Origin of the sequence: Serratia plymuthica (genome assembly GCF_018336935.1) — a bacterium.
GTDB lineage: Bacteria > Pseudomonadota > Gammaproteobacteria > Enterobacterales > Enterobacteriaceae > Serratia > Serratia plymuthica_B.
This window is the reverse complement of record NZ_CP068771.1, coordinates 2301786-2359456: the sequence shown is the minus strand read 5'-3', so window position 1 is coordinate 2359456 and position 57671 is coordinate 2301786. Positions and strand designations below refer to the sequence as shown.

Below are 57671 nucleotides of genomic sequence, written 5' to 3'. Positions count from 1 at the left end.
CATAGGCGTAATCAAGAATGTGATCGATTTGGCTGTTATCGAAATGCTTATCTCTGGCTTTCATCTGGGGAATAATGCTGCTGCGGATATAAGCCTTGAACGGTTCGCAGACCACCCGCTGTACCCATTCCATGTCCGGATGAACGAAGGTGTGCATCATCAGCGTCACCCGGCCGCTCAGAGGATCCAACCCCGCTTCGGCGCGGGCAGCCCGGTAGCTGCTCACATACTTGCCGAACTCGTGCAGGTCTATCCCATGCAGCATGCCGAAGACGTTATACCCTTGCAGCCCCGCATAGCGAAAACCCGGTTCCGAGACGCTGAAGTACCAAATGGCGACCTCTTTTTGAATCGGGCGCGGATATACGACCGTCGGGAAAAGCTCCCCGCCGGGGCCGGGAAAATCTACGGTTTCACCGCGCCAGAGCTGCTGAATGACCGGGATCCGCTGGTCGCGTATTTTTGCCCGATCGTCATACGTCTCGGGTGACAGGATAAAGTCCGCCTTGTTCCAGCCGCTGCCGATGCCCAGCTCAACCCGACCGTCGGAGAGAATATCCACCATCGCCCAGTTTTCGACGATTTCGACCGGATGGTGCAGCGTATTGGTCACGGCGGCTGAACGCAGGCGCACGTTTTTAGTCAGCGGCGCAAAATAAGCCGCGGCGATAGCGTTATTGGCGTAAATAGAACCGAACTCATAGAAGTGACGCTCAGGGAAGCAAACCGATTCAAACCCGGCCTGGTCGGCAAACTCAACAAGCTCGCGGGCAAAACGATATTTATCCCGATCCGAGACATCTTTGCGGACATCAGAAAAAAACAGATAGCTGAAAGAAACGTCTGTCCCAGGCTTGCCGTTCCGCGCAGCGGTCTCTGAGGTGTGGTAACCGGAGAAAAAGTTTTCCAGCTTTTGATTCAGCGTTTTCATAACCGGTTCCCTCTTGCGCCAACCTGTTCACGCAATTTTTTCATCAATAAGTTGGGGGTCGGATGATCGATCAGCCAATTCGGCTGCACGGGAAACTTCATCTGTTTTTCCAATGTGGTGCTCAGCTGCATGGCGATAATCGAGTCCATCCCGTAGTCTTGCAGGGGTTTATCCCAGTCAAGATCGTCGCCCAGCTTCATGACTTTCTCGATCCCGAAGGCCAGCACGTTGCGCAGTTCGCCGTCGCCTTCTCTCGGCGTCGCCCTGCCGGCGTCTTTGGCCGCTTCGATGGGCGCCGTGTTGGCGGCAGGCTCATGCAGCGCTGTCGCAATCGCGGCCCCGACCTCTTGTTGCAACTCGGCCGGCAAATCCTGCAAGGACAAGGAAGAGAGATAATCCGCAAACGCCGCTGGCGTTAATCCCCCTTGCCGATAGCGTTCGATGTGTTGTCGCACCGCTTCCGCCGTCGCGTGCGCCTCGCCGGCGTTTACGGCCACCGTCTGTGGCGCGTCAAAACCCAACAGCACTCTCGCCTTGTCGCAGTCGGTCACGGCCACCAGGGCCGTGGCGCCCTCTGCCAGCCCGGCTTGTATCTGCCGTACCGCCGCCGGGGCATTAATGCTGCCCATGCCCTGCCGCGCCAGATGCGCCAAACGTGCAGGCAGCCGCTCGGCCTCAACGGCGCCGTCAGTTTCCCATTGCCCCCAGCAAAGGGAAGCCGTGAGCCCATGCCGTTGTTTCTGGGCGACCCGCTGTTGCCGGTAGCGGGCAAACGCGTTCTGAAACGCGGCGGAATAGGCATAATCCGGAGAGCCTTGAATGCCGAACGCGGCGACGGAAGAAAACATCAGGAAAAACGCCAAGGGTTCATTGGCCGTTGCCGCGTCGATGTTCAGGGTGCCTGCGACCTTCGCCGCCAGCGTCTGCCGAAACGCATCCCAAGGCTTATTCACGATGGAACCGTCGCTCACCTGTCGGGCCAGCTGCACAACCCCGTGGAGGGTGATGCCGGCAGATTTCAGCTGCTGCATCGCCTGGCCGATCTGGCCGATATCCAGAATGTCGACGGCATGATAAATAACCCGGGCGCCAGAGGCCCGGATGCGCGCCAGAATCGGCGCTACCTGGCTTTCCGGGCGGCGAGAGAAAATCACCAACTCTGCCTGATAGCGCTGCCCTAAAACCCGGCAAAACTGCTCCCCCGTTTCGCCCAGAGCGCCGACCATGAGATAGGTCGCGCCCGTGCGAAAATGCGCATCCGCCGTTTCAGGCCGCTCGGATTCACTGACGCGCAACGTGTACTGCCGGCCGCCAGAGAAACGCACTGTCGACGCGCCGATCGCCTGCGTCTGTCGGCCCGCTTCAGGCGCCGACATGCCGTCGCACAGCCAGGTTTGCATCAACTGAAGCGCCGTCTCCCGGTGGGCGGTCTGCGGAGAAAAGATGACGTTCCGGTAGCTATGCCCCACGGTTTCCAGGATCGCAGAGCGCAGCAGTCCGCAGAGCGCTTCATATTGCACGGCCGCAGCTGTCAGGCCGCGATCATAGTCCGCCCGGTGACAGCAATAGAATTGCACCGGGTTTAGCCGGGCAACCGCCTGGACGGCCTGCACGCAAAGATAGGCAAGCCGCAGCCCAGACTCTGCCTCGGCGTCCGGGCTATCGGGCAGGAACAGAAAAATCGCCAACGGCTTATCGGGATGAGGGATCGCCGCCGAGAGCGCCTCTTGCAGCGCGGCGCTCTGCGCCTCCGCCGTTAAGGCATCCTTCGGCAAGGCGATATGCCGCACATCCCAGAGCGGTTGAGCGTTATCGGTGATCTGCTGAAGATGCCGACACACCTGCTCGACGCTCCGATAGTCTGCGGCGGTCTGATCCAGCACCAGTATTTGCCTGTCGCGGTTCGCCTCGATGCGTTCAACCCATGGCGTGTCTTTATCGGCATTCACCTCAACCCAGGCCTCTGTCGCCCGCAGCCATGGCGTTTCTTCGTCAGCCGGCGCTGTCCCGGCGGCGTCCGCCGAAAGTGCCGGCGCGACCACGCCGTCTGTCTCTTCGAACCAGCACGGCTGCCGGTAAAACGGATACGTCGGCAGGCTGATTCTTTGGGGGAAACGGCGCTCAGCGCCTTCAGCGGCCTGCGGATAGAGTAAATCCCAGGGCAGCGCCGCCCCTGTGGCCCAGGCCGCCGCCAGCGCGTGCAGATCCGCCGGGTTGGCGCATTGATGGCGCTCAAGCGCCGGCGGGTTGCCGTTCACCGTTCCTCTAAAGAGTGGCGGTGTCGCAATATCCCCGGCGATAAACCGGCCCAGTTTCTCTTGCAGCTCGCCGACCGAGGCGGCGACAAACGCCAGCCGTTCCGTCATGGCCTGGCGCCCGCTCAGCAAGGTATAAGCCAGCCGGCTCATATCGACGGTACGGCCGGCCGTTTGCTCCTCCTGGAGCCAGGCCAGCAGATTTTCCGCCATCAGCGGCAAACGGTCGGCCCGCATCGCCGATAAGGCGATCACCTGCGGCTTATCCTCCGCCACGTCAGACACCGGCGGCAGATACTCTTCAATCACCATATGCGCATTGGTGCCGCTGTAGCCGAAGGCGCTCACCGCCGCTCTTCGCGGCTGGTTTTCATCATGTCGCCAGGGCTGGAGTTGCGTATTGACGTAGAAAGGCGAATCTTCGAAGTTAACGTGTTGGTTAGGCTTGATAAAATGCAGCGATGGCGCGAGTTGCCGGTGTTTCATTGACAGCAGCGTTTTGTGCACGCTTGCCATGCCGGATGCCGCTGAAGCGTGGCCGATATTGCTTTTCACCGAGCCGAGGCCACAGAAACGCTTGCGCGATGTCTGCTCTCTGAAGACGGCGGTCAGCGCTTCAAACTCAATAGGATCGCCGAGTTTCGTTCCTGTGCCGTGCGTCTCCACATAGCTGATCGAATCCGGGTTTATTTGAGACCTGCGGTAGACTTCTCTCTCCAGTTCGATCTGGCTGTTGACGCTGGGTGCCGTAATGCCGTTGGTTTTGCCGTCTTGGTTGATGCCCGAGCCAATGATGACGCCATAAATATGGTCGCCGTCCGCCTCGGCCTGAGACAGCCGTTTCAGCACCAGGCATCCGGCGCCTTCGCCGGGCACAAATCCATCCGCCGTATCATCGAACGCTTTGCACTGGCCCTCAGGGGACAACATGCCGGCAGAACACATGCCCATGTAGGTTTCCGGCATCAGATAAAGGCTGACGCCGCCGACCAGCGCCAGGTCTATTTCCTCGTTTTGTAATGCCGTGACGGCCAAATGGGTCGCGACCAGCGAAGACGAACACGCGGTATCGACAGGGATGGCCGGCCCTTTCAGGTTAAGGAAGTACGGAATTCGCGCCGCGCCGATGGCGAAGCTGTTGCCGGTGCCGGACAGCGGCCGCGGGGAGTTCAGCATCAGGTGAGCATATTCATAGCTCATTATCCCCATATAAACGCCGCAGTTCTGCTGACTCAACGCCTCGGGGCTGTAGCCGGCATCTTCAAACGCCTTGTATCCTTCCTGCAGGAAAAGACGGTGCTGGGGATCCATGCCTTCCGCTTCGGCGGGCGAGATCGAGAAAAAGAGCGGGTCAAAACAGTCGATATCCGTTAATGCCCCCAACCATTTGCAATACACCTTTCCTTCCGCGCGACGATCGGCATCGAAGTATTGATCGACGTCCCAACGCGCTTTGGGGACCTCACGCACGGCATTGCGCCCGTTCGCCAGGTTATCCCAGTATTGCGTCAAATTGTCCGCATCGGGATAGCGGCCGGCCATGCCGATGATGGCGATTTTCTCTTGCCGGCGATGCGGGATGGCGGCTTCTTCCGAGCGTGCGGGCGCGATGGAAGCGGCCGGTTTCAGAACCTCGGGACGTGCGTCCTCAGGCGCTGAAACGGCCGCGTTCGGTTTTGGGCGCGGCGTTGCTCCATCGGATTGCGTCGCAATATATTCCGCCAGAGCCTGAATGTTGGGGTAGTCGTACAAACGCGTGGCAGAAAGCGCTGTGCCCAGCGTCTTGTTTATCTCATTGATCCATTCGGCGCCGATAATCGAGTCCAGACCTAACGCCGAGAAGGCGCGATCGTTCTGAATGTCTTCCACCGCAATGTAAAGTGCATCAGCCAGGCTGGCTTTCAACAATGGCGCGATCGCCGCGACCGGCTCGCGTTGCCGCTCTGCGGAGCGCGCCGATGCCGCCACGGTGCTTGGGGCGATAGCCGGCCGGCCGTCATGCCGAGGCGTATCCCCGGCATGACGCGGTTCCGGCGCGCCACTGAGCGCGATAAACTGCGCCAGTTGCCGAACGCTGGAATAGTCGTATAACCGGGTAGCGGATAAGGCGCTGCCAAGCTGTCGGTTGATGTCATGCACCCATTCAGCGCCGACAATCGAGTCCAGGCCCATTTCAGCGAAGGAGCGATCCAGATGGATATCCGCCTCGGCGCAACAGAGCGCCCGGGCCAAACTGGCTCGTAATGCGTCGATGACGCTCTCCAGCGGTCTCTCGCCGCTGCGCAGGGCGCCGTTGCCGTTCACCGTGGCAACCCCGTTGTCGTCATGGTCCTGCTCGTCGCGCCGCCCCCCCTGCGCCAAAGCCGCGTCGCCGCCAGCTGCCACCGGCGGATTGGCGTCCCTCTTCGATTTCAGCGGCTGCAGCCGGATCTTTTCCGAATGGCTGGCCCTTTTCATCGGTTCTTTTGCCGGCTGGATGGCCGCGACGGTCACCGCCGGCTGCGGCTGCGTCTCCTTGATCCAGTAACGACGGCGATCGAAGGGATAGGTTGGCAGCGCCAGGCGCGGATAATGCCGGCCCGCGTATAGCTGCCGCCAGTCGACTGCACCGCTCGTCACCCAGGCCCGGGCGACTTCACTAAGCTGCCGGTTCTGCCACCAACGCGCGATATCCTGCGCATCGGCATGGGAAGCGCGTTCCGCGCCCTCGTTGTTGACAAAAATGGCCTCGTCACTGGCGGCGGCCGGTGTTTTTTGCGCCAGAAGGGTCAGTTGGCGCAAAAGCGAAGCCGCATCTTCGGCCACGAATGCGGCTCGCACCGGCATCGCATCCCGCGCCGTTTGTAATGTGTAGGCGAACTGCTTGAAGTGTGTCGCGACATAAGCCGAATTTTGAGCGACATACTGCGTCAAATGCTGCGCATAGACCTGCAGCCTTTCGCTGTTCTTGGCCGACAGCACGATGATTTCCGGCTCCAGGACCAGGGACAACGGCTCGTCAGGTTCCTGTCGGTATTCCTCAATCACCAGATGCGCGTTCGCGCCGCCGGCGCCGAAGGAGCTCACGCCGGCCCGCAATGGTTGCGTCACGTCACCGATCGTCGGCCGTTGCCATGTTTCGCCCTCCTGAAGGACATAGAACGGGCTCTCTTCCAGCTCCAGCAAAGGGTTCAGATTCTGGCAGTGCAGCGATTTGGGCAAATATTCATCCTGCATCGCCAACAACACCTTGATGACGCCGGCAACGCCGGCGGCGGTTTCCGTATGGCCGATATTGGATTTCACCGAACCTAATGCGCAGTGTTTCGCCGCCGCAGTATGCAGCCCGTGTTCCTGATAGAGATTTTTAAAGGCCGTTTTCAGGCCGTTGACCTCAATAGGATCGCCCAGCGGCGTGCCGGTTCCATGGCACTCAATATAAGTAATGCTGCGCGGGTCAACCCCGGATTTACTGTGCGCATCGCGAATCAGCTGAGCCTGGGCATTCGGGTTGGGGGCCATCAGCGAGGTGGCGGCGCCGCCGTGATTTTCCGCCGAGCCGATAATGACCCCGAGAATACGATCTTTATCCGCCTGCGCGGCGGACAGCCTTTTCAGCATGACGACGCCAACCCCTTCTCCACGGGCGTAGCCGTTGGCCTGATCAGAAAACGTCTTGCAGCGGCCGTCCTCGCAAATCATTTCGGCCTTGCTGTACAGAATGTGCATTTTCGGGCTAAGGATCAGGTTGGCGCCGCCGGCTATCGCCATATCGCTATCACCGTGCTGAATGCTCATCACCGCGCGGTGGATCGCCACTAAAGAACTTGAACAGGCGGTGTCGATAATTTCGCTGGGGCCATGCACATCCAGCAAATAAGAGAGGCGGTTCGGGCAAAACATATGGGGGATCGCCGTGAGCTCGACAATATCGCGGGATTGGGCATTCAGGACAGTTTCGGCATAGTCTTGCAAATTGATGCCGGCAAATACCCCGACCTTTTTTCCGGCCAATGCCGAAGGGGCGTAACCGGATGACTCGATGAGCTGCCAGGCCGATTCTATAAACAACCGATGCTGAGGATCCATGGTCTGAGCTTCACGCGGTGAGATGCCAAAAAAACCCGGATCGAACTTATCCACGTCCTGAATAAAGCCGGCGTATTTAACATTGGTCAACTCGCCGTCTTTCGGGTTGCCGTAGATGGCTTTCCAATCCCAGCGTTCTTTGGGAATTTCACTGATGCAATCCCGGCCCTGGTAAAGGTGGCGCTGCAGCGCCTCCACCGAGGAAGATTGCGCAAACATTCCGCTCATGCCGATGATGGCGATCGGCTCGTAACGCCCGTTTGCCGGTGCGCCAATGGGCCGGGCCCGATCGCCCGGCGCAGCGCGCCGTTCCCGTTGTCGCTTGATCTGATGACTTTTTGCCAACAGCGCCTGAAGGTGCCGGGCTGATTTTTCACCGGCGACGATGTCTGCCGCTGCCGCCGGCCCGCGCCGTTGGCCCAGCGCCCATTCGGCTGACCGGCTGTCATCGCTGCGGACGGGCGAAGGCTCATAGCGCGCCGCGACATGCTGGCCGAAACGCGCCATGATGATATCTGTCAGTTCCTCAATGTTTCTGGCTTCAAAGAAAATGGCGGCGGAAAGCGACACGCCCAATGCACCGGCGATACGCCCCATAATTTCCGTAATGACAATAGAATCAACGCCGTAGGTCGATATCTTTTCCTCGCTGTCGATTTTTTCCGCCGGCAACTTGAGGATCATGGAAAAAATGCCCAGCACCTCTTGCCGCAGCGCCTGGCGGCAACCATCGCCGACGGCAGCGGCAAGCGGCCATTCAACGGCGGCGCGAGCAGGATTGACGTCGGTAGGCATAGGTTTCCTGGCGGATTGCATCAACTCAGCTTCCAGCGCATTCCGGGCTGACTCGTGTAAGTCGTGGGTGTTGTTATCTTTGCCTGTCATCGCCTCTACCTTCTGTTGAGTACTTCACGGTACTGCGCCAGTAACTTAAGGAACTTCCAGAGATCGACTTCCCACTGATGGCGGAAAGAACCGATGTAATAGTTCTGCCCCAGATCGGGGTTCTGCTCTTTTTTCATGCGGGTAAAATCGTGCAGCCCTTGAGACTGCGCGAAATAAGCTTTGAGGTAATCCACGACGAACAAGCCGTGAGAACGGGCGGAAACCCCCAGGCCCGTAGCGGAGTTGATATAACCGACAAAAAGCAGGTTGTTAAAGTTCTTGGGGACAATGTGTAAGAAACAGTCTGGAATGCCGTTCTTCATAGCCAGATATTTGCTGTCGAGGAATGGGAAGCGGCGGTGATATCCTGTCGCATAAATCAGGGTATCGACCTCAACCTGCGAACCGTCTTCGAATATCACGGTATTACCGCGAAACTCGCTCACGTCCCCCTTGGGCTGGATATCGCCGTGGCCAATAAAATAGAGCAGTTGAGAGTTCATGATCGGATGGGAGGCATCCAACGGATAATCCGGTTTCTTTAAACCGAAATCCGTACCGTCGTAACCGGCAAGCTTAAAAACCTGTTGTATATAAGCCAGCGTTTCTTCACGAGTGTTAAATTTATTCCCCAACCCCTCCATCCATCTTGGGGTGGGCATGCCGTTGATAAACTTGGGCTGATAGTAGTAACCGCGCCGCGTGCTGTGGTAGACCGCCTGGCAATGATGAACCGCGTCGACCGCGATGTCGCAGCCGGAGTTGCCGGCGCCAATGATCAAGACCCGCTTGCCCTTGATGCGTTCCGGCGTCCGGTAATCGATCGAATGCATGATATCGCCGGTGAAATGGCCGCGATAAGCCGATTCAGGATAGCGGGCCTCTCGTTGCATGCCGTTGCTGACCAGAACAAAAGAATAAAACTTTCTTTCCCCCGTCGATAACTCAACCTGCCAACCCTGATCCTGCGGTTCAATACGGGTGACGGCGACATTGAAATGGGCTTTCTCATAGACCCCAAAGGTGCGCGCGTAATGGCAAATATACTGATGCATCAGTTTATGGTTGGGATAATGAGGATAATCCTCCGGCATGGGGAAATCCGGATATTGGGTATTGACCTTCGGGGAGATCAGATGCAATGACGGATAGGTGCGGCCACAGCGGCTGTCGGCATTCCATACGCCGCCAAAGTCCGACTCCGCTTCATACAGGTCATAATCAATGCCGCCCTGGTTCAACTCTTTACCGAGGCTGACCCCATAAGGGCCGCCGCCGATAATGCATACTCGTTTTCCTTGTACATCCATCAATGACATCACCTCTTTCAACGGGCTGGCAAAAACCTACGGGTTATTCGGTCAGTAATCCGTGTTCTGCGCGATCAGGGTTCGGACGATTCAAGGGTGAGCAAGGCCTCTTCCCTCACCATTTTCAAGTTGCTGAGCCGCAGGCAAAGCGCGCCAGATTCGTCGTACAGGCTCAGGTCATATCCGGGGAGATCGCCGGTGATCACCAAAGACGCATGTTCCGCAGGCGCGGGGGAAATGCAGACCGTCGCGCGCTCCGGAACCGGCTTATAAGTCGTGATCGAATCCAGCGAGAATGGGTACCACTGGCCATGCGCCGGCGTTTGAGGATGGCAATGGTGATTCAGCGCCGAGAGCAACTGCCAGCAGGCGGTCAGCAGCGCCGGCCGGAACCGCGTTGCTTGCGGCTGATGCGGCCGTTGCGCAAGGGCGCTGAGTCGCACCAGCAGCTGTGTGCCGTCAAAACATAGCTTTTCGGCCACCGCGTGGTGGCGCAACCCGCTTTCATCGATTGTCCGTTTGATTTGCAGCGCCGCCTGCTGGTGATGAGGCGCTTCCAGTCGCGCTTCCAGCGCCCGCAGATCCTGTACACGGCTGCCGACGCCGGCGGATGCGTTCAGGGCGACCTGACCAAAATGATGAGTCACGGATTGATGCGTTTTCTCGGTCACGCACTGGAAATAGAGACCGTCATCCTCGTGGGAGAAATAGGTTTGAATATGGCCATCTACAGCGTCCTGCACGCTGGCCGGTTGCCCCCACAGCAGGTAATTCAGTTCGGCCGCCTGCCCTCGGGCGGATGACTCGCAGGCGTTCAGCACCTGTTCCAGCAACCATAATCCGGGGAGGCGGTCTTGCGCAGACATTGCGCCTGCCGCCAGCAGGTGCTCATAAGTCGAGAAATCCATCGGCGCGTCATGCAGTTGCGCAAGCGTACCGGAAACGGGCGCCGCGTCTGCCGGCGCGCCCGGAGTCCCCTCGGCAGGCGCGCTGGGCAGATCGACCCAATAGCGTTCACGGGCAAAAGGATACGTCGGCAGAGACACTTTTCGCGGGCTGCGTGCCGGCGTCCCCTGTAAATAGAGAATATCCCAATCGATATTGACGCCTTTGACCCATATCTCGAGGAGTTTGGCGAACTTGCCCTTGGCGGCCCAGGCTTGCACCAGGCCATGCATATCGTCATCGACGTTAAAGAGCGACGACACATCGCTGTGTGATTTGCTCTTGCCCCGGAAGATCGGCTCGCGGGTTTGCTGCTCGCCGTCGAGCGCGGCTGCAAGCTGGCTTTGCAGTTCATCAAGCGTGTGCGCGACAAATCCTAACCGTTCACTCATCGCTTCACGCCCGGTTTGCAGGGTATAAGCCAGTGAGTGCAGGTAGGCATCCGCTCCTGCGGCCTGGCCTTCTTGCGCTCGCATCCGGTCCGCCTGTTCGCGGACATGAGCCAACAAATTGACGACGCTTTGCCTGAGCTGCGCGTCGTTTTTCGCCGACAGGACTATCAGCGCCGGTTCGCGCGCGGCGGGTTGCCCGGTAACGATGGCGGGCGCCTCCTCGCTTGAGAACTGTTCAATCACCAGGTGGGCATTGGTGCCGCTAAAGCCGAACGAACTTACGGCCGCCTGACGGCGGTGCCCCGCTGCCACGCTCCAATCCCGAAGCTCCCGGTTGACGTAAAAAGGTGAACCGTCCAGCGCAATGTGTTCATTAAGCGCCTGATGCTGCGACATGGGCGGTATCTGGCGATTCTTCATCGCCAGCAACACCTTAAGCACCGAGGCGACACCGGCGGCTCTCAGGGTATGGCCGATATTGCTTTTCACCGAGCCCAATGCGCAGTAATTCGCCTGGCGGGTAAATTGAGCGAAGCTCTGCTTTAAACCCGCAACTTCAACAGGATCGCCCAGCCTGGTGCCCGTCCCGTGGGTTTCTACGTATTGAATGCGTTCAGGATCGATCCCAAAGCGGGTGTATATCGTTTGCTCCAGGCGCGACTGCGCGTTGCCGTTCGGGGCCGTGATGCCGTTGCTTTTGCCATCCTGATTGACACCCCATCCTCTGATCACGCCATGAATGACGTCCCGATCCGCAATCGCCTCTTCCAGACGTTTCAGCAGCACCACGCCCACGCCCTCTCCAGGAACAAAGCCATTGGCACGCTGATCAAAGGTAAAGCAGCGCCCATCCTCCGACAGCATTCCGGCTTTGCTGGTCATGATGTGCATGCTTGGGCCGGCCAATACGCAAACCCCGCCGGCCAACGCCAGATCGCAATTGCCCAGCACCAAACTGTCACAGGCCGAGGCCATCGCCACCAAAGAGGATGAGCAGGCGGTATCGATAGCCAGACTTGGACCTTGCAAATTCAGGTGGTAGGCGATTCTCGCGGCGAGAATCGACGCGGCATTTCCCATAAAGGTTTGCGCATTGAGTTCCATGCCAAAGCGCGCTTCATAGTCACCCTCGCCGCATCCGACGAAAACGCCGCATCGGCTGCCGGACAAATCGGCAGGGTTGTACCCCGAGTCTTCTATGCAGCCCCAACAGGCTTCAAGAAATACCCGCTGCTGCGGATCCATCAGCTCGGCTTCGCGAGGCGAAATATTGAAGAACAGCGGATCAAACTTGTCGGCATCGTCGAGCACGCCCATCCATTTGGAGTTGGTTTTTCCGGGTGCCTGAGGGTTAGCGTCAAAGAACGCCGCGACCGGCCAGCGTTCGGCAGGCACTTCTGAAATGCAGTCGGCACCGGCGCGCAAATTCTCCCAGAACTGCTGCAAATTCTTCGCTTTCGGGAACTGACCGGACATACCGACGATAGCAATCGCCTGACCTGCGGCAGACGCCGGTTCTGGCGCCGCCGGCGAGTCTGCACGCTGGGTGCGCAGCTCTTCCGGCCTGGCGGCCGGCAGCGGCGCCTCATGCCATTGCGCCGTCGGTTCGGCCGGCGCCTGACTGAGCGACGCCGGCGCCACGGCATAGCGCTGCACCAACGCGGCGAACTCTTGCAGCGTAGGATAGCTGTATATTTCCGCTGCATTCAGCGCCAGGCCGAAGTGCTGGTTGATCTTTCTGATCCAGGTGACGCCGGTTATCGAATCCAGGCCCAAATCGACAAAAGCGATGTCAGGGTCGATCGCCTGCGCTTTAATTTGCAGCTCTTGAGAGAGCGTTTGGCTTAAAAATGCCAGCACGTTGGCCGACGGAGCTTCCACATGTCCGGCGCTGTCGGCGGGCAGCCCCGGCAAGACGTCCGCGGTCTTGTTCGTTTTAACGGCATGATGGTCAGCCACGGCTGCACTGAGGCCCGCGTTATCGATCACCAACGCGGTGAAGAGTTTCAGATTGGGGTAACTGTAGATGTCGGCGGCGTTGAGCGTCAGCCCGTATTCCGCATTGACTTTTCTCACCCAGGTGACGCCGGTAATCGAATCCAGCCCAAGGTCGACAAAAGGCTGCTCGCTTTCAACCTGCTCGGCCTTGATTTGCAATTCGTCGGTCAGCATCCGCCGCAGGAGAACATACACTTTTTCAAACAACGCCTGAGGCGCGTCTTGCGCGGGCTGCCCGGCGCCGACGGAATGCGGCTCATTCACCGTCACCGCGTTCGCGCCTTGCTGTGGAGCGATCGATTCCCCCAGGTTAAAATGCTGTTGGATACGCGATAACACCTCTGGATTGCCGACAAAAGTCCGTTCATGCATCCGAAGCTCCTGCGCGTAGTTCGCTTCAACGCGATCTCGCAAAGGCTGCGAGCGCTGCGTTTTCCAGGCAACCAGCTCAGCGCGCGATTTCCGGGCGATCGCACTGGCGGCAGCCAGCGCAAAGGGCAACACCCGGGCGCGTTCAAGCACCGGATTTTTGAGCCCGCGTTGCAGGAGTTCATACCCTTTATACTCGCCGGCGGTAAACAGCGCTTCCCTGGCGAGATCCAGGCCCAGCCGGCTGGGAAGGATCAGCGTCGCCCCAGCCCCTGGGGTAAATCCGTAACGCATATACGGGCTGTAATAGACGCTTTCCAGACTGAAGATCGCCTCATCGCAAAACATACCGACGGCCCATCCCGGACCGATGCCATGCCCTTGCATCGCGGCGATGACCGGAATTTCACATTCCAACGGCAAGGCGAAGATTTTTTCGTCGGTGAACTTCGCTTCGCCTTTCTGGATCGCCTGCAGCGTTTCCAGCGTGCCGCCGCTGGCAAAATAGTGGTCATATCCGGTCAGTACCACCACTTTATAGCCGTGATGTTGGCGGATATGCGCAAAGATCTCTTCAAAACCGGCCACGAAGGCTTTCGAGAATTTATTACGGCTTTCACGCTCACATAACCGGACCAACAGCACGCCATTGTCATACGCTTGCGCCTCGATAACCGCGGAGCTAAGCGCCACTTTGCGCGGCTGGCCAGACGGCGCCGGCAATTGGCCGTTTTCGAACGCCTGCACCCCGTTTTCCGGCAGTAACGGGGCAGCAACTGCGGCGTCCGGCGTAAACGCGATCGGGCTGTCTGCCGGTGCGGCAGAGAGCTGGACCAGCGTGGCCGCCAAATGCTGTTTCAATTGAACCAGCGCTTCTCTGGGCGCTTTCGCCAGCTCCCGCGCCAGTTTCAGGCTTTCCCCGATAACCTCTGCCGACGGGAAAACCGGCATCAACAGCCCCAGCGTTTTCAACTGTCGGCCTTCCTGCTGCCGCGTGTCGGTCAGCAAGGCCTGAGCCGCAGCGGGCGTGAAACGCTCGCTCAGCAGGTGATACAACGGCTGCGATACCCGTTGATCGCCGCTGGCGTAGTGATAGCGGGCCGTTGCGCTCAAGACGGCGAAATCGCACAGACAGGCGAGCAACCAGGCATAGCCTTTGCAATCACCAGGCACGACGGCGATCACGGGAAACGGCATCGTTAGCACGGTACGGTACAGCGCCTGCTGTAAAAACAGTTCATGGTCATGCTCAAGATCGGCAAGGAAGCCCTGCTCATCCCCGCAGAACAACAGAACGCTGATGTCCGAGCGGCGTTTTAACGCCGTCAACATGTGGGAAAGCTGGCTGGCCGAAACCCCGCCGGTGCCATAAAGGCGCAACGAGAATACGCCCTGGCCTTCATCCGTTAGCGGAATGGAGGCTATCTCTGCCTGAGAATCCGCCGACTGGAAGGTTTGCAAGGCGGCCAGCACCCGCTTGCCCGGCGCGCTTTCAGCCAAGGGAGCGGCCATGACTGCCGACGAGACATCGGCCGCAGATATCGCCCCGGCATGCGGTATGGCGCGGGCCGGGTTTTCGGGCAGCCAGTGCCGTTCTTGTTCGAAAGGATAATGCGGCAGGTTGGCCACGCGTTGGCGCGCCGCCGGATACCAGGCAGACCAGTCAACTTGCCGCCCCTCCAGCCACTGCCCGGCCAGCCCTCTCAGGTCGCGTTGCTGCATGGCGCGGTCGATCTCCGCCTGCTGCCCCGCGCTGTTGCCTTTATTCCTCTCGCCTTGCGCCACGGCGGCGGTGAGATAAGTTTGCGCAAACGCCTGCCGGCTGAGGTAGTCCTCCAGCCCCGATAGCATCTCCGCCTCACTTTTTCCGGCAACCGCCAGACGATGGCCCAGGGATTCTCGTCCAAGTTGCAACGTATAAGCGATATCCTTTAACTCGCCGAGCGTCAGCGGTGAGTGTTGCTGAAGATGCGCTTTCAGTCGTTGAGCCAGGAGGTGCAATTGCGCTTCGCTTCTGGCGGAAAGCAACAACAAGGCGGGTTCGGGATCCAACGCGTTCTGCGGTTTGGTCGGCGCGCTTTCATCACTCGCCGGCCTAAACTCTTCAAGCACCATATGCACGTTGGTTCCGCTAAAACCGAATGAACTCACTGCGGCTATCCGTTTGCCCTGAGCGTTCGGCTGCCAATCCTGAACCTGGGTATTGACGACAAACGGCGTTTCCTCAAAGGGGATCAGCGGATTCGGTTTTTCATAGTTGGCGCTGGGCGGCAATTGGCGATGTTTGAAAGACAGCAACAGCTTGATCAGCGCGCTGACGCCAGACGCATGAACACAGTGGCCGATGTTGCTTTTGACCGAACCAATGGCGCAAAAACCGACGCGTTGGGTTTGTCTGCGGAAAGCATCCGTCAGGGCGGTGATCTCTATCGGATCGCCCAGTTTGGTTCCGGTGCCGTGAGCCTCTATATAGGTCAGTTCATCGGCGCCGAGATTCAGCTCATCGTAAACCTGGCAAATCAACTCGGTCTGCGAACGGCTGCTCGGCGCGGTGATCCCGTTGGTTTTGCCGTCCTGGTTCATCGCGGATCCTTTGATCACGCTATAAATAGGGTCTTTATCGTTAATGGCATCCTGCAAGCGTTTCAGGACCACAACGCCGACCGCCTCTCCCGGAACAAAACCGTCGGCCCGATGATCGAAAGGTTTGCAGCGCCCATCGGCCGACAGCATGCCGGCCTTCGCGCATAAAATATGGAAGTTGACGGTGGTATGAATTGACACGCCGCCGGCGAGCGCCATGTCGACCGCGCCGCCTCTCAAGCTTTCGCAGGCCAAATGCACCGCGGCCAGAGACGACGAAGACGCGGTATCGATCGCCATCGCAGGGCCTTTCATATCCATAAAGTAAGCGATGCGCGCCGCCAGAATCGACGAGTCGTTCCCCATGAATGAAGAGGCGTCTAACGGAACATCATGGCGCCGCAGATTAGCTTGGTAATCGCCGGCATCCGCGCCGGCATAAACGCCCCATTTCTTGTTTTTGATGTCCCGGTTGGCATATCCCGCATCTTCCAGCGCGTGCCAGCTTTCCTGCAGGAACAGGCGTTGCTGAGGATCCATTTGTTTGGCTTCTTTACCGGAAATACCAAAGAAAGACGCGTCAAACTTATCAATGTCCTCGATAAAACCGCCCCAGCGGCCGTAGGTTTTGTTCGGTTTGGAACGATCCTCATCGTAATAGGCCGCAATATCCCAGCGTTCTGCCGGCACCTCAGAAATGCAGTTGCCGCTTGCCAGCAGCATCGACCAGAACTCGTCAGCGTTCGCAATGCCGGGGAAGCGCGCAGACATGCCAATGACGGCGATATCCCCGCCGTATTGCGCCGGTTCGCCGGCCTCATTCGCATTTTTTCGGTTTTGATTCATCGGCGCTTTGGCGCGACGGCCCGCATCATCGGCAGGCGCCGCGTCTGGCTGTTGCGCCGGTTGCATGCGCGCCACAATGGCGGAGCGATAATTCGCCAGCAGATAACGGCGCAAATCACTGACGCAGCCGTAGTCGAAGAGCACGGTGCTGGGCAGCCTGATCGAGAAAGCGGCGTTCAATTTGACCGCCAGGTTAATGGCGGCGAAGGAGTCGACGCCATACTCGGAAAAGGCTTTGGTCTCGTCGATATCGACCCTCGCCTTCAGGCATTCATGCAGGCTCTGCTCAATGGCCGCATCGATGAAATGCAAAACGGCGTCGTTGTCGATGTCGTCTGGCCGATGCGCTGCCATCGGTGGGCATGCCCGTTCGGTTTGCGGCAGCGAGAGCCGGCTGCGCTGCTCGGCAATCCGCTGCATTTGCCGCGTATCCGGTGATTGCCCGTGCGGCACAGAGGCGGCCTCCTGCCCGGAAGGCGCATTGTCACTCGCTGAATCCATAGCCTGAAGCGAAGGGGTAAATGCCAGTTCGGCCAAGGCGGCGGCCGGTGCGGCATACGCCCAAATACCGGACGACGCCGGCACCATTACCGGGAGGCCGCGCAGGAAGTTTTCCGCCGGCTGGTTTTTATCATTGGCTGTAAAGTGGATCCCCAGGGTGTGCTTCTTCCGTTCCAGAGCGGTTCGCCCCAGCGCATTCAACACCTGATATTCAACACCGCGTCCCAGCACGCGGCAACTGAGCAACAGACCATCGACGGACAACGCGTGTTCGTGTTCGGAAAACAGGCACAGGCCGCAGATGCCGTAATCGCCAAAGCGGTCGGAAACGCGGATGCTCCAACACCCCTGCTCAGGATGCTGAATGCGGGAAAGGATATCGCCGGCGGAGTAAGGCGCTTTAACAAGGTTGAACTGGTTGGTGCGGTGCGTCAGCTGAGACAGCCTTTCCGCCTGATCCGGCGTTGCCGGCTGGAGGGTGACCTCAAGGCCAAGCCCGTGAATGAACGCCTCCATGCTGAATGCGCTTTGGCGGAACGCTTCACGCCGGGCTTGCTCCTGATAAAGATGGGTGCGTTTTGCATCCTCATCTGTCGTGCGGCGCACCTGATCAAAGGCCCAGACATGCGCCAGGAACCCGGGAATGGCGTCGTTATTCTCCGGCAATTGCAAACTGAGCACCTGCGGGCAACGCGCAGAGACCTCGGCGCATTCAATCGGGCTGTCATCAAGAAAAACAAAGCTGTCCAAACTCAGGTTCAGCGTTTTTGCCAGATGTTGCAAATTGTCAGATTTGGCGTTCCAGTTGATTTGCACATCAACAAAATCATCCCATTGCAGCACCATGTCGTCACGGCTGTCAAAGACCTGCTTTACATCCTCCCGGTTATTCTTGCTCACCAGGCATAGCAACATTCCCCGCTCTTTTTGGCGCAACATAAACTGCTGCAAGGCGCGGAAATTCGCATCGATAGTGACGCCCGCAGCGCCCTGTTCGCCGACTACGCCAGACCACAGCGTGTTATCGCAATCCAGGGCGATCACTTTATAAGGCGGGCGCCGGCCGGCATCGGCATGGCGTACGAGAACGGAGGCGATCACCTCGAAAAACGCGGGCGTATAGGGAATATGTCCCATTTCATCACGCACGTCATCGTGATAGTCGGTGACACCATAAGCCTGCAACTGATGATTCAGGTCAATACAGCGAATCTCCGCCTTATCGCCCTGTATGCGATGCATCATCTCAGCGACTTGCGTTAGCAAGGCGGCGGAAAACCGCTCACGCATGGCGGGGGAAGGCGGGCAAAGCACGAAGAACGTCGGGCCTTGACGACGGTGCGACTGTTCTCCGACCAGGGTAAGCAGATCGTTAAAGTTATCGCGGACGCCTTGTTCAAGGGGGGACAAACGCGGCGCATTGTCAGCCTGAACCGCCGGGCGTCTGGCATAAAAGTTGGCAAGCCCGGAGGACTTAAGCATATCCTCTTCCACTACCGCCAGCTCATAGCCTTTATCGCGCAGCAGCCGGGCGATTTTTTCTGCCGTCACCCCTTCTTTATCATGAACTTCAACTACGATCTGGCGAATATTCGGCCAGACATCATCGGCAATGCTGCTTAAAATGTCCCATTCACATTTTTCCGCATCGACCTTCAACAGATCGATAGTTTTTATATGATGCTCTTGCATGATGCTGGTCAACGAACGCATCTGCACTTGATAAGTCTGTTTTTGCAGACGTTCGCCGATCATCGCATCCAAATGTTCGCGAATGACCTCACCATCCAGGGCGCCAAGATGCTTGGCCACCTCATTTTCCATGGATTTTTTCAGCGCTTCGCCATCTTCCGCGTCATCGGTATGGAACCCGGACCACACTGAAGAGTTGGGGTAAAAAACAAACTCGGCCTCGCCATCTTTGTCGGCAATGCCCACTTGCAACGCTTTGGCTTCAGGCGCATAGAGTGCGAGATTCTTACGAAGAATGGCGTGGGAGATCGGTGACGGTTCGCAAGAAAAAATACGTAAATCAGGACATTGAGTCGTAGCAAACAGGGAAAACATGCCGATGTTGCCGCCAATATCGACGACCACATCCCCTGGCGCAAAGGAAATACCGTGTTTCACGTATGTTTTCTCTACGAAAATTTCTTCGTACAGATAGCGAGTTTCATAGGGTTTCAGATGCGCGATCTCCATCCCGTTAGGCAGGACGAAGCGCTCACAATCCGTCAGATGATGATTGATTTGCTCCGGTGAAACCTGAGGAACGCCATTTTTCCTTGTCACGGGCGCCGGCGCCGCCTCATTGGCGATCAGATCTTCTAATCGACACAGAATCGCATTTACGCCTGCGGCGTTTGTCGCCAGCACACTCTGCGGGCTGAGCAGCTCCTGATAAACCTGATTGTATGGCGCAAACGTGATGCGATCATGCCAGTTCAGTTGGGAGAACCAGGTCTGCAGAGGCTCAACGATCGGTTCTGCCGTAAAGGTGGCGGCGATCGCCCATGTTTGCCCCGTCTCCGTTGGCGCGGCGGCAAGCGAGCTCTGTTCACCCTGCCCGGCTTTATGGTATGCCCGTATATGCAAGCCTTTCATCTCCACCAGTATATCCCCCGATTCGCTGACTATCAGCACGTCGAAAATCCCCTTCTCAGGCGAGTGTGAAGACGCCTGTCTTGGGACGGAAAAAACATCGCACTTTGGCGTTAATGGCTTGTGAATCAAGATATTGTCTAACGAGAAAGGAACATAAACTTGCTCGGGGCGGTCACCCCACAGGGCTTTTCTGGCGCCAAGCAAAACCGTTTGTATTGCGGCGTCGAGGATGTAGGGGGAAGGAAGGTCTGTCAGACTTCCTTCATCCGCACAGATCTGGCCCCAAAAAAGCGTTCGGTTGCAGTGCAGCGCATGCAAACACTGAAAATTGCCCCGGTAATCGATGCCGGCAGACAGAAACTGGCGGTAAATGTCATCACGAGTCAGCCTATGGGTGAAGGTTTGCGCTGTGATATCGGGCAGAGGAAATACGGAGCCAACCGGCCTTTCGTTTGCTTCGGCAGCGTTAAAATCGAATGACACTACGCCCGTCGCATGGCGCTTTGTCGCCTTACCCGGCACCTTTGACGTAACCCAGTAAGTTTTATCATCGTCTTCATCGCCAAAAACAATGTTCACCTCGCAGGCCCCCTTATCCAGGGTCATCGGCGAGAACCAGACTGCATTTTTTAGCTGCATAGGATAAATGCTATCAGCATTATTAGCGTCGTTATTATTCAATAATGATGACGCAACAAAGTGAACATATCCCATCGCCGGAAGAATAGGTTCATTCAGTACCACATGCCCAGAAACAATAAGACTGCTGTCACTTAACGTGTACGCCGACATCACGACCCCTTCACCAATATGCATGAATAGTTTGGTTAACTTTGGAAGGCTTCTTCACTTAAACTTCGATTTCAATATATTTAGATCCAAACAACTATAACCAAAACTTAAAATGACACATGGAGCCGCTGCGCAAAAATTATTTCAAAATATTTCAATCAGCTTAAGTATTAACATTTAATTAGCTTTTCTTAATGAAAACAGGAGCGTAAATGTTAAGTCATACTAACCGTTTTTAGCATGAAAGCCCGACTGACAAGCCCACCCCGCTTCGCGGAATGTTGATAAAACGAACAACTGAACTGAGTGGGCAGGGATAACCCCCATCTTGTCCTTAGGGCACGGATTGCGACCCGGACAGCGTAAAGACGCTTGCCGAGAGCGCATTGCCGTATGGTCAAGGAAGGTGCCTGCGGAACAGCTGAGTAACGCGCGCCGCATAATCAATATCGGGTTAAAAATAACAATTAATTGATTTTAAATGAAAAATAACATCATCATCGCCCCCTGCGTTGCTCACTCACCCTGACGGGTATCGAATGCCAAAGTGCGGGCGCAGCGAGAAACACGATAGTGGGCGCCGGCAGCATGGTTCTGCCGCCTGGCGTTGCGATGAGCCTATACCCTCCTGTTGGCAGCTATCCGCCAGGCTGGCCGAGCCGTGAAAGCATTCGGATTGGATACAAAAATGCGCAAAAAACAGGTGCTAACCGCAGGTGACAAAACTGTAAAAAAATTGATAAATACTGATTGACACTCCTTTATTTTCCCTGATATAAGGTTGCCAACAGAGCAAAGAGTTAAACGTTCTTCATGATTTATCTTGGCTATTCTTGGTTATTTCTGGTTAATTTCTCAGGATCAATAATAAAGAAAAGCCGGTTTTCAGATCGAGCTTCATTATCAGAGGATAATTAACTCTGGTGTTTTTCTTTGGCGTTGAAATTAATAAATTCATTCTCATTCATGTTAATTTACACTCCACCATACAAGTCAGGAGCAGCGTATGAGCCCAAAGAGTAAAGAAGACATATTCAACATCATCGTAAAAAACCTACTGGAAACCCTGCCGCACCTGGACGCCGGTACTATTACTCAAGAAGACAGCATGCGAGATTTAGGCGCCAACTCAATTGACCGTGCAGATATTCTTCTCTCCAGCATGGAAGCCATTGATGTCATATTCCCCCTCCACGAAGCCGCTTCTCTTAAAAACATCGGCGAGTTAGTCAGCTTCCTGCACGCCAAAGCGCAGTAACCATTTCATTTGCATATGCTGCTCTGTGGCATAAATGCTCAATCAGTAAAGTAAGACCGGGGGCGTATGATGAACCATGTCGTTGTGACCGGCTTAGGCGTCTCTGCTGCCAATGGAATTGGAATACCCGCCTTTACCCAGGCGCTGAAATCAGGCATCAGCGGCATTAAGTGTCATATCAACGAATTTCCTGCAATCAAGGCCAGCCTGGCGGACTACAGTTACAAAACCGCACTGGCATCTTTACCCCTCTCGCAGGAAACGCTGAATCATGCGTTGCGCCTGGGCGCCAAAGCGCCGCTAAGCGCCCGTTTATCGCTCGCAACCGCGCTCGAAGCCTGGCATGACGCCTTTGCCGACGGGTGCCCCTATCCTCCCGAACGACGTGGGGTCATCATTGCCGGGCATAACATCGAACAAAAGTATCAATATCAAATCCGTCAGTCTTATGTTGATCGCCCCGAGTTTGTTCCCGCCAGCCATGCGCTGTGTTTTATGGATACCAACCAACTGGCGCTGCTCAGCGAGCTTTTAACCCTTCGCGGTGAAGGCTACACCGTGGGCGGAGCCTCTGCCAGCGGCAACACCGGCCTTCTGCACGCCTACCGGCAAATCGCCTCGGGGGTTACGCAGGCTTGTCTGGTCGTCGGCGCGATGGCGGATTTGTCACCGCCGGAAATACAGGCTTTCAAAAACAGCGGCGCCTTGCTGACTGAAGGCGACGCATACGATGCCGCGCGGCTTTGCCGCCCTTTTGATCATAATCGGCAAGGTTTTGTCTATGGCCAAGGCTGCGCCTGCCTGTTGCTCGAAAACGAGCAAAGCGCCAATGAGCGCAATGCGCCGATTTGGGGGCGCGTGCTTGGCGGCAGCCTCTGCCTGGATGCCAACCGCGGCAGCAACCCAAGCAGCGAAGGTGAGTCGCGCGCGATGCGCCAGGCGCTGCTGGCGGCGAATCGCCCTTATGACTCGGTCAATTACATCAATACTCACGGCACCAGTTCATTGCAGGGAGATGAAACTGAAATTGCCGCCATCAAGCACGCTTTTGGCCCCTACCATCGGCAGATTTGGCTTAACTCCACCAAAAGTCTCACGGGACATTGCCTGTACGCCGCCGCCGCCGTGGAAGCGGCCGCCACGTTGATACAAATGAAAGAACGCTTCCTGCATCCGAATTTGAATCTGGAAAACCCCATCGACAATGACTGCCGTTTTGTCGGGCAACAGGCTCAAAGCCAGCCGACCGCCATCGCGTTGAACAATGCTTTCGGTTTCGGCGGCATTAATACCTGCGTTGTGTTGGAACATGTCAGCCAATAACGGCGTAAACCTCCATGTAACCTCGCGAAAAGAGGCATTATGATTTCCGTTGGAATTGAAGCGATAAACGCCTTTTGCGGCTCAAGCTATATCAATGTCAGGGATCTGGCGCAACATCGTCAGCTGGATATATCACGCTTCGACAATCTGCTGATGAAGCAAAAAACGGTCAGTTTACCCTGTGAAGATCCCGTCAGCTTTGCCGTCAATGCCGCCAAACCCATTCTGGATGCTCTGAGTGATGAGGAAAAAAACAGCATTGAGTTGTTGATTACCTGCACGGAGTCAGGCATCGACTTCGGCAAATCCCTCAGCACCTATGTGCATCACTACCTGGGATTAAAGCGAAATTGTCGCTTGTTTGAACTGAAAACGGCCTGCTACTCCGGCGTCGCCGGTTTGCAAATGGCGGTGAATACCATCCTTTCTCAGACATCGCCAGGCAGCAAGGCGCTCGTTATCGCCACCGATATGACGCGTTTCATCCTGGAAGAGGGAAGCGCCGCAACGACCCGCCAGGATTGGTCTTTTGCCGAGCCGAGCGGTGGTTCGGGCGCCGTGGCCATGCTGGTCAGCGACAGCCCGCACGTTTTTCAAATCGATGTCGGGGCGAATGGGTATTACGGTTATGAAGTGATGGATACCTGCAGACCCATTCCCGATATGGAAACCGGGGATTCGGACCTGTCATTATTGGCCTATCTTGAATGTTGCGAAAAAGCCTATCAGGAATACGAGAAACGCACCGCCGACATTGATTATGTGAACACCTTTGGCTATTTGGCCTTCCATACGCCGTTCGGCGGAATGGTCAAAGGCGCTCATCGCAACATGATGCGCAAACTGGTTCGCGCAGCCCCGCAGGATATTGAAGCCGACTTCGCCCGTCGGGTCACTCCAGGGCTAAATTATTGCCAGCGCGTCGGCAATATTATGGGAGCGACGTTGGCGCTTTCACTGCTCAGCACGTTGGCGAATGCCGATATTCAATCAGCACAGCGCATCGGTTGTTTTTCGTACGGTTCTGGCTGCTGCTCCGAGTTTTTCAGCGGCGTAGTCACAGCTGAAAGCGCCCGGCGCGTCAGGCAAATGGGCATCGGCGCTCACCTGGACAACCGCCGGGAACTGACCATGGATGAATATGACGCTTTGCTTTACAGCAACCAGCGCGTCAGCTTCGGCACCAAAAACGTCGAGCTGGATCTGAGCCTGTTCCCGCAAATTCATGCAGGATCGCGAGCTCCTCAACGCCTGGTTCTGAAGCGCATCAACCAGTTTCATCGTGAATATGAATGGGTTTGACCATGTCATCATATCAAACGCTAAGATTGCGGCAGGAAGGCTCGGTCTTGTATCTGCAAATATACCGGCCTGAAGCCAGCAATACGATCAATGAAGCATTTGCCATCGAGTGTCGGGCGGCCATCCGCGAGTTTCGCGATAAAATCAACATATTGGTTGTTGAGGGCTTACCTGAGGTCTTTTGCTTCGGCGCAGATTTGCAGGCCATCGAACAAGGAAATATAGCCGGAAGCGGCAGCGGTGGCCGGCCTCAGGATCCGGAAATCCTTTATTCTGTCTGGCAAGATATGATGAGCGGGCCTTACATCAGCCTTGCCCATGTCAAGGGCAAGGCCAACGCGGGAGGATTAGGTTTCGTTGCCGCCAGCGATATCGTCATTGCCGACAATCGGGCTCTGTTCAGCCTGTCTGAAATGTTATTCGGCTTGTTGCCGGCCTGTGTGCTCCCCTTCCTGATAAACAAGATAGGCAGACAAAAAGCGCATTATATGACGCTGATGACCAAGCCGGTGTCGGCGGAACAGGCCCACTGCTGGGGATTGGTTGACGATTATGGCGATAACAGCGACCTGCTCCTTAAAAAGCATATTCAACGGCTTAGCTGTTTATCAAAATCGGCCATCGTACGTTACAAATCCTACATGGCGGAACTTGATACGCGGGTTGGCGATCAAAAATCGGCGGCTCTGGCGATGAATGTGGAGATTTTTTCGGATGAGGACAACATCAGAAAAATAAACCGTTACATACAAACGGGCAAATACCCCTGGGAGGCCTAGAAATGTCGACAAATGTCATTGATTTTCAGGAGATAGAACCAGGGATCGCCCAGATACGCATGCAAGATCGCGCCTATAAGAACACCTTTTCACGCGCGTTGGTCAATGAACTGATCCTGGCGTTCAAACAGGTTGAAACGACGGAGCGTTATAAAACCGTCATTCTTACTGGCTATGATAACTACTTCGCCACAGGGGGAACTCAGGAAGATCTGTTTGCCTTGCAGGCCGGAAAGGGAAAGTTCACGGACACCAACATCTACAGCCTGCCCCTTGAATGCCCTATCCCGGTCATTTCCGCCATGCAGGGGCATGCAGTGGGAGGCGGCCTGGTAATGGGGCTCTTTGCCGATTTTGTGATTATGAGCAAGGAAAGCATTTATACCGCCAATTTTATGAAGTACGGCTTTACGCCCGGCATGGGAGGAACCCTTATCGTACCGGAGAAACTGGGGCTGGCTTTAGGGGGAGAGATGTTGATGTTGGGGAATAACTATCGCGGCGAAACCTTGAGACAAAGGGGCGTGCCGTTCCCGGTTTACCCCAGGGAGGACGTCGCCGCGGCGGCTTTATCCATCGCCAGGGATCTGGTAAAAAAACCCCGTTTGTCTCTCATCACGTTAAAGGATCATCTGACCCGGAATCTACGCGCCCAGTTGCCGAACTATACCGCGCAAGAAGTTCTCATGCATGAGACAACCTTTTACCAACCAGAAGTTCGGCAAAACATCGACAGGCTATTTGGCAATTAATACATGCGGCCCCTGCTCAACCCGGTTGAGCAATCGCTAAAGCATCATTGATACCGATTTGTAAAACATCGAAGCGGCAAAAAATGAGATAACCAGCGAGGCGCTGCGATAAAAGAACACGGGTTTTAACTTGTAATTCGAGTGCTCATTGAAGTTAATAAGGCTGCCTGAATAAGTCCATATGAGGGAAACAGGCAACAGCGCCAATAACAAACAGAGCATGGCATGAAAGTAACTGTCTTGATAAAGAAAAGCCGATGGAGGAATGATAGAGTCCGCAAATAAAAAAGCCTTCGGATTTAGCAGCGTTGTAATGAATACCGTACCGAAAGTCACATTGCCGCGAACCTGATGAAGCGAAAAGCGCCACACCTTTATCGCCAAATAAGCCGCGTAAAATGCAGACATCAATTTAATGATGCTTAACACCGGATTCCCGTGTTGCGCCAAATAGGTAAAAAAGACTCCCCATGCCGTAACCGCCAGAAAGTACCCTATCCATTCCGATAAAATCAGCTTCAGGCTTTTCACGAAACCCTGCGTGTAACCTGCGCAGAACAGCAATGTATTGGTCGGCCCAGGGACACTCAACAGCAATGCAATGTATAATGTCACTCTTACATATTCATTTTCGCTAAACATGCCTGAAACACCTCGATTAAAATTAACAGAGATTATTCTTGATCACGACACACGGCCTGATTAAACATCAGATTTTCAATTTACATCCGGATAGCGATTCATTGCGGTGCCAATGATTGCAATGATTAATACATGGATGGAATTCTCAGAGAGAATAAACAGTATCCATTATAAATTAAAATAAAACAACGAATGAGGTAAAATAAAAATGAAATCAAAAGCGGCACGCGACAATGGCCTGTTGCACCATTATTTCCGTTTCGGTCTCTTAATGCCGATAGCATCCTGCGGCGGCCATGCGCGGCAAAACGCGCTGCGGGTAGCCGTTAGGATTAGGCTAACCCCTTGCAAGCTTAAATGCGCACACGAAAATCATAATTACATGTATTTAAAATGAAGTTTTATCGGTTCGCGCGTCGATGAAGGCACGCTCACGCCAGTTCTGCTATGCCGGGTATCATCTGCATGAAATCATAGAGCGCCATATTGAATCCGCTATTATTTTCAATGACCAATCCGTGGCCGGATTTAGGCACGTTGTAATACTTCGAGAGCTTGAAATCGCGAAGATAATCTTGCGCCTGATGTTCGCTGACAAACGAGGAGAAACACCCTCTGATTATCGAGATAGGAATTGAGCAAGCCATGACCGGCGATCTCTCATTAGCGCGGTGATTTTCACTATTATTTAAAATGCGGGGGTCCGCATGGAAAAAATAGCTGCCATTTTTTTTGACCAATAGCTCAGCTGCCAGCCACTTAATCTCTTTTCCCGGTAATAATGGCCTGGTATTGCTGATGAAACCGGCATATTCATCAATCGACCATGATCTTATCACCGACCTTTCGAAATTTCTCGCCACGTGGTTTGATGACGTACCGCCACTCATTTCCGGGCAGAAATCAACCATCACCATTCCACACACCCCGGATATTTTTCTTTTCAGCAGCTCATGGGCAATTCTCCCCCCCATAGAGTGCCCAATTAAAACAAGCGATTTTATATTCAATTCATTTATAACGAACTCAACGTCATCCGCATAATTGGCAGTATTGTAGTTGCCATCTTCACGCCAGTCTGATCGCCCATGGCCGCTCAGATCGATGGCAATAACATCGCAATTAAACTTACTCGCGATTTCCTGGGCGGTTTTTGACCAAATAAAAGAAGCCTCAGCAAACCCATGAATCATCAGCAAAGTAGTGACGCTATTGCTCTTCGTGTAATGGTAATAAAAAATCCGTCTCATGGAGGCGTGACGCAAAAAACCTCGATTGGAATCAAACATTACTGCCACTCCTGATTGGAAAGTGGTGTTCAAAGAAAAGAGATAATAGCGGAAAATCATCCAGAAGCTACTCCCCTGGCAGATAACGCAATGAGCTCGGCCCAAACACCCTTCTTTTTTGATCGCGCTACGTGAAATCTGATAAAAATTGGCATATTTGGTCTTACAGAACGCGCCAACATGCACCGAAAAAAATCATACTCAGCACCGCTTTTGTTCGAGAATATTTTCTCACGGACAATAACGTTTCGCCGACTGAGGTTGGCCGCTGGCCTTCAAATGCAGCATGGAGTAATGCTCATAGTGGCCAACGCCATTCTTCACAATGAGATATTCCGCTGTGAGCACACGCGCAGTCAAGATGGTGATACCGGAATGATATAGCCTACGAGGCTGGCAAAATTCTTTATTGAACGGACAGTGACGCGAGGGATTCGGTATGTGTTCCACAGAAAAACACATGATTGTTGCAGGCGCGGGAATTATGGGGGCATCGATAGCCTATCACCTGGCCAGTTGCGGGATAAAAGTGACCGTTATCGATAAAGGCCAGCCCGCGTCGGGGGCCACCGGCAGCTCTTTTGGCTGGATCCACAGTACGGTGAGTGATGATGCGCCGGATGCCCTTCTTCGCCGCGCCTCGGTGGCGGATTGGCACCGGCTGGAAAAAGAGATCCCGGAACTTTGGGTGAACTGGACGGGAGCGCTCAGTTACGACGATTTTTCACTGGAGAGCCAGGCCGACGCTCGCTTGCTTCGTCAACCGGGCATCTCCCGGCTTGAACCCGCGCTGAATAACCCGCCGCAACGCGCTTATTATGCGCAGCAAGATGGGGCCATTGATCCTATAGACGCCACCCGTGTCCTGCTGGATAAAGCCCGTACTCTCGGTGCCACGCTGAAAACTCAGGCGGCGATAATCGGGTTTACTCGAGAGGGAAACAACATTACCGGTATCGAGACTCAGGAGGGCATATTGCAGGCGGATTGCCTCATCCTGGCATGCGGAACGGGCATATCACCCCTGCTCGATTCCATTGGTACCCTGCTCCCGATCACAGCTTCACCGGCCATCTTATTGCGATACGGCGCGACAGGCCACGTGGTTAACACCTTGATTTCAGGCCATGATATAGAAGTTCGCCATACCCGCAACGGGGATATTTTAGCCGTGGAGGATTATCCGACAACAGGCGGAATTGATGGCGTCGCCTCTGACACGCTCACGGCGATGAAAATCGCCTTAAAAGGCACAGAGTCGGCACAACTGCTTAGCCAATCGGTGGGACAGCGACCTGTGCCGGCAGATGGATGCCCGATCATCGGATTCATAGGTGACATAACAGGTGTTTACGTGGCGGTTATGCATCCGGCAGTGACCTGCGCAGCCACTCTGGGGAGGATGATAAGTGAAGAGTTGGTCACCGGTAAGTCGCTGGAAATGCTTGAAAGCTATCGGCCGGCGCGCTTCTTCTCTGGTCAGGGCAATACGTAGCCGGTTCACAAGGTAGCCAAGCACAGCCCTATTCGTGCAGGCGGCGCGTCGCTCGGGTCCGTTGGCCGATATCCGCCGTCTGTCACTCTGAGCCATACCCTGCACCGGGCCATTTCCGATGCAGGGTATACGCATTTACTTTTTTTCAAACAGACGCATGACGGAAATATAAAACACCGGCACAAAAAATATCGCCAGCAACGTCCCGCTGATCATACCGCCAAAGACGCCCGTACCAATGGCATGCTGGGTTTTGTCACTGGCGCCGGTAGCGAGCATCAAGGGTACGACACCCAGCGTAAAGGCCAGTGAAGTCATCATAATTGGCCGCAGCCGTTGTTTGGCCGCCAGCAATGTCGCGGCAATGATATCCATACCCTGAGCACGCAACTGCCGGGCGAACTCGACGATCAAAATGGCATTTTTGGCAGAAAGTCCGATGATGGTGATCATCCCCACTCTAAAAAAGACATCATTCGGCATGCCCGCCACGATGACCGCACATACCGCCCCTGCCAGGCCCAATGGCACGACCAACATCACCGCCAAAGGCGTTGACCAGCTTTCATAAAGCGCGGCCAGCACCATAAATACGACCAGGATAGAGAGCAAAATAAGCATGGGGAGCTGAGCGGTGGATTCTTTTTCCTGTAACGAACTGCCGGCCCATTCGGCTTTAAACCCCTGGGGCAATTCGCTCGCCAACCGCTCCATTTCCGCCATGGCGGCACCGCTGGACTCACCAGGCGCCGCGCTGCCCGTCACCTTTAACGCAGGATACCCCTGGTATCGGTTTAATTGGCGTGGTGTCTGAGTCCAGGCAGCAGTAACGAAAGCGGAAAGTGGCACCATGTCGCCCGTTTTGTTTTTGACGGAAACCTTCAGTAAGTCCGTTAACTGCATTCTGTAAGCGGTGTCGGCCTGGACGATAACCTGCTGAACGCGGCCGTTGTCCGTATAGTCATTCACATAATAAGAACCCGAAGCGGCAGATATCGCCTGGCTAATATCGTCAAAAGAAACGCCGAAGGCTTCCGCTTTTTCCCTGTCGACATTCAGTGAAACACTGATGCCCTCCGCTAAGCCATCAATGTAAACATCCATTAATATCCAACGTTGATTGGCAAGCTCGACAAGCTTTTCCGTCGCCTGCCTCAACGCGGAATAACCTTTTCCGGCACGATCTTCAATATACAGCGTGAATCCCGACGAGGTCCCCATATCGGAAATAGCCGGTGGCAACAGGCTTAGGGTGGCGGCGTCAGGTACGCTGCTTAATGTTGCCTGAACAAAATCGGCTTCGTCCTGAGCGGTCTCGCCGTTCCGATATTGCCAGTCTTTTAACGTGGTAAACGCCAGCGCCGTATTGGGGCCCGATCCCGAAAAGCCAAAACCGAGGATCGAGATATTGTTCGCGATCACCGGACGCGTCGCTATGGTAGCTTCGAAGCGCTCCACCACTTCGCGCGTCCGCGCCATAGTGGCATCTGAAGGAAGTTGAATCGATGACATAAAATAGCCCTGATCCTCTTCCGGTAAAAATGATGAAGGCAGGTTTTGCAAGGCCACCAGCAGTGCGCCGCAAATAGCGACATAAAGCAGTATCGTTCTCCCGGTACGCTTCAACACATATCTCAGTCCTGACTGATAACGAACGGACAAGGCGTTAAAATAGCGATTGAACCCGCGTGAAAATTTGCCGCCGGGGCCTTCTTTTTGGCTGTGCGGTTTCAATAAGGACGCGCAGAGGGCCGGTGTCAGCGTCAGGGCCAAAAAGGCTGAAAACAGAATGGACACGGCCATCGAGAGCGTAAACTGTCGGTAAATGACGCCGACCGAGCCGCTGGCAAAACCCATCGGGATAAATACGGCAGTCAACACCAGGGTTATGCCGACAATTGCGGGGGTAATCTCCTTCATTGCCTCGCGTGTAGCCTGTTTCGGCGACAGCGCCTTTTCTTCCATCAGGCGCTCCACATTCTCTACAACCACGATCGCATCATCCACAATAATGCCGATAGCCAATACCATGCCGAACATTGTCAGGACATTAATGGAAAAACCACTGAACAGCATGATGGTGAATGTGCCCAGCAACGCCACCGGCGCCACAATGGCGGGAATAAGAGTGCAACGTATTTTGTGCAGAAAAAGCAGCATCACCAGGAAGACCAGCACCATCGCTTCAATGAAGGTCTGGACGACTTTCTCGATCGACAGTTTGACAAACGGTGCCGTATCGAAAGGAACAGAGAACGTCATCCCCTGCGGCAGGTTTTCCGAGAGTTCAGCAAGGCGCGCATGGACCCCTGCTGCCGTACTGATGGCGTTCGCGCCAGGAGCAAGCTGGATCGCAGCCGCCGTCGCGGGCAAACCATTCTCACGGATCGCAAATGCATAGCTTTGCAGACCTGACTCCACTCGAGCGACATCCGCCAGCGTTAAACGCGAGCCATTGCCGTTCGCTTTAATCGTAATATTGCGAAATTCCGCCAGAGAAGAGAGCTGCCCTTTCACCCTAAGTGGATAAGTCACCCGTTGCCCGGTTACCACCGGCTCATCACCAATGCTGCCCGGCGAAACAACAAGGTTTTGTTGGCTAAGCGCAGTGGTCACATCATTAACCGACAGCTTATAAGTGAACATTTTGACGGGGTCCAGCCAGATACGCATGGCCTTTTCTGCCCCAAATAACTGGACTTTACCGACCCCAGGTACCCGACGCAGCTCATCAGTGACATTACGGGCAAAATAATCGCTCAGATCGGCTTCCTGATATTGTCTGGAAGGTGACTTCAACCCCACCATCATCAGAAAGCCCGAGTTTGCGGCCTCAACGTTCACGCCATTTTGGCGCACCACTTGCGGGAGGCGAGGTTCAACCACCTTTATTTGGTTCTGAATATCCACCTGGGCGAGTTTGATGTCTGTGCCGGGTTTAAACGTCACCGTAATGGACGCAGTCCCCGACGTGTCGCTGGACGATTCAAAATAAAGCAGGTTATCGACCCCCGATATCTCACGTTCAAGAAGGGAGATCACTGAGGTGTTCATCGTCTCGGGCGCAGCCCCGGGATAGGTAGCGGTTATCGTCACGCTGGGCGGTGCAACGGCCGGATATTGGGCCACCGGCAATTGGGGAATGGCCAAAATACCGCCAAGAATAATGAATAGTGCTATCACCCAGGCAAAAACTGGCCGTTCAATAAAGAACTGCGACATTTAATGATACCCATATTGATTTAAAAGCGATTTAGAGACCCGGTATATGTTCTTCATTCATAGTTAAAAAACCGAAAAGCGTTAACCTCCCACCCCGGTCTCGGTATTCACCCGCTTACCAATGTCTTTAAGCTCTGAGTATTTTTCCAATAGCTGCGGGCCATCATCAAGGCTGGTGGCAAACATCCACATATACGTCATTACCGAGTAAATATGGCCGGCAGTGATGCCCGCTGATTGAGTCATCCATGCAATGGTCAGGCTAAACAACAAGGCAACAAGCGCACCAATCGACAAATACCCCAACGCTTCGCGATCGGAGAGCCGTATGCGCAATTTGGCAAGTGTCGAATAATGCCTCTCGAGGGAAAGCACGGTGGCCTTATTAACGAAATCCACTTCTTTTTCAAGGCGGTTATTAAGCTTGTTGTACAGCACTTCGTTTTTATGGGCATAACGGGAAAGGAAACAGGCCAGAAAGGTCAGTATGACCAGACAAGCGACACCCGCCCAGAATTCAATGACCAGCAGCATCACGGCGGCCCCTAGCATGGCGGCCAGCGACGTGATAAGCGTAGGCAAATGCAACTCGAAGAAATCGACGAACTCTCTCGATAACGCTACGCGCGCGGCCACGGTTGAAGGGTTGAGCCTGTTTTTGCGTTGCGTCATGACCACAGATACCGCCAAAGCGGCATAAATTCTGGCAAAGGTGCGTGTATCAACGCTTCGCCGTGCAGCGCCAAGACACCACATGAATAAGATCATCACGCCATACAGCATCGCGTTTAACATCTGCCCCGACAAAATGGCATTAATGGAAATGCCGGCCAGCATCGGATACAGCAGATACATGACGTTCTCTGCAATAACCAGCAGGAAGGTAAAAAACAACTTTTTTCGGTGGCGTCTTGCCAGTGATTTCAATGTGTTGGATGCGCTGCCAGCCACGGGCGGTGCCGTAATGTTTTGACTGTTCATTGTGGTTGTTTCTGTTAAAATTAAAATTAGAGCGGTTGCTCAAAACAATGAAGTCATGCTATTTGAGCAATTGCTCAAAGTCAATGGGAGGAAAGAGATGAAAGGCAAGTCTGAGCTGATGAGAGACAAAATTCTGCATGGCGTTGTGGAACTGTTTATAGAAAAAGGCATTGAGAAAGTCACCACGCGCGAGCTTACCGAGTACGTAGGCATCTCTCGCAGTCATATTTATCACTATTTTAAAGACTGGCAATCCCTGTGCATCGAGGCCTTAACAAACTTCATGCACCGCGAACTGGAAGAATTCCGCACTCTCATTGCGCCCCTACCCGCCGCTCAGAAACTGCAAGAATTTATTGATGGCATGATATCCGAAACGCCTGACCCCACCAGGAAGCTGTATGGTTCCTTATGGTTGCTTTCCACACATAACGAAGCCTACTCGGATCTGATGCAGTCTTTTTTAGCCGAGTGGCATCAGGTGCTGACTCATATCATCGAATCAGGCATGGAGGAAAAAACGTTTCGCCACATTGATGCGCAACGCGTAGCGCGGCAGCTGGACGCCATGCTGTTTGGTTACGGTGAACATCTTTTCACTCTGCCTTCTGCGCAAGCGTTGAAACAAGCGGAAGAAGACATTGACGATTTCATTCAACGAAACTTGCTGCTCATCGACAGCAAATAGACGGGCAACGAGGTGGCCGCCTCTGCAGCCACCCCGCGGGTCTGTCATCAGAACCAGGCTTCCCACATTGCGCCGACGTTGAACGAATCCAACTGGGTATCGTCGTCGGTGCCGTTCACGCGGGCGGTATGTTTGTTATCCACCTCGCCGCCGGTAACGTAGAAGCGCAGCATAGGGCGGAACTCCGGCCCCATCGCAATCGAAATATTCTGCGACAGCGTGAGTTTCCAACCGTGGTTATCGCCGCCCTGGTCGTAGTCTACCCGTTGGTAGCCCGCTTCCAGCCAGGTTGAATGCACGTCGTTCCACCAATACATCGGCCGCACAATCGCGCCGTAGTTGCGGCGATTGTCCGTGCCGTCCGCGTCGTTGGAATAATCGTGGAAGGCGAGCAGGTATTCCACCTGCGCCTGTTGGGTAAACTTGTAGTTCCCCTCGAAGCTGGCGTAAACCGTCGTCAACTCGTCCGTTTTGTTGTAGACGCTGTTATCCGCATGGTCGGAGTAACGGGCGATGACTTTATTTACCCCTTTGTCGCCGGTATGGCTCAGCACCACGCCGCCCTGCCAGGCTTTCAGGCGCTTATCGCTTTCCACCGCTTTCGAATCGAAGCCATAGTTGGCGTACAGTTCCAAATCCAAGGGTCCGATCTTCATACCGTGAATTTTCGAGGTCAGCGCATAGTTGCCTTTATCGCCGGTGCCGGAACCGCCGGTACAGGTGATACGCGACGGGTTGGCTTCGTCTTCCGCCACTCTCGGATCGCAGGATTCAACGGCAGCGACGGCGGCGACGTCAAACTGCACGCCGCCGATATCAAAGTTCTTCACCCCCGCGCCCTGACCGTCGTGATTCATCCAAAAATAGTCGTTGATGCCCTGTTGGGGGCGCTGATGAAAATCGCGGCCGGCCCACAGATAAGCGTTCGGGTTCGAGGCCAGAATATTGGTGACGCCGGCATAGGCTTTCTTGAGGTTTACCTCATCGCCCCAATGGTCGATCATCACATTGATATCCCAGATGGCGCCGTTATCGCCTTTGAACGCTTTAGAGAGCTGGAATTCGCCGCCATTGCCTTCGTTGCCCAAGCGGCCCAGCGCGGACGCGCCGTTGTAGGAACCGTCAACGCCGACGAATTTCTGATCGCCGCCCTGGAACTGCGCACCATAGCGAGCGTAACCGGAAAATTTGACGCCAAACGGGATCGCCATATCCGGCGACTGGGCGGTGCTTTGCGGTTCGGTAATCACGTCAGCCTTTTTGTTTACGGCGGCATCTATTTTCGCCTGCCGCTGCGCCAGGGCTTTATCGACAGCTTTGGCCACAATGGCATCGATTTGTTCTTGGGTAAATTCTTGAGCAAGTACGGATCCAGAGCAAAGCGCGGCCATTACCGCCAGCGCTGTTGGCAATTTATTATATATTTTCATGGTTATCTCAATTGTACACACGCGATCCTCTCCGCCGCCCGAGGGCAGCGTTAATAATGTTGTGTGGGCTGGTTTATTTTTAGATAACAGCCATCCTGTTCTGGTTTTTTTTAAAAAAACCGTGCTATCACCAAAACAAGCTGATTCTTTATTATTGATATGGGTACAGAACAGTTAAATGATTTTCGTAATTATTTCCCCTTATTGGAATAAAAAATGTGTCATTAACGTTGATAAAGATGAACGATCTCTTCCGATAATTCCCGCGCCAGTAAAGACGTCATTAAATGATCCTGCGCGTGCACCATAATTAAGGTCATCGGTTGCCGGGCCTCGCCGGCATCCTGCTCGATCAGCCTGGTTTGCATCTGATGCGCCTGGCGCGAAAAACCATCGGCCTGCTGCAACAGCGCTTTGGCTTCGCCGATGTTGCCTTCACGCGCAGCGCGCAGTGCCTCAAAGCACAGGCTGCGCGACTGCCCGGCGTTGACGATAATCTCCATGACCGCTTCTTCCAGTTCAATCATCATTGCTCTCCCGTTCGTTAAACCCATTGTCTGCGGCGGTGGCGGCAAACCACTCTCCGCTTTTCTTGACGGTGCGTTGCTGGCTGGCTAAATCCAATTGCACCAGACCGTAGCGATTTTTATATCCGTTGCACCATGACCAGTTATCAATAAACGTCCACATGTGATAGCCGAGGCAATTACTGCCTTCGCTAATGCCTTTATGCAGCCATTTAAGGTGTTCGGAAACAAATTCAATGCGGTAGCGATCGTTGATTTGGCCGTTTTCCACAAAGCGTTGTTCGTTTTCCACCCCCATGCCGTTTTCGGAAATAAAACAGCGTGGATTGTCATAATTAACGCGCAAGTTTGTCAGAATGTCATAAATACCCGGTTCGTAAATTTCCCAGCCGCGGTAAGGGTTCATTTTTCTGCCGGGCATTTCATAGTTTTCGAATAACCATTCGGGCATAAAAGGCGCCAGCGGGTTTACGGCACTGTCACGGCATTTCACGCGGCGCGGCTGGTAATAGTTCACGCCGAGCAGGTCAATCTTTCCTTCGGCGATCAGCGCCCGATCGCCGGGCAGGCAGGCCGGGAGCTGATCCCAGGTTTTCAGCAATGCCACCAGATCGGCCGGATATTCGCCGCGCAGCACCGGGTCGAGGAAACTGCGGTTAAACAGCAGATCGGCGTGGTGCGCGGCATTCACATCCGCCGGATTTTGCGAACGCGGGTAGGATGGCGTCAGGTTCAGCACGATACCGATCTCCCCGGCGTAAAGCCCGGCGCGAAACGCCCGCACCGCCGACGCATGCGCCAGCACCGTGTGGTATGCCACCGTCGCCGCCCGCTTGAAATCGACCACATTGGGGTAGTGGAAATCATACAGGTAGCCGCCTTCGACCGGCACAATCGGCTCATTGAAGGTGAACCAATGCATTACCCGGTCGCCAAACAGCTCAAAACAGACCTGCGCATAGCGGCTAAAGGCCGCGACCACGTCGCGGTTTTCCCAGCCGCCCTTCTCCTGCATCGCCATCGGCATATCGAAGTGGAACAGCGTAATAAACGGCTTGATGCCCTGCGCCAGCAGTTCATCAATCACGTTGTTATAAAACGCTACCGCCTGCGGATTCACGTCGCCCGTTCCGTCCGGGATCAGCCGCGACCAACTCAAAGAGGTGCGAAAACTGTTATGGTTGAGCTGCTTCAGCAGCGCGATATCCTGGCGCCAGTTCCGGTAAAAGGTTGACGTTTCCTGCGGCCCCACCTGCTGATGAAAGCGCCAGGGTTGATTGGCGAACCAGCTGTCCCAGATTGTCGGGCTTTTACGGCCCTGTAGGCTGTCGCCTTCGGTTTGCAGCGCGGAGCTGGCGCTGCCCCACCAGAAGTGCTCGGGAAAGGCGTATTTCATGATTAGGTTCTCCATAAATATCAGTTGCTGCTGAGGGTTCCGGCCAGCGGTGCGCCGTTCTGCGCTTTTTGCTCTTCGGTTTTCATTAAAGAGCGCTCGTAGGCACGCAGGAACGGCAAGTACATCAGGGCGGACATCACCATACAGATGACGCACATCACCACCGGGCTGAACGCCCAGTTCGCCGCCCAGGATGCGCCGATGGGCGCCGGCGTGGTCCACGGCGTGAGCGAGACCACTTGCGCCAGCCATCCCAGACGCGTCGCGGTATAGGCCAGTACGGCGTTGACCAGTGGAACGCAAACGAACGGGATGAACAGCATCGGGTTCATGATGATCGGCGCGCCAAACAGGATCGGCTCATTGATGTTAAAGAAGCTCGGCACCACGCCCATCTTGCCGATGGTGCGCAGGTGCGCAACGCGGCTGCGCAACAGCAGGAAAGCCAGCGGCAACGTCGAACCGACGCCGCCAATCAGCAGATAGTGATCCCAGAAACCCTGTAAATAAACGTGTGGCAATGCCGTTCCGGCCGCCAGCGCAGCCTGATTTACCGACAAGTTCGCCATCCAGAACGGGTTCATGATGCCGGTGACGATCAGCGAGCCGTGAATGCCGGCGAACCAGAAAATCTGGCACAGCAATACCGACAGCAAAATGGCCGGCAGCGAATCCGAGGCGGACACCAGAGGTTCCAGCAGATGCATAATCGCCTGCGGCAGGATCATGCCGGTCTGCGCTTCGATAAACAGATTCAGCGGATGCAACGTACCAATCACCACCAGCACCGGGATCAGGATCTCAAACGAACGCGCCACGCCGGTGGGCACCTCTTTCGGCAGGCGGATGGTGACATTGTTCTGCTTGAGCCAGGCGTAAACGCGGGTTGAGTAAATGGCGGTGATCAGGGCGGTGAAAATCCCTTGCCCGGAGAGGTACTGGGTGGATATTTTGCCGTCCGCATAAGGGGCAGCCACCAGCAAAAAGGCCATAAATGCCAGCAGGCCGGACATCACCGGATCGAGGTTAAACTGCCGCCCGAGGCTGGCGCCAATCCCCACGGAGATAAAAAAGGTCATCACCCCCATGCTCAGATTGAACGGCAACATCAGTTGTGCGCGATAAGTCTGCGAAAAATCCAGCCAGCCACGCGCAAAGCTGTTCGTGGTGTCGGCGGAGAACGGCGGAAAGATAAAGACCAGCATGAACGAGCCAATAATCATAAACGGCAACGCGGCGGTAAAGCCATCGCGGATGGCGATGACATATTTCTGCTGCCCCAAACGTCCGGCCAGCGGGGTGATGGATTGCTCGATGACGGCAATCATTGACTGATATAACGAACTCATAGGAACACCTTTTTAGTGCGCCGCTGCGATCAGCGACAGAGCATAGTCCAGTACCTTTTCACCGCGCTGCATGCCGTAGTCCATCGGATCAATGGGCTGAACGGGTATGCCTTGGACGGCAGCCTTTTCTGACAGTGTTTTAAGCATATATTTGACCTGTGGCCCCAGCAGCACCACCTGGTAGCGTGGAAACTGCGTATCGAACTCGGCCACCCCATAGGCGTCGATCTCGACCGGCAACCCTCTTTCATTCGCCGCCTCCACCATTTTCCTGACCAGCAGGCTGGTAGACATCCCGGCGGAACAACACAGCATAATTTTGTACATCGACAACCTTCCTCAGCGGGTAAATAACGTGAATGCGGGAATGATTGGATATCATACGGAAACCGTTTTCCATTCGGTGAGAGTGGAAGTGTGATACTCATCATGATCTAGACGCCGCAAGGGTTTTTTATTGGATTCGCATCACAGATTTTTGTCCCTTCATGAAGGGTTTTGACATGATGTGGAAAATCGGTTTCCATGAAAAAAAGAAAACGGTTATACTGCTGGCGGCGATAATCTGAGCCATTACCGGATGGGTTTTTACAGGCTGCAGCGGGGTCTGTCAGGAGAAAAGATGTCAACAATCAACGATGTATCACGTTTAGCTGGGGTGTCAAAAGCCACAGTCTCGCGGGTGTTGAGTGGATCGCGCGGCGTTAAGGAAGCCAGCCGTCTCGCGGTCTTGCAGGCGGCAGAAGAGCTCAATTACCGGCCCAATGTGATCGCGCAATCATTGCTTAGCCAATCGACGGGCTGCATCGGGGTTATCTGCGCACAGGAAAACATTAACCAGACCACAGGTTATCTTTATGCGCTGGAAAAACAGCTCAGCCAGCATCAAAAGCATCTGCTGTTGCGTTTCGCCAACACCAAAGCGGGCGTAATGAACGCGCTGGACGAACTCACCTGCGGGTTGTGCGACGACGTGCTGATTATCGGCGCCCGTTTCCCGCTCGACATCCCGTATGACAACGTGATCCTGGTCGATTGCGTTGAGGCCGAGACGCCCAACAGCATTCAGTTCGACCACGCTTTCGCCGCCGAAAGCGCCTGCAATTACCTGATTAGCCAGGGCAGACGCCAAATAGCGTTGATCCATCCGGATGCCGGCGGCTCTGCCGAACAACTGCTGCTCGGTTATAAACTTGCGCTGGAAAACAACTTTTTGCCGTTCAATCGCAATCTGGTGTTTATGGATTCGACCACCTCTTCCGTTGCGGTACAGGTGCTGCTCAATAACGCCACCACGCTCAATTTCAACGCGCTGCTGGTGGCGGACGAGCAGGAGGCGCAACGGGTGATTACCCAGCTGCAGGCGTTCAATAAATCCGTACCGGACGACATCATGGTCTTCAGCCTGGCCGGTTCGCTGCATTTGCCGGGCATTCCGGCGATCCCCTCCATCGAATATTCAATGGACGCCATGGCGGCGCGCATCGTCAGTTGGTTGACGGAAAAAACCCGGGACATGCTGGGTGCCTGCGTGCTGCGCGGGGATTTGATTATCCCGGACAGGCACAAGCGTTAAGCGATTGTCGCCGCCGGAAAACAAAACGGGCCAACAAGGTTGGCCCGCGAAAGGTACTGCTGTTTTCCTACTGACGACTATTCGACTGCGATAGGCGTCTCAACCAGCTTGGGCTGATTGCTCCCCTGCAGCGTCTTGATCTTGTCCTGGTACAGCTTCACCTGTTCAGCGTCTTTCAGCAAGGTATAGGTCAGCTCAAAGTCGGTACTTTGGCCTGGCTGCAGCTGTTTGATACGCCCTTGTTCCCGTTCAATTTTCACCGGATAGGCATAGTTGGTCCCCGGTTCAATCCCGGTGACGTAACCCTGGCGTTCGGTGTCCGTATTCTTCCACAATGTCAGCAGCGGCAGCTGGTGGGTATCAAAACCTATCGCCACACCGCGATCCCCGCGCCGGTTGTGCAGCATGGCGAGCGTTTTACCCTGCGCATCTGCATAAGGCAGGATGTTGAACACCATTTCATCAAAGCCTTTGGTCGGGCCCTGATAGGTTGCCCAGTCTTTCAGACCGGCTTTGGCGTAGTCGTTAAAGGGTGAAATTTCCTTGATCGGGGCGCTGAATACCGCACCCTCTTCCAGCACCGGTTTGCCAAAGTTGCTGTGGTAAATGATTTCGTAATCCCGTGGGTAATCGGCGCGATTAGTCACGCGATCATGGATTGAAAACGATTGGGCACCAGGGACATAGCGCAGTTCGGTCCAGGTTTCCAGGTTGCTTTTCTTGAAGGTGTTTTCTTTCAGCAACCCGCGAATGCGAACTTCGTACGGGGCTTTCTCGGCGATCTCGATCACCACTTTCGAGGCCGGCGTGTTGCCGGCACGGCCATGCAGCGTGTAAAGCGTGCCGTTGTCGACGCCTGGGTGCCCGGTCCATTCAAAGCCGCAGCGCACCATCATTTCATTAAAACCGTCCAACCACCCCAACCCATTGCGGCTGTCCAGATTGATGTAGGCCGGGTTGACCACCTCGGTCACCGGTGAATCCCAGCCCAGCCGGACGTCTGATCCTTTCACATTCAGAATATTCATGCCGCGTGTCGGGCTTAGAGCAATCGTCAGGCCGCCGCTGCTTAAGGTGATCACCTTGGAGCCTTCTTGTTTTCCGCCGTGCAGTACCTGCTGTTGTAAGCTGAAACTTGCCCCTGCGATGTTCAGCTTTTGGCTGTCGGTTTGCCAATTGCCTTGTTCAATGCCTTTTTCCGAGTCGGTCAATACAATTGTCTGCGCGTTTACTGCGCATGAAATCAAAGAGATAACCGCCGAAATTGCCATTAATTTTTTCATGGTGCTGTCCTTAACGTTAGCTGAAAGGTTTTAGCTAAAACAATGAAAAAATAGATCTCGGCGGCCAATTAAAAAGAGAGATAAGTCACTTTTCCGATAACAACGGGATAACGATGAAAAATAATGCGGTTCAAATCACCTTATCGATGCAATAAACGATGGCAATCACAAAATTAATAGATGTAAATCACTACCATGACAGCCTCTTGCTGTAAGGTGTCAGCAAAAAAATCTGCTCCATCGTAAAATGAATTTTATTGCTTATTATCAATCTATTATTGAACCAGAAAGCCTGCGGAGATTTGCAGGCTTGGTGTTGGGTTACCAGGTTTTACCGATGTTGAACTGGAATTGCTCTGCCTTGTCTCCTTCGTACTTTTTGATCGGGAACGCATAGGAGAAGGATAACGGCCCCAACGGCGATTGCCATTGTAGTGCAATACCGGCCGAAACGCGGATATTGCTCGGATCACCGTAGTCCGAGATCCCTGCCGCGAGCGTTTGCGAGGTATTCTGCCAATGGGTGTCCCAGACCGTACCGGCATCGACAAACACTGAGGTGCGCAACGAATTGGTATAGCGGTCATTAATGAACGGCGTCGGGAATATCAACTCGGTACTGGCAATGGCCATGGCGTTACCGCCCACGGCATCATCGGATTTGTCGACCGGGCAGTCGCTGTAGGCACTCTCCGACCCGTTGCAACGATAATAAGCCGCTTTAGGGCCGATACTGTTGGACGAAAAACCGCGTACGCTGCTGGAACCGCCGGCATTAAAGTTATCGTAGAACGGCACCTCATGACCGCCGAAACCATCGGCATAGCCGGCTTTGGTGCGCCCCATCACTATCCATTTATTATCGCTACTCAATGGCAGATAGTGATTGGCGCTGAACGTCACCTTGTAGTAACTGTTGGTCGAACCCGGCACGGTAATCTTGGCGTTCAGACTGGCGCTAGTCCCGTCTGTCGGGAAGAAACCGCGGTCAAGCGTGTTGTAATTCCACCCCAGGGTCGTAAAGAAATCATTGGCCGTTAAATGGGCATCGTTATCGTTGTCTTTGGTGGTGATGCCGGGGTTTACATTGACTGAATTGAGGTAGCGCCACATGGCCACCTGCGGTGCCATACCGCTAAGACGAGTATTGGCATAGTCGAGACCAAGGCCAAGCGAACTGTTTTCGCCGATCGGGAAGCCAAGATTTCCGCCGATGCCCAGGCTTTTCATGGTGTATTCGGAGAGATCGTCATCTTCCGCGTTGTAGTCGTTATAAGAGATCTTCCCGCCTAAACTTACGCCGTCCACCGTAAAATAAGGGTCAGTCATCGACAATTCGATATAGGTCTGGGAGTCGCTTTTGGTGCCATTAAAACCGACGGTATTCCCGCTACCCAGCCAATTGTCCTGGCTGACGCCCACTTGAAAGCTGGCTCCGCTATCCGTGCCGTAACCGAGCCCAAAGTTAAAGGTCCCCGTATTGCGCTCTTTAACCTTATAGACCACATCGACCTGATCCGGCGATCCCGGTACTCGCTGGGTTTCCGTTTCCACCGTTTCAAAAAAGCCGGTGCGATTCAGGCGTTGCTTGCCCTGTTCTACCTGATCGTTACCTAACCACGCCCCCTCCATTTGCCTCATCTCGCGCCGCAAAACGGAATCTTTCGACGTACCGTTACCTTCAAAGCGGATCCTCCTCACCGAGTAGCGCTTACCGGCATCGACATTGACGTGTAGTTTTACCGTTTTGTCCTTCTGATTGATTTCAGGTTCTATCCCTACCTGCGGGAAAGCGTAGCCGTAACGCCCCAGTAACTGCTTGATGTCATTTTCCATACGCGTGATTTTTGCGCCATTGTACAACTCGCCCGGCTGGATATTCGTCAAGGCCACAATCTGCGGCAAGTACCCCGCCATATTGCCATTCAGCAAGGTACCGGACAGCGAGTACCGGCAGCCTTCGGTAAGGTTGATGGTGATATAAATGCCCTTTTTGTCCGGAGTCAGGCTCACCTGGGTTGAGTCGATTTTGAAGTTTGCATAACCCCGATCGAGGTAAAAACTGCGCAAGGTTTCAAGATCGCCGGCCAGTTTCTGTTTCTGGTACTTGCGATCGCTCGCCAGGTTCCACCAAGGCACGTCATCGCGCAGTTGCAGGTTGGCGAGCAGTTCGTCCGTGCGGAAAGCCTGATTGCCAATCACGTTGATCTGCTGAATTTTGGCCACCCCTCCTTCGGTGAACACCAGCTTCAGATCGATGCGATTACGCGGTAATGGCGTGATCACCGCTTTTACGCGGGCGTTGTATTTTCCCACGCTGTAGTAAAAATCCTCCATGCCTTGTTCGATCGAAAACAGCCTGGTGCGATCCAGAGCTTCACCCACGCGCACTCCTGAAGACTCAAGGTTCTGTTTCAGCATGTCGTCTTTCACCGTTTTGTTGCCGGAGAAAGAGATACCGGCAATCGTCGGCCGCTCTTTGACTTTAATAATCAGAACATGATCGTCACGCAGAATCTGCACATCGTCGAAGTTCCCGGTGCTGAACAACGCGCGGATAGTATTGCTGATATCTTCGTCAGACAGTGTATCGCCAACGCGTACCGGCATACTCAGTAACGCGGCGCCTGGCGCAACGCGCTGGAGCCCTTCAAAATGGATATCTTTCACCCGGAACCCGTCTGCGGCATAGGCCGACAGGCTGTTAAGGAATAGCATCGCAACAATTGATTTCTTCATCTTGATTGGTATGTCTCGAGTGTTCATAAATACTGCGTCAGCTTTATAATTGTGGGGAAATTTTTACCAAGGCCATGCGGGACATCCGTTTTTATCGGCATATTATTCTCGGCATTGTCATTTAAATAGATATCCTACTGACTGCTCGCCCAATAAATAATTCAAAGCAAGCCACCGGCCTTTCACATTACTTTCACAAACCTGACACTCTTAAACTTTTTCTCCAATCGCCTGGGGAATAAAAGCCGAAAAATAACGGCTAAGGCAAGGCGTTATCCTTTGTAAGCAAATAATCAAGCTCGCGTAAAAAAAATGGAAATGTGAGTTTTTTGTACCTTTGTTGCTATAGATTCCCTGAGTACCACACTCCGTGGATATTGATATTCAGGTAGACTTTATGAGCCTTTACCCCCTAATGAAATGCCGAGTGCTTTTGATTCTTCCTCTTTTCTATGCGTCGGGCGCGTTCGCCGGTGAATGGTCGCTTGGCGCAGCCGCAGGAAGCGGCATCAGCCCCTATCGTGATACGGACAACACCCTGACCGCTCTGCCGCTCATTGGGTATGAGGGTGAGGATTTTTATCTGCACGGGTTAAAGGGGGGGTATCACCTGTGGAAAGACGAACAGAATCAACTGGATGTGATGGGCTATTATTCGCCGTTGCATTTCAAACCCGGCGACAGTGACGATGAGCAAATGAAGCGACTGAACAAGCGCCGCTCAACCGTAATGGCCGGTTTTGAGTACACCCATCGCGCCGATTGGGGAGCGATTCGCACGGCGCTTTCCGCTGACCTGTTGAACAATAGCAACGGCCTGGTGGGCGATCTGGCCTATCTGTACCCCATCCACCTGAATGACTGGGAAATCACGCCGATAGCCGGCGTTAGATGGGACAGCAAAAACCAAAATAAATATTACTATGGCATCAACGCCGGCGAATCGCGCCGAAGCGGGCTGGCCAGTTATACCCCGGACGACAGTTTTACCCCTTACCTGGAATTGGCCGCGCGCTATTATATTAATCAAAGCTGGGAGACTTTTGTCTCTGCGCGCTACGAATCGCTGCCAAATACCGTTAAAGACAGCCCAATGGTGGATAAATCAAATACCGGCTCGCTCTCCTTTGGCGTTAATTACTCATTCTGACGCGGGTATTGCCCGCTTTCTTTTTATTGGGGTGCGCGAGGCTTTAATGAACAATTACTCCGTTACCGGCGTGCCCTGATGAAAACGCAGCTGCCAACGCTGGCCAGTCTGATGTTCCGATAACACCCAGACAGATGAGCGCAACGTGCGCCCCGTGATATTGCCTGCGGCATCACGCTGAAAGCTTTTGTACGTCAGCAACGCCACCCCTTCCGTAATCATGGCCAGTTTGAAATCTTCGGCATGGATCACTGCCCGGCCGGTTTCTTGCGCCAGCGCCGCAACGGTTTGCCGCTTATCATAATGCTGCCCCGAACGGCCCGTCTCTTCAAAATCGTCATGCAGCAATTCACTGACCAGCTTGCGGTTGTTGCGCGTCGCCGGTTGATGCAACTGCATCTCCAGCATTGGGATCATGGCTGAAACAGTCAAAACACGCTCCTTTTTGCTCACAGCTGCGGGTTCATTTACCCGATGTTGTAGTGACCTCGTCACTTTTTTGCCGATGACGCGCTGTCTTCGTTGCCACCAAATCCGATGTTTCCTGACACATGCCTTCGATGCCCAGGGTGGCCAGTTTGCGTTTCGCTTCCAACAGCGATTCCCGCTGGGCGCTCAGGGTCGCCATTACCCGGTCGATTTCGGCAAGCCGCGCCTCGATGTTTTGCGTCAGGCTGTCTTCATAGGCTACGCCTACGCCCTCCAGCGCCAGCAGGTTCCCCATGGTTTCCAGCGTAAAACCCAGGCTTTGCCCGAGCTGAATCAAATGCAGCCGCTCCAGCGACGCTTGCCCATACAGGCGATAACCATTGGCGCCGCGCACCGCTTTAGGCAACAACCCCTGTTGTTCATAGTAGCGTATCGCCGATGCCGCTATGCCCGAACGCTCCGCCAGCTCACCTATTTTCATTTCGCTTGACCTTAAAGTTAACTTTAACCTTAGTCTACATGATATCGACTACCGATTAAGGAATCACCATCATGTTTAACCCGCTGACTCTGCCTAACGGCAGCCGCCTTCCGAACCGTTTGGCGAAAGCCGCGATGGAAGAAAATCTGGCCGACGCAGGCCAACTGCCCGGCCCCGCACTGCATCGTTTATACCGCAACTGGGCGCAGGGTGGCGTCGGTTTAATCATTACCGGCAACGTCATGATCGACGGCCGGGCAATGACCGGCGCAGGTAGCGTGGCGCTTGAGGCGGATACCCCGCTGGAACCCTTTAAAGCCTGGGCAAAAGCTGCGCGCCACAACGGCACGCAAGTCTGGATGCAGATTAATCACCCCGGCCGCCAGGTCATGGCCGCTATGGGCGGCAACGTTTGGGCCCCCTCAGCTGTCCCGCTGGAAATGGGGAAGCACAGCAAGCTGTTCGCTCAGCCAACCGCCATGAGCCCGGCGCAGATCGATGAAGTCATCACCCGCTTTGCCGCCACCGCGCACGCCGCAGAGCAAGCGGGGTTTACCGGGGTGCAAATTCATGCTGCGCACGGTTATTTGATCTCTCAGTTCCTGTCGCCGCTGGCCAATCAGCGTACCGATCAATGGGGTGGCAGCCTCCCTAATCGCGCGCGTTTGCTGTTGGAGGTGGTACGCGCCGTGCGTGAGCGGGTATCGCCAGGTTTTTGCGTGGCGATCAAGCTGAACTCCGCCGATTTCCAGCGCGGCGGCTTCTCCGAAGACGATGCGAAGCAGGTGATCCTGCTGCTTAACCGTTTGCCGGTCGATCTGGTCGAATTGTCCGGCGGCAGCTACGAAAGCCCGGCAATGCAGGGCAAAACGACGGATGGCCGTACGTTGGCGCGTGAAGCCTATTTCCTGACGTTCGCCCGTGAGCTTGCGGCGGTCGCCGACATGCCGATAATGACGACGGGCGGCATCGCTCGCAAGGCTGTCGCTCAGCAAGTGCTGGATAGCGGTGTTGCGGTGGCAGGCATTGCAACGGCTCTGGCGGAGGTACCCGACCTGCCGCTGCAGTGGCAAGCCGGCAAGGAACCGCACGCGTTGCCCAAACCGGTGGAATGGAAAAACAAAACTATGGCGGCGCTGGCTCGCATGGCGCTGGTCACTCGCCGCCTGCACGCACTGGGCAACGGCCACTCGCGCAACGTACGTTACTCGCCGCTGGTCTCGTTAATCGTTGACCAACTGCGCGCAAAGCGCATAACCCGACGCTATCGCGAATGGCTCCAACAGCGGGCCTGAGGGGATGCATGGAATAGCGGCCATTTCAAAGCCGCTTTTACACATTCGGCCGATAAGTGACCGGCGTCACTGTGCCATAGACCACCTCGGTAATGCTAATGGCGACGGTATAGGCCTCCACCGGCCGATTGAGCGTATTGGCGATGGTTTGCGCCATGTTTTCCACGCCTATCCATTTTCCTGCGGAACAGGAAATCAGCCTGACGGTGCCACCGCCGCCGCCGATATTATTCTGTATCGCCTGGGCCGTGGTCTTGGCGGAAGCATAACGATACCGGCCTTGCACGTCCTCAGGGAAAGAGAATCGCGGGTGGCCATGCACAATCACGGTATCCTGCCCCCCGGTCATCGCCCCCAGCCAGCTTGGTCTCCTGCCTTGCCATTGATGGGCTTCCTGGGGATTGAACTCAAGAATGGTATGAGGCGTGCTCGTATCCGTAACGACGCTGAACTCAGTGGCACTCATTTCGACCGGCGTGGTACGGATGCCGCCGATTTTCCCGAAACCGAAATGCGCGCCCGATGCCATCACGCCGGCTCCCACGCCGACCGCAGCGCTGATGCCGATGTTTTCCCACACTTCGGCGCTGAAGAATGCCTGATGCTCGAAGCCGGCAGTGACGCCGGCAGAGGCCACCGAGCCGGAGAAACCGCCGGACACGGAAGCCGACAGGATACCGACAGCCGTGACTCTCCCGGCTGACCAGCCCGCATTCATCGTGGCGTTCATCGCCCCACGCCCGACCGCGCCGCCGACACCGGCGCCGACTGCGCCGGAGACCGCGCCCGCCAACAGGCTGACGCCCCAGTCCTTGGCGCTCAACCCTGGTTCGCCGCTCGCATGGCGCCCCCATTCCGTGATGCCATTACTGGCCGCCGTACCGGCCACACCCGCCACCGCGCCGACCGCGATCGAGGCGCCCATGCCCGTACCCAGGGCCAATGCGCCCGCGCCGCCGGTGAGAAGCCCCACGACGATGCCCGTGATAGCCGCACCAATCATCCACCCTATGCTCATATCCCCACTGGGATCGCTGCCCATGATGGGATTGCCATTCGCATAGTTGTAACGGTTGATCAGGTCGGTAGTATCCCGGCTCATGAAGCGCTTGATGCCAGGGTGGTAGTAACGCGCCCTCAGATAGATCAGGGAAGACTCGAGATCGGTATATTCGGCGGTATATCTGAATGGATTTACGCTGATATCGGCAAGAAGATGACTGACGCTCTCTTCTTGCCCATAGGGTTCGTAAGCGTAGCTGGCCCCCCTCTCGCAGGAAGCATCGAGAACGCCGACGATGTCCCTGAAGGAGGCGATGAAATATTCGGGGACGGTGCTCCCTGCACTGTCGACCAGGCGCACGTATCTCTTGCTTCCCTGCGCCAGGTAGTGGCTGGTTTTATCTCCCTGTATCTCATTGACGATATTGGGGGATGGGGAATAGTCGTAATAAAACTGGATCGCCGCGCCATCATTGACCTTTTTACTGGCCCGCAGCCCATCGGGGTAGTAATCGTATTCGGCGACCAGATTGCCGCCGATATCGCTATATCCAATCAACCTGTTTTGCGCGTTGTAGCGATAGGTGCCGCCCGTCCCGTCGTCGGTCAAATTGCCATTGGCGTCGTAGGCGAAGTTTATTGCGCCGGACGAGGCGTCGATGCGCAATAACTTGTTGTCCCGATCGTAGGTATAGGTCGTCGACTGGCTTGTCGTTCCGACCCTGCGTTCTTCCTGGATGACGTTGCAGGCCGCGTCATACCGGTACGCCGTGACGACAACCTCGCCGCCCAGGATTTGTTTCCGCTGTTCCGTGAGCTGGTTGAGGCTGTTGAAACCGTAGTTCGCCAGATAATTCAAATTGGCATCTTGCGCAAACGCGTCCGAACTGGATTGCAGCTTGACCAGGTTACGGGTGATCGGATCGTAGGAGTATTGCGTCTCCAGCAAAACAGGATGGCTCGCACCCTCGGACGTATCGGTGATGACCGCCCGCGCAAGGGAACCGAAACCATCATAGGCGAAACTGCTCGATATGCCGTTGCTGACCCGGATCGACTTGAGCTTGCCGCTGTTGGCGGCGCTCTCCTCTTTGCTGTAATAGTCGGTCTGGACGCTGTAATCCTCTCCGACGATCTGTTGCAGAATTACCCGGCCGTAATTGTCGTACGTATATTGCGTGACCTTCCCGATGGCATCGGTGAACTTGCTGAGCAGCCCCGTGCCGGGGTCATATTCATAAAGGATCTTTTTCCCGTCGGGATAGGTCACCGATTCAATCGCACCGCCCAAACTGTAGCCATACGCAATGCTCCCATTACTCTCCCCCTGGCGGAACTCTTCTATTTTCAGCACCTTCCCCGTCAGAGGATCATAGGTATATTGCTTCTTGCACTGCACGCCCTGATCACTCCAGGCAACCGATACCAACTGGTTATTGGCGTTGTAGCCGCATGCGAACACCCTTCCCGCATAATCCGTGTAACGGGATACCAGGCCGATCTCGTTATAGGCATAAGTGTACTGCTGGCCGAGCGCATTGGTGTCGGTGATCAACTGATTCAAATTATCGTAAAGATAGGTATCGCCGCCAGCGGTGGACGCGTTCGCCTTCGGCGCGCTGACATGGACGCCGGTGAATACCGCATTGGTAAATAAATCCCTGGAGATATCCTGGCGTTGCACGATGTCGTCACTGCCTGTCGCGCTATAGACGCTGACCTGGTTATTGACATCGTATTGGAAGGATGCCGCCAGCCATTCCTTCCCTGCCGATGGCTCCCCCGTCAGTGACTTGATGATGTTCGAATAGCTGTTGGAGAGACTCGTCGCCGACAGGCTCTCGGAAGCAAGCAGGCTGGAGTAAGTGATTTCATCGAGCACGTTGTCATTCTTGCTCAGCGTGCTCACCTTGACGCCGTTAAAGAACTCCGTCTTGGTTTGAGCCACGGTGTCATACTCGTAGCGATTGACATTGCCGAGCGCATCCGTCGCCGTGACCAACTGGTTTCTGCTGTCATAGGTGTACAGGATCCGGGAGTCGGCGCCCAGGATGCCTTCGGTCCAGATCAATTGGCCCTTGTCGTTGTACCCATTGGCGGTCAGCCTGCGCTCCGCCTTGTCATGGCCGCCGTTGTCGGCAGTTTTGACCAGGTCCGTGAACCCATTGTTATAAACGTAGGTTTCGTATCCGTTGGCATACCGGGTCGTGGCCTGGTTGACGGGATCGTCGAAAATGCACTCCGTCACCACGCCCATGGGATCGGTCGAGGTCAGTTGGCGGCCGATGTTGTCGTACGTATAGCTGGAACCATAATTCAGGGCATTAGCCTGGCTGATCATCCATCCCGTCACCGTATCGATTTCAGTCGTATTCGATATGCCTTGCGCATTGGTGGTGGTGACCGTCAATACGGGAACGGCAAGCGCGTAACGGGTCGAGGTCTCGGTGCTCTCCAGCGCATGGCTTTCGCCATCCGCCCATTCCAACTTATCGTAAACAATCTTGCCCGAGGCGTTGTAGCGATAAGTGATCTTCTTGTTCGGGCCAAATACGTCTTTTCCGTCGACAGAGACGACAAAACCGTCCGTGCTCGTTGCGATATTCTTCTTGTCGCCGGTCAGGCTATTGGCGATTCTTCTGACGAGGGTCCCATCCGTATAGTCATAAGTGTCCTGCCGGACAAGCTGCCCATAGCCGGCATAATCGTAAAGGGTTTGCACCTTATTGAGCAGTTTGGACGCCTCGCCCGCCACTCTGCTGCCATAGGAGCGGATTTCCGTCGGCGCTCCGTAGTCGTCGAAGTCCGACTCTATCTCGCTGATTAACGTTTCCCCCGCGTCGTTGTAAATCTCGGTCACGACCTTGATGGGGGTCTGATAATTAGGTATCAGTTTTAATTCGTAGTACGGCGGAAAATATTTCCCGTCGGTTTCGCTGATGAACGTATTGGTGACCTGCCGGATAAGCCGGTGCGGTACATCCTTGGTGAAGGTCTTCGTCACCAGTTCGAGATGGAGCCGATTGTATTGATGCTCCACAACGAGTACGCCATCGTCGACCTGGCTCACATAGCGGTAATCGTCATCATTGCTTTGCAGCAGGGTATCTTGATATTTCCCCATGATGTACGTCGGATAACCCGTGTAATTGTGGGCATCGCCGTTGGGGTCATAGGAATAGGAAACCGACCTTGTCTGGGTTTGTCCGGCGGTATCGACATAGCTCTGCCTTGTCGCGGCGATGCCATCGATGCGATAAAACTGCGACCGATTCGCATCGACGTAATAACGCAGCGTGGTGTATTCATAGACGACCGAGACGCCGTTCGGGTAAGTGATCTGAGAAATCAAATCGTTCCTGACCAGCCCACCCCGATTGACGACGGTGAACGTTTGCCCAAGCGGATTGACATAACCCACCAGATAGCTTTGGCTATCCACCAAATAGGCAAAGGAGATAGCGTTTTTCCCTCCCTGGGGATAAGCGATTTCGATGCCCTCGCCGCTGTAGGCGAAGGTGATCGCCTGCCCGGCAAACCCGACGATGCGGGATAACTTACTGCTATAGACATCGCCCTCTTGCGTGTAATAAAAAACGGCATGGTTGCCCCAGCGATCCGCCATGCCGATCAATCTGCCGTGAGCGTCGAAATACTGCGTTTCGCCGCTGATAAATTGCAATGTATTGCTGTACTTTAGCTGGTTATCGTAAGGGAACGTCCCCGAATCCTGGGTGAAGACAAGATCCTTCAGGTTGTAGTAGCGCAAACCCGAGTCATACGCATCGTCGATGTAGTAGCCGGACGAACCATTAATGAATACCTGACTCGCGGCGATATAACTGAATGAATAGCTCCAGCCCAAAGGAAGCCCCAGAAGCGTGATCCCCGAGGCGATCGATTGCGGGCTGTAACCGATGGATGGCGTGATGTCGCGGCCCAGGGCGCCAAAGAAAGTCGGCGGCGAAAGGGTAACCTGCAGCGTGCCTGTGCGCGGATCGACCTCATAGCCAAGGGAACTGTACGTCGGGGCATTGGAATATCCGGCTTCGTTTGGCGACGCGGCGAGCAAGTTCGCTTTCACTTTCAGGTTGGCCGCCTGATTTTCAAGCACTTTGACATCAAGATTATTTTTGTTTCCCATGGCACGCCCCATCTATCGGTATTTTGTGCGCACGACAGCCCCTCCTTTCGTTATGCCGGCAGAGGATTCAGTCTGCAATACATCGCACGGATATGGTTGACGACGGCGTCCGGAATCAGCGGCCGTCGTTGCAAAAATGCTCGGTTTGCGCCCACGACCGACTCGGGTGCCGTCGCGCCGACAACGCAAACTCATACAACGAAAAACAGGGGGCGGCCGCGTGCGCCAATGAGCATCCGCGGCAGCCTTCAACAGTCAGCTCAGTAATAAGTAGTGAACAAGATCATGTCGATCATGGAGCCGGATGAAAAGCCCGCGAAGGATACGGTCAATCCGCTGCCGAAAGACAAATCGCCATCCCCGGTGATGCGCCCCGCTTCATAGGTCACGCCGTCGCATACCAGTTTGATATACCCGACGACATCATCATTGGTGCACAAGCGCAAAATAGTAAATTTCCCATCTTGCGGAAGTTTGAAACTGGCCGACGTACTACCGCCGCCACCGCCATATTTGTTATTGCCGATTTGTATGGAGTCGATTTTGCTGCCGCTCTTGATCACCACCTGTTGGCCACCGGTATCCTGGACTGCGTTGAAAGACCCACCGTTACCGCCATAAGACATTTGATTTTTACCCGCTAGTGCCTTCATCACTACCTCCATCAATTCGTTGTCAGATTTGTTATTGGTAAGAAGCTCTTTTCGCACCAAGCGACGTTGCCCCGCTCGGTGCGATCTGCCATTTGGTCAGGGGTTAACCCACGAACTGGAACCATTGCAGCTGTAACAATGAATCGTTGTAATCATTGTCGGTGTAGTCTTCGCTGGCAAAAATGTATTTGCCAAAATAGACCGTTGCGCCGCTGGTAATCACATCCTGCGACCAGATCACCTGGGAATAACGTTGTCCGCCATTGGTTCCGATCCAGATGGTGTAATTCCCGGAGGCGTCGGCCGCCTGGAAGAACCCCTCGCCGATCTGCGTGGGCGTACCGCCGCTGGAACTGGCCCCCTGCGTGGTGAAGACCACGTTTGAATGGCTGTCTTGCAGCTGAATAAATTGGTTGGCCGAGCTTTGAACCAAAGCAGACCAAAAAACTATTTTCCCTGAGGGAATATTGATGGCAATGCCATTGCCATTTACGGGTCCAATTGCCATTTCTGTGCTCCTCAACCAATGCTGTTAAACCAGGTCAGTGTCAGGCAGGTATCATTGAAATCCTGATCCGCGCCGTCTTCACTAATGAAATTGAAACAGCTGGAATAAATCTGGCTGCCGATATTCAGCGCGATTTCATCCCACATGACCTGGGACCAGGCCTGGCCATTGTTATAGCCGATGAAAACGGTATAAACCCCGCTGCCGGCGGTCACAAACGAGCCTTGACCAATCTGGGTCGGCGAATGCCCGCCTGTCGATGAACCGCTGCTCTGAATAACCACCTGATTCGTCGAGTCGCGAACCAGAACATATTGTGAATAAGATGCCTGGACATTGGCGGTCCAAAATAGCGTTTTTCCTACGGGTAAGGTGATGGTGATGCCATTACCGGAAACGGGTCCAATACTCATAAACCTCTCCTGCTATCAGCGTTGCCTGGGTTGATGATGGAACTGCCGTGAGATGGGGCTAACATGCGGGTGCTATTAGTGCTTTTACAAACGAAATCAGGTTGCTGCTGTTTTAAGGCATTACAAATGCCATTGGCCATGGCAACCTGGCTTTGTGCGGTAAAGTTATTGGGAAACGCCTTTGCCGTCATAAATATCGGCGATAGCTGTTGGTAATAACTGTTATTGGTAATGATCGACTGTTGCCAGAATTGCTGAGTGGCCACCAACAACGTCCGCCACGGCGTACCGGCGGGCAGATCTTTGGACTGCACGATATAATTTTTCATCGCAGTGCCGGTCATTAGCGTGGTGAACGCTTGCGCATTGGCCGCACATTGGCTACCCGGCTTGCACGTCGCGGCGCTGGTAACGAAAGCATCTTCAAATAACAGCGGTTGGGCGTGTTCTCCCCAAGGGGCAGGCACGACATACAGCGGTTTTTGCGCTGAAGAATAGAGATTCACGTAGAAAGACTGCTCGGAAAACCCCATGTCGGTGCTGGCCTGCCCGGAGGCGAACACCTGCTCGGCGCCGCCATTCGGGGCGTTGTGATAGGTGTTGTTGGTACACTTGTTGACCCCGTTAAAGCTGCAGGTATCAGACAGTGAAACCAATTGATGGACAACGCCGTTGTCGGGCGGCATTTGCATCGCCTGTTGCAGCGCACCGTAACCGTAAGTCTGCACATAAGCGTTGATATAGTCGGAAGGAATGGCCCAACTGCCATTAAAGCTGCCTGCCATTTTGGCGACTGACGAGGTTCGGGTATTCAAATAATTCAGCATTTTCGACAAGGTATTCTGCTGCTGAATCGCCTGATCGAATGCGTAGAAAAAGTCCATGCAGAGCCAACTGGGGATCGCCCATAGCCGTCCCTGGTAAGTCGCCCCCGCCAGCGCCACGGCCCAGGGCTCTTCACCGGTGATCTGGGCGGGGTTGATCAGATGATTATCCGCCAGAAAACCCAGATAAAGGACATCAAGCTCAATCACGTCGAACCCATCATTACCCAGCAGGACCGGCAACTCGGTAAAACTGTAAATATTCACCTGCGGATTCAGCACCGCATTGAGTAACACCTGCGGGTGCTGCGACTGATAAGTCTGCACGACATAGGCGACCAAATTTTCGAAGTTATCCGTGGGTAGCGTAGGAAGGAAAGGATAAAGCGAGACGTTCAATACTTGCGTTTGCTGCCCATTCAACACCAGCGTTTGATTCGGGCCGCTGGGCGTAATGCTCATCGAGCGGGTTTGCAGGTTATTGCAATTTGCCCAATTAATAACGGGATCTTTCGGCCTGCTGGTGTTCTGCCCGACGAAGAATGACTGCCCCGGCTGCACCTTAATGAACCAATCGAAACTGCTGCCGGAAGAGACCGTCCAGCCGTCAACCGTGCACGTCATGGGCGATAACGAGGTGTTTTTCAAAATTAACTGGCCGGCAATAACTGTGGTGCCGCTAAAAAAAGACAGCGTTAATACAAAGGCATAGAATAACGCCCGACAAATAGAGTTCATAGAAGCCTCACATAAATACAATAAAAACGGCACCCTCTTGTTTCCGAGGGAAATAAAAGGCGTAATTATCCCGTGGCGGCACATGACATAAAAATAAAAGTCACTTTGAGTGCTAATATTTTTTACATTTAACTCTGTTAGCGTGATCTTTATATTTATTGGAATGACTTTAACTGTGAAGAGTCGATAAAATATGGAATTTAGAATATAGCACTCGGGTTAATTCCCTGCAAAGATCCTCAAATAAAAATTATGTATTCAGCAAAAATATATACTCACCATGATAATAAAATACGCCCGCAATTATTCGATATTTTTTGATGCACGCGTCGCCTCTGCTCAGGGCCGCTACTGGCGCACCCTGGCGGACGACTCGCCCCCGGATGCTCAGTCTATCGCCACATAAAAAACGTGTCTAAATGTTGTCAGCAAACATTTTCGCCGAGGGTACAGCCCCTGAGGGGTGGCATGAATGGTCACAAAAACAGCAACATATTGGTTGAGGCACAAAAAACACAATAAAATCAATGGGAAATAAGCTATTGAGTCCCAGGCTAAAAAGCCATATATTGTACGCGATTTTTTACCGGGTTTACTTTTAAATTCAATTAATTCAACCAGGGCGTTTTGACACCCCCGGTTGTAGGAGAGATATGATGACGGATAAAGTCCGTATTGACACTTTAGTTGCGAATTCATTAAATGGAAACAATGAAACCTATTTGGCGAGACAGGCCGAATTTGAATCGAATGTCAGAAGTTATCCACGCAAATTGCCACTGGCCATCGCCAAAGCAGAAGGTGTGTGGATCACAGACGTTGAGAATAATCAGTATCTTGACTGCCTGGCCGGTGCCGGAACCCTGGCGCTTGGGCATAACCACCCTGACATGCTGAAAAGCATCCAAGATGTCATTACCAGCGGCTTGCCGTTACATACCCTCGATCTGACAACGCCGTTGAAAGATCGTTTCTCCGAATACCTGCTCTCCTTGTTGCCCGGCCAGGGCAAAGAGTATTGCCTGCAGTTTACCGGCCCATCCGGCGCAGACGCCGTTGAAGCCGCACTTAAGCTGGCCAAGAAACACACCGGTCGCTCCGGCGTGATCAGCTTCTCCGGCGGCTATCATGGCATGACCCATGGCGCGCTGGCGGTAACGGGTAACCTGTCGCCGAAAGAAGCCATCAACGGCATGATGCCGGAAGTCCAGTTCATGCCCTACCCGCACCTGTACCGCTGCCCGCTGGGCATTGGCGGCGAGGCCGGCGTCAAGGCATTGACCTACTATTTCGAAAACCTGATCAATGACGTCGAAAGCGGCGTACGCAAACCTGCGGCCGTCATTCTGGAAGCCGTTCAGGGTGAAGGCGGCGTTAACCCGGCCCCGGCCGAGTGGTTGCAGCGCATTCGCAAGGTCACTCAGGAACACGGCATTTTGCTGATCATCGATGAAGTTCAGGCCGGCTTTGCGCGTACCGGCAAATTCTTCGCCTTCGAGCACGCGGGCATTGAGCCGGACATCA

Annotated in this window: 33 protein-coding genes (2 of these 33 cut by a window edge); 11 read left to right on the top strand and 22 right to left on the bottom strand. The window is 54.5% G+C overall.

What is annotated here, in order from left to right; translation table 11 throughout:
• The 4 genes from JK621_RS11120 to JK621_RS11105 all read right to left on the bottom strand — a co-directional run.
• Positions 1-931, bottom strand: partial view of a MupA/Atu3671 family FMN-dependent luciferase-like monooxygenase gene (locus JK621_RS11120; RefSeq protein WP_212559838.1) — the 5' portion only. The gene continues 203 nt to the left of window position 1, outside the view; the window shows 931 of its 1134 coding nt (coding positions 1-931); its start codon is at positions 929-931; the stop codon falls past the left edge of the window.
• A complete protein-coding gene (locus tag JK621_RS11115) occupies positions 928-8139 on the bottom strand; it encodes a beta-ketoacyl synthase N-terminal-like domain-containing protein (RefSeq protein ID WP_212559837.1) in 7212 nt (2403 codons plus the stop codon). The genes JK621_RS11120 and JK621_RS11115 overlap by 4 nt, the downstream gene beginning before the upstream one ends.
• Before the next feature lie 5 nt (positions 8140-8144).
• Complete coding sequence (locus tag JK621_RS11110) at positions 8145-9449, bottom strand: flavin-containing monooxygenase (protein WP_212559836.1); 1305 nt, start codon at positions 9447-9449, stop codon at positions 8145-8147.
• 74 nt (positions 9450-9523) lie between these two features.
• Positions 9524-20479, bottom strand: coding sequence for an FkbM family methyltransferase (locus tag JK621_RS11105; RefSeq protein WP_249337175.1), 10956 nt, complete (start codon positions 20477-20479; stop codon positions 9524-9526).
• Positions 20480-21485: 1006 nt separating this feature from the next.
• On the opposite strand from JK621_RS11105, the gene JK621_RS11100 reads away from it, so the two are divergent.
• The 5 genes from JK621_RS11100 to JK621_RS11080 all read left to right on the top strand — a co-directional run bounded on the left by JK621_RS11100 (position 21486) and on the right by JK621_RS11080 (position 25893).
• Positions 21486-21737 carry an acyl carrier protein gene (locus JK621_RS11100; RefSeq protein ID WP_212559834.1) on the top strand — a complete coding sequence of 84 codons (252 nt, stop codon included), beginning with the start codon at positions 21486-21488 and terminating at the stop codon, positions 21735-21737.
• 66 nt (positions 21738-21803) lie between these two features.
• The gene (locus tag JK621_RS11095; RefSeq protein ID WP_212559833.1) at positions 21804-23060 is read left to right on the top strand and encodes a beta-ketoacyl synthase N-terminal-like domain-containing protein; all 1257 of its coding nucleotides are present in this window, start codon (positions 21804-21806) and stop codon (positions 23058-23060) included.
• 39 nt (positions 23061-23099) lie between these two features.
• Positions 23100-24362 (top strand): hydroxymethylglutaryl-CoA synthase family protein, encoded by a 1263-nt coding sequence (locus JK621_RS11090; protein ID WP_212559832.1) that lies wholly within the window; start codon positions 23100-23102, stop codon positions 24360-24362.
• 2 nt (positions 24363-24364) lie between these two features.
• On the top strand, positions 24365-25141 hold the full coding sequence (locus tag JK621_RS11085; RefSeq protein ID WP_249337174.1) for an enoyl-CoA hydratase/isomerase: 777 nt from the start codon (positions 24365-24367) through the stop codon (positions 25139-25141).
• Between the two features lie 2 nt (positions 25142-25143).
• Positions 25144-25893, top strand: a complete 750-nt coding sequence (locus tag JK621_RS11080; RefSeq protein WP_212559830.1) for a polyketide synthase — start codon at positions 25144-25146, stop codon at positions 25891-25893.
• Between the two features lie 36 nt (positions 25894-25929).
• On the opposite strand, the gene JK621_RS11075 is transcribed toward JK621_RS11080, so the two are convergent.
• Both JK621_RS11075 and JK621_RS11070 read right to left on the bottom strand, forming a co-directional pair.
• On the bottom strand, positions 25930-26535 hold the full coding sequence (locus tag JK621_RS11075) for a LysE family translocator (RefSeq protein ID WP_212559829.1): 606 nt from the start codon (positions 26533-26535) through the stop codon (positions 25930-25932).
• Positions 26536-26966: 431 nt separating this feature from the next.
• Positions 26967-27824 carry an alpha/beta fold hydrolase gene (locus tag JK621_RS11070; RefSeq protein WP_212559828.1) on the bottom strand — a complete coding sequence of 286 codons (858 nt, stop codon included), beginning with the start codon at positions 27822-27824 and terminating at the stop codon, positions 26967-26969.
• Between the two features lie 439 nt (positions 27825-28263).
• Here JK621_RS11070 and JK621_RS11065 point away from each other — a divergent pair, with 439 nt between their 5' ends.
• Entirely contained in the window at positions 28264-29319 is a 1056-nt protein-coding gene (locus tag JK621_RS11065; protein WP_212559827.1) for an NAD(P)/FAD-dependent oxidoreductase, read from the top strand.
• A 135-nt stretch (positions 29320-29454) separates the two neighbouring features.
• Here JK621_RS11065 and JK621_RS11060 read toward each other — a convergent pair whose 3' ends face one another.
• Complete coding sequence (locus JK621_RS11060) at positions 29455-32541, bottom strand: multidrug efflux RND transporter permease subunit (RefSeq protein WP_212559826.1); 3087 nt, start codon at positions 32539-32541, stop codon at positions 29455-29457.
• Between the two features lie 81 nt (positions 32542-32622).
• Positions 32623-33522 (bottom strand): ABC transporter six-transmembrane domain-containing protein, encoded by a 900-nt coding sequence (locus tag JK621_RS11055; RefSeq protein ID WP_212559825.1) that lies wholly within the window; start codon positions 33520-33522, stop codon positions 32623-32625.
• Positions 33523-33619: 97 nt separating this feature from the next.
• On the opposite strand from JK621_RS11055, the gene JK621_RS11050 reads away from it, so the two are divergent.
• Positions 33620-34210 (top strand): TetR/AcrR family transcriptional regulator, encoded by a 591-nt coding sequence (locus JK621_RS11050; protein WP_212559824.1) that lies wholly within the window; start codon positions 33620-33622, stop codon positions 34208-34210.
• 47 nt (positions 34211-34257) lie between these two features.
• On the opposite strand, the gene JK621_RS11045 is transcribed toward JK621_RS11050, so the two are convergent.
• The 5 genes from JK621_RS11045 to JK621_RS11025 all read right to left on the bottom strand — a co-directional run bounded on the left by JK621_RS11045 (position 34258) and on the right by JK621_RS11025 (position 39239).
• A complete protein-coding gene (locus JK621_RS11045) occupies positions 34258-35640 on the bottom strand; it encodes a carbohydrate porin (protein ID WP_212559823.1) in 1383 nt (460 codons plus the stop codon).
• Between the two features lie 224 nt (positions 35641-35864).
• Entirely contained in the window at positions 35865-36167 is a 303-nt protein-coding gene (locus tag JK621_RS11040) for a PTS lactose/cellobiose transporter subunit IIA (RefSeq protein ID WP_212560184.1), read from the bottom strand.
• Complete coding sequence (locus JK621_RS11035) at positions 36160-37563, bottom strand: glycoside hydrolase family 1 protein (RefSeq protein ID WP_212559822.1); 1404 nt, start codon at positions 37561-37563, stop codon at positions 36160-36162. Before JK621_RS11035 ends, JK621_RS11040 begins: the two co-directional genes overlap by 8 nt.
• A gap of 20 nt (positions 37564-37583) precedes the next feature.
• Positions 37584-38912 (bottom strand): PTS sugar transporter subunit IIC, encoded by a 1329-nt coding sequence (locus tag JK621_RS11030; protein ID WP_212559821.1) that lies wholly within the window; start codon positions 38910-38912, stop codon positions 37584-37586.
• 12 nt (positions 38913-38924) lie between these two features.
• Positions 38925-39239 carry a PTS sugar transporter subunit IIB gene (locus JK621_RS11025; RefSeq protein WP_004944534.1) on the bottom strand — a complete coding sequence of 105 codons (315 nt, stop codon included), beginning with the start codon at positions 39237-39239 and terminating at the stop codon, positions 38925-38927.
• Positions 39240-39534: 295 nt separating this feature from the next.
• Between JK621_RS11025 and JK621_RS11020 the strand changes: the two genes are divergently transcribed.
• Positions 39535-40488 (top strand): LacI family DNA-binding transcriptional regulator, encoded by a 954-nt coding sequence (locus JK621_RS11020; RefSeq protein ID WP_212559820.1) that lies wholly within the window; start codon positions 39535-39537, stop codon positions 40486-40488.
• Between the two features lie 77 nt (positions 40489-40565).
• Here JK621_RS11020 and JK621_RS11015 read toward each other — a convergent pair whose 3' ends face one another.
• Both JK621_RS11015 and bamA read right to left on the bottom strand, forming a co-directional pair.
• A complete protein-coding gene (locus tag JK621_RS11015; RefSeq protein WP_212559819.1) occupies positions 40566-41771 on the bottom strand; it encodes an aldose 1-epimerase family protein in 1206 nt (401 codons plus the stop codon).
• Positions 41772-42092: 321 nt separating this feature from the next.
• Complete coding sequence (gene bamA, locus JK621_RS11010; protein ID WP_432761925.1) at positions 42093-44510, bottom strand: outer membrane protein assembly factor BamA; 2418 nt, start codon at positions 44508-44510, stop codon at positions 42093-42095.
• Between the two features lie 397 nt (positions 44511-44907).
• Here bamA and JK621_RS11005 point away from each other — a divergent pair, with 397 nt between their 5' ends.
• Entirely contained in the window at positions 44908-45660 is a 753-nt protein-coding gene (locus JK621_RS11005) for a MipA/OmpV family protein (RefSeq protein ID WP_212559817.1), read from the top strand.
• A 54-nt stretch (positions 45661-45714) separates the two neighbouring features.
• Here the strand turns inward: JK621_RS11005 and JK621_RS11000 are convergent, their stop codons facing one another.
• The gene (locus JK621_RS11000; RefSeq protein WP_212559816.1) at positions 45715-46092 is read right to left on the bottom strand and encodes a DUF4440 domain-containing protein; all 378 of its coding nucleotides are present in this window, start codon (positions 46090-46092) and stop codon (positions 45715-45717) included.
• Positions 46093-46123: 31 nt separating this feature from the next.
• The gene (locus JK621_RS10995) at positions 46124-46570 is read right to left on the bottom strand and encodes a MerR family DNA-binding transcriptional regulator (protein ID WP_212559815.1); all 447 of its coding nucleotides are present in this window, start codon (positions 46568-46570) and stop codon (positions 46124-46126) included.
• Between the two features lie 71 nt (positions 46571-46641).
• Here JK621_RS10995 and JK621_RS10990 point away from each other — a divergent pair, with 71 nt between their 5' ends.
• A complete protein-coding gene (locus JK621_RS10990; RefSeq protein ID WP_212559814.1) occupies positions 46642-47865 on the top strand; it encodes an NADH:flavin oxidoreductase/NADH oxidase family protein in 1224 nt (407 codons plus the stop codon).
• 37 nt (positions 47866-47902) lie between these two features.
• Here JK621_RS10990 and JK621_RS10985 read toward each other — a convergent pair whose 3' ends face one another.
• From JK621_RS10985 to JK621_RS10965, 5 genes are all read right to left on the bottom strand, one after another.
• A complete protein-coding gene (locus tag JK621_RS10985) occupies positions 47903-53011 on the bottom strand; it encodes an RHS repeat domain-containing protein (protein WP_212559813.1) in 5109 nt (1702 codons plus the stop codon).
• Between the two features lie 260 nt (positions 53012-53271).
• Entirely contained in the window at positions 53272-53664 is a 393-nt protein-coding gene (locus tag JK621_RS10980) for a hypothetical protein (protein ID WP_212559812.1), read from the bottom strand.
• Between the two features lie 103 nt (positions 53665-53767).
• Positions 53768-54172 (bottom strand): fucose-binding lectin II, encoded by a 405-nt coding sequence (locus JK621_RS10975; RefSeq protein WP_212559811.1) that lies wholly within the window; start codon positions 54170-54172, stop codon positions 53768-53770.
• A gap of 11 nt (positions 54173-54183) precedes the next feature.
• Entirely contained in the window at positions 54184-54585 is a 402-nt protein-coding gene (locus JK621_RS10970; RefSeq protein WP_212559810.1) for a hypothetical protein, read from the bottom strand.
• Positions 54582-56033, bottom strand: coding sequence for a hypothetical protein (locus JK621_RS10965; protein ID WP_249337173.1), 1452 nt, complete (start codon positions 56031-56033; stop codon positions 54582-54584). Before JK621_RS10965 ends, JK621_RS10970 begins: the two co-directional genes overlap by 4 nt.
• A 770-nt stretch (positions 56034-56803) precedes the next feature.
• Here JK621_RS10965 and JK621_RS10960 point away from each other — a divergent pair.
• Positions 56804-57671, top strand: partial view of a diaminobutyrate--2-oxoglutarate transaminase gene (locus JK621_RS10960; protein ID WP_212560183.1) — the 5' portion only. Its footprint extends 515 nt past the window's final position; 868 of the gene's 1383 nt are visible here — the first part of the coding sequence; it begins with the start codon at positions 56804-56806; its stop codon lies off the right edge, out of view.

Coding starts and splice junctions, on each gene's coding strand:
- JK621_RS10985 (WP_212559813.1), bottom strand. CDS start 53,011: ATGGGAAACAAAAATAATCTTGATGTCAAAGTGCTTGAAAATCAGGCG.
- JK621_RS10970 (WP_212559810.1), bottom strand. CDS start 54,585: ATGAGTATTGGACCCGTTTCCGGTAATGGCATCACCATCACCTTACCC.
- JK621_RS11100 (WP_212559834.1), top strand. CDS start 21,486: ATGAGCCCAAAGAGTAAAGAAGACATATTCAACATCATCGTAAAAAAC.
- JK621_RS11070 (WP_212559828.1), bottom strand. CDS start 27,824: ATGTTTGATTCCAATCGAGGTTTTTTGCGTCACGCCTCCATGAGACGG.
- JK621_RS11050 (WP_212559824.1), top strand. CDS start 33,620: ATGAAAGGCAAGTCTGAGCTGATGAGAGACAAAATTCTGCATGGCGTT.
- JK621_RS11090 (WP_212559832.1), top strand. CDS start 23,100: ATGATTTCCGTTGGAATTGAAGCGATAAACGCCTTTTGCGGCTCAAGC.
- JK621_RS11035 (WP_212559822.1), bottom strand. CDS start 37,563: ATGAAATACGCCTTTCCCGAGCACTTCTGGTGGGGCAGCGCCAGCTCC.
- JK621_RS11030 (WP_212559821.1), bottom strand. CDS start 38,912: ATGAGTTCGTTATATCAGTCAATGATTGCCGTCATCGAGCAATCCATC.
- JK621_RS10990 (WP_212559814.1), top strand. CDS start 46,642: ATGTTTAACCCGCTGACTCTGCCTAACGGCAGCCGCCTTCCGAACCGT.
- JK621_RS11110 (WP_212559836.1), bottom strand. CDS start 9,449: ATGGATGTACAAGGAAAACGAGTATGCATTATCGGCGGCGGCCCTTAT.
- JK621_RS11105 (WP_249337175.1), bottom strand. CDS start 20,479: ATGTCGGCGTACACGTTAAGTGACAGCAGTCTTATTGTTTCTGGGCAT.
- JK621_RS11065 (WP_212559827.1), top strand. CDS start 28,264: ATGTGTTCCACAGAAAAACACATGATTGTTGCAGGCGCGGGAATTATG.
- JK621_RS11025 (WP_004944534.1), bottom strand. CDS start 39,239: ATGTACAAAATTATGCTGTGTTGTTCCGCCGGGATGTCTACCAGCCTG.
- JK621_RS10980 (WP_212559812.1), bottom strand. CDS start 53,664: ATGAAGGCACTAGCGGGTAAAAATCAAATGTCTTATGGCGGTAACGGT.
- JK621_RS11045 (WP_212559823.1), bottom strand. CDS start 35,640: ATGAAAATATATAATAAATTGCCAACAGCGCTGGCGGTAATGGCCGCG.
- JK621_RS11005 (WP_212559817.1), top strand. CDS start 44,908: ATGAGCCTTTACCCCCTAATGAAATGCCGAGTGCTTTTGATTCTTCCT.
- bamA (WP_432761925.1), bottom strand. CDS start 44,510: ATGAAGAAATCAATTGTTGCGATGCTATTCCTTAACAGCCTGTCGGCC.
- JK621_RS11055 (WP_212559825.1), bottom strand. CDS start 33,522: ATGAACAGTCAAAACATTACGGCACCGCCCGTGGCTGGCAGCGCATCC.
- JK621_RS11085 (WP_249337174.1), top strand. CDS start 24,365: ATGTCATCATATCAAACGCTAAGATTGCGGCAGGAAGGCTCGGTCTTG.
- JK621_RS11020 (WP_212559820.1), top strand. CDS start 39,535: ATGTCAACAATCAACGATGTATCACGTTTAGCTGGGGTGTCAAAAGCC.
- JK621_RS10975 (WP_212559811.1), bottom strand. CDS start 54,172: ATGGCAATTGGACCCGTAAATGGCAATGGCATTGCCATCAATATTCCC.
- JK621_RS11080 (WP_212559830.1), top strand. CDS start 25,144: ATGTCGACAAATGTCATTGATTTTCAGGAGATAGAACCAGGGATCGCC.
- JK621_RS11115 (WP_212559837.1), bottom strand. CDS start 8,139: ATGACAGGCAAAGATAACAACACCCACGACTTACACGAGTCAGCCCGG.
- JK621_RS11040 (WP_212560184.1), bottom strand. CDS start 36,167: ATGATTGAACTGGAAGAAGCGGTCATGGAGATTATCGTCAACGCCGGG.
- JK621_RS11095 (WP_212559833.1), top strand. CDS start 21,804: ATGATGAACCATGTCGTTGTGACCGGCTTAGGCGTCTCTGCTGCCAAT.
- JK621_RS10995 (WP_212559815.1), bottom strand. CDS start 46,570: ATGAAAATAGGTGAGCTGGCGGAGCGTTCGGGCATAGCGGCATCGGCG.
- JK621_RS10965 (WP_249337173.1), bottom strand. CDS start 56,033: ATGACGTGCACGGTTGACGGCTGGACGGTCTCTTCCGGCAGCAGTTTC.
- JK621_RS11075 (WP_212559829.1), bottom strand. CDS start 26,535: ATGTTTAGCGAAAATGAATATGTAAGAGTGACATTATACATTGCATTG.
- JK621_RS11060 (WP_212559826.1), bottom strand. CDS start 32,541: ATGTCGCAGTTCTTTATTGAACGGCCAGTTTTTGCCTGGGTGATAGCA.
- JK621_RS11015 (WP_212559819.1), bottom strand. CDS start 41,771: ATGAAAAAATTAATGGCAATTTCGGCGGTTATCTCTTTGATTTCATGC.